Origin of the sequence: Paraburkholderia sp. RL18-101-BIB-B, from assembly GCF_046026985.1 — a bacterium.
Taxonomy (GTDB): Bacteria; Pseudomonadota; Gammaproteobacteria; order Burkholderiales; family Burkholderiaceae; genus Paraburkholderia.
Map to the genome: position 1 here is coordinate 1 of NZ_JARESV010000036.1, position 57,671 is coordinate 57,671.

The window sequence follows — 57,671 nt, forward strand, 5'->3', positions numbered from 1 at the left end:
CCGGCGCGGGGGGGGGGGTCCCCCCCCCCCCCCCCCCCCACGCCATGTTTTTCTGCCATCACGCGTCGACAATCACTTCGAAACCGCCATAGATTAGCCGCTGGCCGTCAAAAGGCATCGGATTTTTGTCTGGTTGCAGCCGCGGGTCGGCCATTACCGCTTTCATTCCTTCGTCTCGCGACTGATGCGACGGCCAGACAACCCAGGAGAACACCACCGTCTCATCATCCTTGCGCTTGATCGCCATTGGAAACGACGTCACCTTGCCCTCCGGCACGTCATCTCCCCAGCATTCGACCACCTTCAACGCGCCGTGCTCCTTGAAGACGGCCGCCGCTCTTTCGGCGAACTGTCTGTAAACTTCGCGGTTGGCTGTAGGCACGGGGACAACAAATCCATCGACGTAAGTCATTCGCAATCTCCTTTTTCCCATACGGACTATAGGTGCCGGTCTGCAGCGAATCGCAACACGACCGCCCATACGCACGACGAGCGGGGAGTCAAGAAATCGACAACAGTCGATTCCCTTGGACCGATAGCCTGCTTTGACCCTAAGCGGCGCTTTGAGGCACGGCGTCGGCCTGCTCACTTAAGCGGTTGCCCAATGCCGAGGAGGTTGCCCTCGCTATCTCGGAACCAAGCAGCTCTTTCGCCGACCCCACCCTTGGACGGGTAATTCCCTTGTATATCAGCGATCCCGTTTATCGTTTTGAGGCCGGGAAGATCGTATTCTTCGAACGCGACTCCACGCTGTCGCAGCTCACTAACGGTTGCCTGGATGTCATCGACCTCCCAAGCCATTTGTGTGTGAGTACCTGAGGCCGAGCCAGACGACTGAAAGAGTGTGAAGTAGCCCCTGCCGCATTTGTAGCGGAGGCCACCAGCCCGTTCTTCCAGCGGCTCAAGGCCGAGCTTGCTCGAGTAGAAAGATCTTGCGCGAGCGAGGTCTTGCGCTGGGATCCGAGTTGCGACGTCGCTGTCTTGAAGCATGGAACACCTCTGAGGTCAAGAAAGCCCAAAGACTTTGTTCGCTCCGTGCCGCGCAACGCTTCCGCTTTGCGGCCACGCAGTTTCTCGTCAGGAACCAGTTAGTCAGACGGGGACGCACTCATTGCCTTGATCTATCGTAGACCATGCGGTACACAAAACAGTTGACCCCCGAATCCGCTTGGCGTCGGGCCACCCGCCGTTTCTAGGCGACGCGATTTGGAAGTACACGTGCACCCGACCTTGTTCGATGAAATCGAACCTTCCTTTGAATCACGTTGAACGACATTCGGTACCACGTGGTCCACAATCACGAACAAGGTTCCGAACCGAGGCTCAAGTGCTCGAGGACGCGGCACGCCTTGTGGGCCCGGGAGTGAGTCAGCGACGGGGCGTCAGTCGCCGCGCCTCGAAGGCTTTCCGACCTCGGGTTCGATGTCGAAGAAGCTGCAAGGCGATCAGGGCTGCCCGTTGATCATGGGCTGCCTGATCGCGCTATCGTTGAGGCCCCACTTGCTGACCAGCTTCTGATAAGTCCCATCCGAGACGAGCGCAGCAAGCGCCTTCTTGAGCGCATCTCCAAACTGCGGATCCTGCTTGTCGAATCCGAGTCCCATCTGTTGAACCATGAACGGTGTGCCCACGATCGCGTAGCGATTGTTCTCGATCGAGTTCTGATAGACGATTGTTTCGGCACCCTGCACGGCTGCGTCCGCACGACCTTGGTTCAGTTGCAGCCGCGTATCGGGCGACCCGTCGGTACCTACGATGTCCACGGGGGGCCTGCCGGCCTTCGCTGGCGGCGCAAGGCGGCATGCTGAATGCGATCCTGGGCCAGGCGCTGATCGCGGTGTTCCTCACGCTTACGGCGTCGGTCGTCGCCGTGGTGCAGTGCGAACTGTTTCCGACGCAGGTCCGCTACACGGGCGCCGCGCTGGGCTACAACCTCGGTTACATGCTGTTCGGCGGCACCGCGCCGTTTGTGGCTCAGTATCTTGTCGTCCATACGCACGCGCCGCTAGCGCCCGCGTTCTATATGTCCGCGGTCGGACTGCTGGTACTCGTGCCAATCGTCCTGCTCCCGGAAACAGCGGGCACGAGAATGTCTCGCACGCATGCACATTTCTCTTCACGCTGAATCGGAAAATCTGAAATGTTTTACGCTAAACAGTCCAACGCGAAAAAAACAACGACGCTACGAGTGACGACCGGCAACGCTACGAAACGTGGTATCGAAACTATCGGTGGCATGTTCCTGAGCACTACAACGTGGCACGAGACGTATGCGACAAGCACGATCCGCACAAGCTGGCGATGATCCTCACCGGCGCATCTCTCGCGGATCGCTTCGTCTACTGGGGCGAGATACAGACCCTCGCCAATCGCTTTGCGAACGCGATCGCCGCGCAAGGCGTGCGACCGGGCGATCGCGTGGCCGTGCTGATGAGTGCATCCGTTGAAGCGGCCGCTGCGATCATCGGCGTTCTCAAGCTTGGAGCGATTGGCGTGCCGATGGCCACGTTATGGAGCGACGACTCGCTGACCTATCGCCTCTTGAACGCGCAGGTTGCGCTGCTGATCGTCGACGACGCGAATGCGACACGTGCACTAGACGGCACCCGTCTCACGCTGCGCTATGAAGCCACCGCGATCAACGCGTTCGCCAGCACATTCGATACGGCCGATACGAGCCCCGACGACCCTGCGCTCATCTATTTCACGTCCGGTTCAACGGGCAAGCCGAAAGGCGTTGTAGCGCCGCATCGCGGACTAATCGGTCATAACGAGTTCGAGGTTTGCCAGGACCTGCGTGAAGGCGAGCGTTCCTACTGGATGGGCGACTGGGCATGGGGCGTGTACAAGGTATTGGGCCCGTGGCGCTACGGCGCCGTCAACCTCGTGCACGTGTCGTCGAAACGCTACGATCCCGATGGATTACTCGCCGCGCTCAGCCGTCATGCAGTGACCAACGTGTTTCTCAACCCGAGCGGTCTGCGCCTGATGATGAAAAACCGTGCCCGATGCAGGCTCCCGGTTCCCCCAGGTGTTTCGGATCTGTTGCAGCGCGAACGAGCCCCTGGGCCAGGCCGAGGCTAACTGGTTTCGCCAGCAATTTGGCGTCGAAGTGCTGGAGAACTATGGCATGACCGAGGCCTATCCGATGATCGGCAACTTTGCCGGGCTGATGGTCAAGCCCGGCTCGATGGGCAGGCCGGTGCCTGGGTGGGACGTGCGACTGCTGGACGATTCAGAGAAAGAAGTGGGCGTCGGCGAGCAAGGCGAAATCTGTCTGCGCGCACGCAGTAATCCGCAGTTTCCTTTGGGCTACTGGAACCGCCCAGACGACACGCGTGCCATAACCGGTGGCGACTGGTTCCACACCAATGATCTGGCCACGTGTGACAGCGATGGCTTCTACTGGTACGTCGGGCGCAAGGACGACGTGATCAAGGCATCCGGCTATCGCATCAGCCCGTTCGAAGTTGAGGAGGTGTGTTGCCGGCATCCCGCTGTCGAAGCAGCCGGCGTAATCGGCGTCGTCGATGCGGAACGCGGGTCACGCGTAAAGGCGTACATCGTTCTTGCCGGCAGATTCAACGCCAACGCGGAGACGGCCGACAGTATTCGTCAATTTGTGCGCGCCGCGCATTCGCAATTTGGTTACCCGAAAGTGATCGAATTCCTCGATGAACTGCCGAGTTCGCAATCGGGCAAGGTTGACCGGAAAGCACTTCGTGAAAGGCGCCCTGTAACCGAATTCTGACGATCCCCGAAGTTCTGACTGCGCGGGGATCGCCGAAGCAAATATCTAGTCCACGCGCCGACGTACGGAAATAGCCGAAGCCGTCGAAACAACCAGATCCGCGAAGCGCTTCTCGTCGCGATCCGCCTGCCAGCGCGAACGCGTGATCGCGATGTTGACCGCGCCGATGCCACGACCGTGCGCGTTGGTAATCGCCGCGGCAGTGGATATGTCGGCTACGAAATACTCGTCCTCGGTATGTGCATAGCCCTGCTTGCGGATGTGCACGAGGCGCTCCTTGATCTTGCGCGGCTGATGCACGGTGGACGCGGTGTACTGGACGAGATTGGTACGCGACAGGATATCGTCGACCTCACCATCGGATAACGTGGCCAGGATCGCGAGGCCGGGCGCCGTGCAATAAGCCGGCAGACGCGAGCCTGTGATGACATGCGCGTTGAAGACATTGCGGCTGACAATGCGCAGTACGAATACGATGTCGATGTCGTCGAGCACCGTCAGGTTGGTGGCCTCTTCCGTTTCGGACCCGAGTTGCTGAAGATAAGGCGTGGCCCGGCTCACTAGTTCGTTGGAGGTCAGATAGTGGTAAGTGAAATCGAGCAGCTTGGGCGACAATTCGTACTTGCGACTGTCCGGATCTTTGAACAGATAGCCGAGCGCCGCCAGGGTGAACGTGAAGCGTTGCGTCGCGCTCATGTCGAAGCCGGTCAGCACCGAGATTTCTGAAAGCGATAACTGCCGCTTGCTGCCGTCGAATGCAATCAGTACCCGCATGGCCTTTTCCACCGACTGCACGTACAGCGAGGATTGCGTTGGATCGCTCGCCATTTCCTCGCCGGGAGCGGCGGGCGGTGTGGTGCGTTTGCGGCGGTTTGTCGGCTGGGCGGGTTTCACGTTCTCATTCCCGGAATTGCTTTGTGGCGAATAGATATTATTGCATACCACATCGATTTTCCTGGAATGTGATAAACGTCAGTGCAATCCGCTCTCGCCCACGTGGCGAGGTCAACGCGCCAGTCGATCCCACGCATCGCACACATCGCGCGACAACAGATGCTTGCGGATCCGCTCGCTGGCCGTCAATTCGAACTGCTCGACCGCCCGGTAATAGCGCGGCAGCTGAAAGCTTGCGAGGCGCTCGCCGGCCCACGCATGCAAGGCCTCCCATTCCACCGCCGCGCCCTTGAACTGCACGTTCAGAAGAATGTCCTGTTCACCGATCGTCGACGCGACGCCGATTGCCGCGCTCGCCTTGATCGCCGGATGCCCTGCAAAAACACGTTCGATCTCCCATGCCGACACGTTCTCGCCGCGTACGCGCATGCTGTCCGTTCCCCGTCCGATGAAAAACAGATCGCCGTCCGCGTCACGTCGCGCGTGGTCGCCGGTGTGCAACTTGCCGCCGCGCAACGCGGCGCGGGTCGCCTCTTCGTTCTTCAGATACGCCGGCAGCAGCGCGCCATCCACTTTGCTGGTCAACACGATTTCGCCGGGCTCGCCGTCCGCGACCGGGCGCCCGTGCTCATCCAGCAATTCGAGGTCGAACCATGGCAGGACCTTGCCGATCGAGCCGGGTTTGCCGGTTGCATTGAGCGTCGCGAAGCTCGAGCATTCGGTCATGCCGTAGCATTCGCGCAGCCGTACGCCCAGCCGCGCCTCGGTGGCGTGCCACGCGGCGGCCCCTACACCCGCACCCCATCCAACGCGCAGCGCATGGTCACGTGGCTGCTCGTCGGGCGGCAACTGCATCAGGATGTCGAGCACACCGCCCAGATAATGCAACTGCGTCGCGCCCGCTTGCGTCACCTGCGACCAGAACTGCGAGGCCGAAAAGCGCGGCACCACGTGGAGACTGACCGGCACGAGGAACGGCAGCAGCAACATCTGAGCGCCGCCGATATGGCACAGCGGCTCCCACATGAAAAGACAGTCGCCTTGCCGCACGTCGGCCACCCGCAAGGCGGCTTCGCTGGCAATGCGCATCATCCGGTGCGTGAACAGCACGCCTTTGGGCGCGCCCGTCGTGCCGGACGTGTAGATGATGCAAAGCGGCTTATGTACGCCGATGACCGGCGTGCGCAGCGTGGGCGCCGCCGCGGCGGCATCGAAGGCCGGCAAACGCGTGAGCCGCGTGTTGCCGCAATCGATCTGCGCCGTCACCGCATCGAACTCTTCGTCGATGACGAGCAGCTTCGGCTCGGCATGCTGAAGCAAATATTCGAGACCCGCCGCACGCAGCCGCGTATTGACCGGCACCCACACAATGCCGCTCAGCATCAGCGCATAGATCAAATAAATATGCTCCGGGCTATTGCCGAGCATCACCGCGACGCGGTCGCCCTGTGCGAGCTCGCAGCGCTCGAACCACGCCTGTAGTTGGGCGATATGCGCGGCCGCTTCCGCACAGCGAACTGCGCGGTCTTCGTAATGCAGGAAAATATGCGCCGGATCGGCGCTGAGGCCGGCCGCCAACAGCGGCACGCAGTCGAGTTCGTCTTGCGGATGACGGTGCTCAAAGTAGTCTGGATAGCAATGCATGTCTTATCGTTTATCGAGCTTGCAGGGTCAACGCGCGCGGCGCTTGAGCCAGGCGGACACCGAAATCACCAGCGCGATCAGCACGACGAGCGTCGTCGAAACCGCAGCCAATGTCGGCGTGATCGCCAGTTGAATGTCGTCCCACATCTGCTTGGGCAGCGTGGTATTGATGCCGCCGCTCACGAAGATGGCGATCGTCAGATCGTCGAACGAGACGAGGAAAGCGAACAGGAACGCGGCGCTCACGCTCGCCATCAGCAGTGGCAACACCACCGTGCGAATGCGCTGCGATGACGACGCGCCCATCACGCGGGCGGCGTCGTCGAGGCGCCAGTCGAAGCGCTGAAAGCCGGCCGCGAGGGTCACGACGACGTACGGAATGGCCAGTACCGTGTGGCCGATGATCAGACCGGTGTTCGTACCGGTCAGCCCGAAGCGGCTCAGCAGATACAGCAGACCAACCGCGACGACGATGCGCGGCACGATCAGCGGCGCGACCATCAGCGCGAACAGTGGCTTGACGGCGCGCTGCGACATGCGCGTCATCGCCAGCGTCGCGCCGAAACCCAGCGCGACCGACAGTACCGCCGTGCCGAACCCCACCTCGAACGAGCGGATCACCGCGCTCTGCCAGACCGATGAACTGAGGAAGGTGCCGAACCAGCGCAGACTGAAGAGCTTCGGCGGAAAGGCGATGAAGTCGCCGCTCGTGAATGCATAGGGAATCACGGACAGCACCGGCACGACCAGCACGATCAGGATCGCTACCGTGAAGAGGCCAAGCGGGCTGAATACACGCACGCCGCCGGTGCGCTGGGCCGTGCCGCGCCGCCTGACCAGCGGCGCGCAGATCCGCCCGGCCCAGATCAGCAGCGCGAGCTTGAATCCCTGCGCACGCGACGCACGGACACGCTCACGCACTTCCCCCGTCAGCGACGTCAGGCCAACCACGCGGTCGTACAGGAAGAAAATCGCAATCGAACAGATCAACAGCACGGTAGAGAGCGCGCCGGCGAAATGCATGTCGAACAGTTCGAGCACCGCTGAAATCACCAGTTGCGCGATCATCGTCTCGCGCGGCGAGCCGAGCAGCGAAGGCACGATGAAAAAGCCGAGACTGGAGACGAACACGAGCAGGCCCGCGGCCGCCACACCCGGCGACGAGAGCGGCAGAAACATCGTGAAAAAGCTCGTGCTGCGATCGGCGCCGAGCGTCTCGGCCGCTTGCGAAAAACGCTCGTCGATGCCGCGCATCACCGGCAGCATCGTCATGACGGCGAGCGGCAGCATCGAATGCACCATGCCGATCAGCACGCCCGTCAGCGACGGAATCGTTCCGGTCGTCTCATGTACGAGGCCCAGCGCGAGCGCGATCGTGGAAAGAACGCCCGTCTTCGACAGCAGCAACATCCACGCGTACGTCTTGACCAGATAGCTGGTCCAGAACGGCAGCATGATCCAGAGCAGCCAGCGCTCGCGCACACGCTCCGACACGCGGCTCAGCAGATAGGCGACCGGATAGCCGAGCACCACCGAGAACGCCGCCGTGAGCAGCGAGATCGCGAAGGTTATCCATAGCACCTTCGCATAGACGGGCGTGTGCGCGATGCGGGCAAACTGGGTGAGGCCGAACGTGCCGTCGCTGTTGACGAGTCCGCCTTGCAGGATTTCCCCCACCGGCACGATGAAAAAAACCAGCAGGAATAGCAGCGTGGGGACCGCCGGCGCGATGCGCAACGAAGCTGCGAGCCACGTGCTGTGTCGCCGGGGCGTATCGGTCGGGCTGAGCACGCGTGTAGCGAGGGTCATGAGAATTCCTTTGCGGCGCGAACCGTCATGCATGCAGCAGCGTGGTGCGGCAGGGATCCCAGATCAGGCCCACCGTATCGCCGACTCGCGGGCTCAGCGTGCGCGCGCAGCGCGCCATGAGTTCGCTGCCGTCGGGCAATGACAGCTGCACGTGCGTGTCGCTGCCGAAGAACACCACGTCGTCGATGCAGGCATCGACGAAACCGTGCTTCGGCTCGACAAATTGCAGCGCCTCGGGCCGCAGCAGCAGCGTATGACGGGCGGCCGCCCCGATCGTCGAGGTACGCGGCAGCGGAATGCGGCCGCCGGCCGCGAGCAGGATCGGCTCGCCGCTCGCATCGGGTGCGTCCGCCAGTGCGCCTTCGAGCAGATTCGAGTGGCCGATGAAGCCCGCCGCGAAGCGCGTCGCCGGTCGGTCGTATAAATCTGCGGGCGTGCCGATCTGTTCGATGCGCGCGTCGTTCATCAGGCAGATGCGGTCCGACAGCGTGAGCGCTTCGTCCTGATCGTGCGTCACATAGACGAAAGTCGCGCCGAGTTCCTTGTGAAGGCGCCGTATTTCCGCCTGCATGTGCTCACGCAATTTTTTGTCGAGTGCGCCGAGCGGCTCGTCGAGCAGAATCACCGACGGCCGATAGGCGAAGCAGCGCGCGAGTGCAATGCGCTGCTGCTGTCCGCCAGACAATTCCTTCGGAAAACGCGTCCCGTATTCGCTCATGCGTACCATCGCGAGCGCGCCGTCCACGGCCTCGCGCACCTCGTCGCGCGACTTGCGTCGCATCCGTAAGCCGTACGCGACGTTATCCCACACGCTCATATGCGGAAACAGCGCATAACTCTGGAACACCATGCCGATGCCGCGCTTGCCGGGTTCGACGTGCGTCACATCCCGCCCGTCTATCTCGATGCGTCCGGCGCTGGGTGCGACGAGGCCTGAGATCATCTGCAGCAACGTGGTCTTGCCCGAGCCCGAAGGACCCAGCAGCGTCAGGAACTCGCCGGCTTGCACCGTCAAACTGGTTGGCTCCAGTGCGACGGTGTTGCCATAGCGCTTGGAAAGGCCGATTGCTTCCAGCTTTGCGCTCATCGTGGCACCTTTACGAAATGATCCATGAATTGAAGCGTTCCGTGACCTTCTGGCGGTTGTCCTGCCACCACTGCGGGCTCGGCAGCTTCATATTGCGGATGTTGTCCGGCGCGGTCGGCAGCAAAGGCGCGCGCTGCGGCGGAATCGCGTCGAACGATTTGCGGTTGGTTGGACCGTAAGCGAGCGTCTGGGTGAGCAAGGCCTGGCGCTTCGCATCGGCGCAGAAGCGCACGAACTGTTTGGCCATGTCGGCGTGCGGCGTGCCCTTCGGAATGCCCCAGCCTTCGATCGAATACAAGCCCTGATTCCAGACGATCTTGACCGGCGCACCGGCGTCGATCGCCGATTGCGCGCGTCCATTCCACAGCGAGATCATGTCGACGTCGCCGCTCTGGATCGCCTGCATCGATTGCGCGCCCGACGTCCACCAGATGGCGATATGCGGCTTGATCTTGTCGAGACTCCTGAAAGCGCGGTCCACGTCGAGCGGATAGAGCTTGTCGAGCGTCACGCCGTCGGCCAGCAATGCCTGCTCGAGCGTGTCGAGCGGGCTGCGGCGCAGACAGCGGCGTCCCGGAAAGCGCTTGACGTCCCAGAAGTCCGCCCACGATTTCGGACCGTTGTTCTGGAACTTGTCGGTGCGGTACGCGAGCACCGTCGAATACACGTCGACACCGAGCCAGTCACTGGTCACCGCTTCAGGCATCACGTCCGGGAAGTCCGAGGGCTTCAGGCCGATCGGCTCCAGCAGGCCCTTCGATTCGAGGTACGGAATGTCGGCGGAGAGCGTGAGGGTCGTCACGTCCCACACATAATTCCGGGTCTTCACCATCGCCTCGAATTGCGCGACCGGCTGCGATTCGCGCGCCACGCTCACCACCTTGATGCCGGTCGCCTTCTCGAACGGATCGTAGAAAGCCTGACGGTAGGCCGCCGTGTATGGACCACCAGGATCCGATACGACGATCTGCTTGTCGTCGGCGCGTACCAGTACCGGCATTGCGCCCGCGAGCGCGAGTGCCCCCGCACCCTGCAACATGCGGCGCCGCTTTTCGTTGAAGTCTTGCGTCATTGCTGTGGTCTCCTGCTCGATGAGTGGCGGGATGAATCGGACTGCGCTCAGCTCACTTCGCGCGCTTGCGGAAAAATTCTTCCATCATGCGGGCGGGCTCGCCCGAGTCGTAGGCTTCGCGCTGGATGCGGATGCCCGCTTCGATACAGTCCTGAAAGCCTGCTTCAGTCATTTCACGGAAACGCTGTTTGTCCAGACGCATCGCGACCGGCGGCTTGTTGGCGAGTTCAGTGGCGATTTCGAGCGCTTTTTCGAAGACCTTTTCTTCCGCCACGACGTGGTGGATCAGACCGATGTTCTTGCATTCCTCGGCGTCCATCAGGCGGCCTGTGAGCGTCAGTTCGATGGTGCGCGACATGCCGAGCATTGAGTTCATGATCCACGGGCCGGTCGTGCTCGCGATCCCCGCGTTGATTTCCGGCTGGCCCATGCGTACGCCCGGGTGACCGATCCGGATATCGCCAAGCAGTGCCACCTGAAACGCCGAGCCCGCCGCGGTGCCATTCAGTGCCATGACCAGGGGCTTCTTCAGGCCGCGCAGGACAGCGTAATAACGCTGCCATTCCTTGACCCAGGCGACCGCGCGCTCGCCATCGAAATCGTGCGCCTCCGACAGATCCTGCCCGGCCGAAAAGGCGCGATTGCCGGCGCCCGTCATGATGATCGCCGCCACTTCGTCGTCGGCGTCGAAGCGATCCAGTGCCTCGATGATCGCGTTACGCATGGGGGTCGTCCACGCGTTCAGCTTTTCGGGACGGTTGAGCGTGATGACCGCAACGCGGCCGTGATTGGACAACAGGATATCGTTAGTCATTTAATATCGCATAGAAATAGTTGATGGTGTAATTCAATATACTCGCACCATAAATGAGGTGCAAGGTGGTGTTTTCGCTAAGCAGGCGCTGGCGACGATCCGCGTTTGAGATCCGCGTTTGCACGCAGGTAGGGGTTTTGTGGCGCCGATGGACGCCGCATGAGGCATTGCCGAAAAATCTGCCGCGCGAGGTTCAAACCTATTTGCCCGAGTCGGGCGAGGAATTCGGGCGCATGATGGGCGCAGGCACCGGAGTAATTTTTATTGCCGGTGGTAGATGCCTGCGGATCCAAGAAATAACTTTGAAGTATCCAGCTCGCAATAGCTACGTAGCTTCCCGGCGGCAAAGACCCGATCGAACTGAACCGCGCACGATGGTCCGTTGAACCGTGAAGAGCGGCCCTTCGAACGTCCGCGTGAGCGAGCGGGCCAACGGCTGTTCATGGCCGGGTCCGGTCCAATATTGAAACGACAAGGCCGCTCGCCGTCGATGCTTTCGGCGGTGTGATTCACTGAAGTATGCAGCACAGGACTGGTCCACGGTTCACTGTGCAAGCGGGGGCGTCGTTGCCAGCTGCCCGTTGCCTTGGAGCCGTCCCTCCCGGCGCCGTCAGCGCGTGGCTCGCGACGACACGCATGGACATAAGCGGTGGTCAATGCGCGCTAAACTGGGTTCGTTACTGAAACGATCGGTGGATCGGGCTCAAGGCGATGAAATTCACCGGGTTGATGCTGCGTCTCACCGTTGCGTGCCTGATTGTGTTCGCTGGAGTCGCCATCTTGCAGGATCGTTTTATCTACTTCCCTGAGAAGGCTGCAACCGGGGACGTCGTTTCCAGCGTACTTCGCGCCTGGCCGACACCTGAGGCGTTCCGGGGCCTCGTGGCCGAGCCCGTCGGATCCGTGCGCGCCACCGTCATCGTCTTTCATGGCAATGCCGGGCACGCCGGACACCGCTCGTTCTACGCCGCAGCGCTCACGCGGCTCGGGCTGCGCGTGATCCTCGCCGAATATCCAGGCTACGGGCCGCGCGACGGCACGCCGGGCGAAGAGAGTCTGGTCGGTGATGCCCAACAGACCATCGCGCTGGCGCATCGGCTCTATGGCGCGCCGCTGCTGCTCATCGGCGAATCGCTCGGGGCCGGCGTGGCGGCCGCCGCCGGCTCGCGTGAACGCGACAAGACCGCTGGCTTGCTGCTCATCACGCCATGGGATCGGCTTGAGCACGTCGCCGCTTATCACTATCCGTGGCTGCCCGTGAAATGGCTGCTGCGCGACCGATACGACAGCGTGACCCATATGGCGTCGTTCGGGCGCCCTGTTCTCGTCGTGGTTGCGGAGCGCGACAGCATCGTCCCCCCGCGCTTCGGCGAAGCGCTCTACAACTCGCTGGCCGAACCGAGACAACTGATAGTGGTGAAGGCGGCTGAACATAACGACTGGATCGGCCGCGTCGACGAAACCTGGTGGCGGGAGGTGATCGGCTTCCTGCTCACGCCTTCGCATTGAAATATGAAATCACGCTCCGTCCCGTCCGGCAGGGAACGCTTCTATGTCCTCGATGCGAAGAACAGACCTGTCGAGGTGTTCGATCGCGGCGAGTGGTCGCGCTGGATGACAGAGAACGAACTGATCTTCCGTCGCACGCTGCTGGACGAATCCGGTGTGACGGTCACCACCCGCTTCCGCGGTGTGTCCGAACCGAAAACCGGGGAGGGTTCGCTGTTCGTGACGCGCGTCGCCGGAATGGAAGCGCGAGACAACAGGAGCTACGGAGCACGTACGCTCGATGAGGCGCTGGAGCAGCATGAGTTCATCGTGCAGAAGATCGTCCGCATGCTGACCAGGCGGTGATCGCCACAGCACAACGATTCTCCTCCACCATAGCCATCCCCCGCGCGGACGACATTGCCTGCGCGGGCGTCCGCCCGAAGGTCGCCACGCCCAAAGTGACTATCTATCTGACTGACGGCCTGCAGCCTTTCGACCGTGAAATCGGATATGACAATGGCGCGCCACTCTCGTCCGCACGGCTGCAGCCCGAATAACCATCCAGGCGCAGGACAGGCGATTGAAGAAGATCGGCGGCGACCGGGTGCAATTGACCGTAGTCGGACCCTTTTCGGACGGCCGCCATCTGGGCATGTATGGTTGGATTAAGCCTTGAACCGGACATTCAGCCCCAACTGGGCGAAGAGCTTTTTGGGAGTACGGGTAGCTCTAGCGCTTTTTCCACAGCCCCAATCAATGCGACGCCGTCCAACGGCTTTTTCAGGTAGCCTGGAGCACCTATAGCGAAAGCCTTATTGCGAACGGCCGGATCGTCGTGCCCGGTCATGAAGATGATGGGCACGCCAGTCGGGGCCAGACGGCGCAGCAGCTCCAACCCGTCGACCCCTGGCATCTGGAAGTCCACGATCACGCAGGCGGGGTGGCACGAAGCTCCCGACGACAGCGTGCTCAGAAATGTCTCGCCCTTGGAAAAGTCTCCGCCTCTACCCCGAAAGAGTGCAGCACACGCTTGAGGGCACGGCGAACTGATTCGTCATCGTCGACCACCGCTACGATTCGATTGAAGTTGACCATTTAACGTCGCGATAGCCGATTGTATGTTATCGACGGCGAGTTGGGATCGGGCTATTCCGTGATGGGCCCGCTTGAAGCGCAGGTACTCTTGCCGGACATCTTGCAGAAGATGGCAGATACCTTGCGCTGCCAACTCGCGAAAAATCTGCAGTAACTAGCGGTCTCCCCGCGGCCAATGCTAACGTAGCGGCCTTTCGGGTTAGGGCAGCGACGGTCGCTTCATGACCGACTACTGCCAGATACCCACTAACGTCACCAGGTGGTCGAGCGCTATTGTGCAAGGCCCCGAGAGGGGATAAGGGGATAAGACCGCGAGACATTGCCAGTGGCCGCGAAGCTCTTTCTCCGTATCGATGTGCCGCTGGTCATCGCCGGCATAAAGACAGACGCTCGTTGTCTTGCTGCCCTCACGCAGAGTGAAAAGCTGCCATCCGGACTAACTACCGTTCCGATGCAATATCCGCGGCACCATTCCACGTTGGCGCTCACCACTGCATGGTTTCCTGACGCATCCCACTTCAGTTCATATTGCCGCCGTGTCGAGGCCCCGGAACATCGCAGCGGTCTGGACCACCGGCACGTGAAGTTGTATCGTTTAAAGAGGGGAGCGGAAACGTCTGCTGAAATTCCGCGCTGGAACGGCACGAGTTGTTTTCATCACATTGCGAGGCCAAGGGATTGATGGCACGCACACTGACAGTCGGACGGCGGATTCTTTGGCTGCTCGTGCTCTGCATTGCCGCGACATGTCTGGCAACTGGTGCAGCGCTGCTGTTCGAGTTGTCGGTCGTCAGCCGCGCGGTGAGCGAATTCAGTCAGGACGAGACACGGGAACGGGCGCGCATCGCCCATGGTGGGCAGGTTACGCTCGATGAGCGCCTTAATCCGGCCTACCTGAAACGCTACGATCTGGACCCAGGCCAATACACGGACAGTCAGGGCCATTTTTCACCAACGGGCGCCGACTGGCAGCGATGGAGGCTTCGAACCAAAGCGGCCGCGACGGTAATGTGGCTTGGCCACGATCCGCCAGGCACATGGTGGACGCTACTGCAGATCAAATGTGTCGATCGGTTTCCCGAAGCCCACGCCGATAGCGAGCCGATCGTCGACGTCGCCGATGCATGCCTCGGTCAGCCGCACTGATTGGCGCAACGTTCAGCGGTTGCGCGAGGGACGGCGTGCGGGTTGGGCGATGATGCCGGCCGGCACCGTGAACAGGCACTGTCACGCGAGCGGCGAAAGGAGAGCAGCGAACATGAGCATCACGCTTAATCACACTATCGTGTACGCGCGGAACAGGGATGCATCGGCGGCATTTCTCGCAGAAATACTCGGACTTCCCGAGCCGAAGCCATTCGGCCCGTTCCTTGCCGTGCAACTGGATAACGGCGTCACGCTGGACTTCTACAGCGATGATCATCAAACGCGGCCGGAACACTATGCGTTTCTGGTGAGCGAGACCGAGTTCGATTGCATTCTTGCGCGAATACAGAGCCGCGGATTGCCCTACTGGGCGGATCCCTCTCACCGCCGGCAGGGCGAGATCAATACGAACGATGGCGGTCGAGGCACGTATTTCGAAGATCCGAGCGGCCACAATCTCGAGATCATCACGCAGCCGTACGGCAGCGGCGCATAAGGAATGCAGTCGGCGTCCAATCCGGACCGGGCAAGCGTGTTCGGCAGGATTGGCCTACGGAGAAGCCGAGGGATTTCTCGGCTTCGCGCGCTGGTCGCTGATCGCACGTTGATCGAGCCCTGGTGTTCTCACGACAGTCAGCACGCGAGACCCACTCCGGCCGGTCGCGCGAGACCACCAATCGGCCGCTATTGGACCGACACACGACGTTTGCGACAAACGCATTGGTTCTCCGCTGTTCGGTCCTTATAGCGGCCATTGGCCACATTGCCGGAGAAGCGACGCTGGCATGGTAGAGCGGGACTCGTGCTAGGACTGGGCAGGCGTGCTCAACACGCATTTCTGGTTCGACCTCGCTCGCGATGTCGGATCGCGCGCACGTCCTTCCCAATACCAACACGTTCGGGCCGCGGCAGGCGACGCATCTCCCATTCGTCGGGCCAAACACGATACGCCTGGCAGTGGCAACGGTAGCTCTCGTCAAATCAACAACTTACGCTTGGCATGGACATGGAACAAGCTGCACCCATGCTGCCCCGCAAAAGATGCAAGGCTCAAAGCGGAAGACCCAGATACTTTCCGCCGGATCCCGATCTGGTGTCGAGCTCAGTACTGCCGGCTGGGCAACGCGGGATGAGTTACACAGGACGTGCGGCTGCGCCATGGTACTTCAATCACTCAGCGCGGAGGATGCGGACGTTTGCTAGTTCGGAAATGGCGAGAGGCCGGCCTGATGCATGACAGGCCGCCGGACGTGTTTGACGCGAAGCCAGCCCGCGCATGAGCGTAGAATTACAGTAGGTCAGGCAACAGGGACCATTGTGAAACCGATGACGCGCTGGCTGCGCATCCTGATTCCAGCAATTGCATTGGTGTGGCTGTATTCCGGTGTTCACGCCGCCGACGATTTTGCGCTACGCCGGGCGAGAATGGTCAAGGAGATCGCAGCACTGACTGCTGACACCCGCACCGAAACCGGCAGGCATGCCATCGATGCGCGCGTCATGGCGGCCATGGAACAGGTGCCTCGCCACAAATTTGTTCCGCCCGAGCAGGAGCACAACGCATACGAGAACAGGCCGCTTCCCATCGGCTATGGCCAGACAATCTCGCAGCCTTACATTGTTGCCCTGATGACCGACCTGATGGTGATTAAGCCTACCGATATCGTGCTCGAGGTCGGCACCGGCTCCGGCTACCAGGCGGCGATCCTGGCAGGTCTGGCACGAGCGGTATATTCGATCGAGATCGTCGAACCCTTGGGCATGCAGGCGCAGGAGCGCCTGCAACGGCTCGCCTACAAGCAAGTGGAAACCAAGGTGGGCGACGGCTATTACGGGTGGGAAGCCCACGCGCCCTACGACGCCATCATCGTCACCGCCGCTGCCAGCCATGTCCCTCCCCCCCTCGTGCGGCAATTGAAGCCGGGCGGCAGAATGGTTATTCCGGTGGGCGCGCAGTTTCTGACCCAGTACCTGCTGCTGATCGAAAAATCGGACGACGGAACGATTTCCACCAAACAGATCTTGCCCGTCAGATTCGTGCCATTGGCCGGGCACTGATTCAGGGATGAGGTGTGAGAGAGCAAATGGACATGGCGATCCCGTGCACCTGCCTTGTCTCTGGTCGAGCGCATCCTTCATGCCGCATCCATTCCCATTCACGCGATCATGCCCACTGCGCCTTTGCTCGCCCTCTCCCTGCTCTCGGCCGCAGCGCTCGGCTACGAGATCCTGTTGATGCGCCTGTTTTCCATCATCCTTTGGCACCACTTCGCCTATATGATGATCAGTGTCGCCCTGCTGGGATACGGTGCAGCCGGTGCGATGGTGGCGTTAGCGCAGCGCTGGCTAGCGCCCAGGTTTACGGCCGTGTTCGCTGGCGGCGCCATTCTGTTCGGCGTTTCCGCGGTCGCCTCTTTCGCGCTTGCCCAGCGCGTCGCGTTCAACCCCCTGGAGATTCTGTGGGATCCGCAGCAGCCGCTGCGCCTGCTGCTGATTTATCTGCTCCTGTTCGTCCCTTTCTTCTGCGCCGCGACCAGTGTCTGTCTCACCTTCACACGGTTCAATGATCAGATTCCCCGCATTTACAGTTTTGATATTGTGGGAGCCGGATTAGGCAGCCTCGCCATCATCGTTGCGCTATTTGTCCTTGCTCCGCTGGATGCGCTTCGCCTCCTGGGCGGTGTGGGTCTGGCGGCAGCGGCGCTGGCATGCATCGAGTGTCGCTGGCATCGAAACTGGTTGCCGGTGCTGTTGGTGGGAGCCGCGGCCATTTCGCTGACCATCCTGCCACGCGACTGGGTCGCTCTACGGCCGTCCGAGTACAAGGAATTGAGCCAGACACTGCGCATCAAAGACGCACACGTGATCGCTGAAAGCTCGAGCCCACTGGGTCTCATCACGGTAGTGGAAAGCCCTTTGATTCCTTTCCGCCACGCACCGGGGCTGAGCCTCAACGCGACCATGGAGCCGCCGCCACAGTTGGGAGTGTTTACTGATGGTGACGGGCTCTCCGCGCTCAATCGCTATGACGGACAGCGCGAGTCACTCAGTTATCTGGACTACCTCACCTCCGCGCTTCCCTACCACTTGCTGGAGCGCCCCAGAGTCTTGGTACTTGGCAGCGGCGCCGGGGCCGATGTGTTGCAGGCGCTTTACCACCAGGCGAGCGCAATCGACGCGGTGGAACTGAATCCGCAGGTGATCGACGCGGTGGAAGGCCGCTTTGCCGACTTCTCCGGCAAGCCTTACAGCGCACCCAACGTTCACGTCTTTACCGGCGAAGCGCGAAGCTTCATCGCTGGGCACGGCGAGCGCTATGATCTCATCCAGGTCGCGCTGCTGGATTCGTTCAGCGCCACGTCGGCCGGTCTTTACGCGCTTTCCGAGAGCTATTTGTACACGGTGCAGGCGTTCCAGGATTATCTTCGCCATCTCAACCCAGGCGGCATGCTGGCGATTACGCGCTGGGTCACGCTGCCGCCACGCGACATCCTGAAATTGTTTGCGACGGGGATGCTGGCCATGGAGGGCGTCGGTGTGGCGCAACCCTCCCGCCGGCTCGTGCTGATCCGCGGCTGGAAGACTACGACGCTGCTGGTCAAGAACGGAGAGTTCAGTGGCGTGGAAATCGTCGCACTGCGGAACTTCTGCCGTGCGCGCTCATTCGACGTCGGATACTACCCCGGGATGCACGCCGCGGAAGCGAATCGCTACAACGTGCTTGAAACGCCATACTTCTTCGAAGCCGCGCAAGCCTTGCTGAGCCCCGATCGCGACAAGTTCTGGGCACGCTACAAGTTCGATGTTCGACCCGCCACGGACGACAAGCCGTACTTCTTTCACTTCTTCAAATGGCGCTCGCTGCCCGAACTCCTCGCCTTGAAGGAGCAAGGCGGGTTGCCTTTGCTGGAATGGGGCTACCCGGTGCTGATTGCGACCCTGCTTCAGGCCACATTGGCAGCTTTGATATTGATCCTCTTTCCGCTCTGGATGATAAGGCGCCGCCAACGCCTGGCTCACAGCTCGCCATCGTCAACGACAACCCTTGTCGACAACGCCACTGCATCAGCGGCCTTATCCGGGCGGCGAGTTGCTATCTATTTCCTCGCGATTGGTTTCGCCTTCATGTTCGTCGAAATCGCGTTTATCCAGAAGTTCATCCTGTTCTTGAGTCACCCGCTCTATGCTGTTGCGGTGGTGCTATGCGCGTTCCTCTCGTTTGCCGGACTGGGAAGCCGATATTCGCAGCGCCTGCAAGGGGGCGGAGCGCACCTACCCAGCCCCGCGCCAGGGTCGCGCTGGAATAGAGGTCGCCCGTCCCTGCTGACGAGGGCCGTCTTCGCGATCTCCCTTATCTCCCTGCTCTACCTGGCCATCCTCCCCACTCTGTTCCGACTGCTGATTTCCCTGCCCGATCCAGCCAGGATCGCTATCTCCGCGCTGCTCGTCGCACCGCTCGCGTTTGCGATGGGAATGCCCTTCCCACTGGGACTCGGGCGCGTTGGCGCCAGCGCCGAAGCGCTGGTGCCCTGGGCGTGGGGCATCAACGCCTGTGCTTCCGTAGTGGCTGCAGTTCTGGCAACGGTGTTGGCGATCCATCTTGGATTTACCGCAGTGGTAGTGATAGCACTCTTGCTCTATGTCGCGGCGGCGGCCGTTTGTCCCTAATTCCGCTCTGAACGGGCCTAACCCGATGTCGACCGGGCCGCTGCCAAAGCCGCGCATGCGACCAAACTCCACAGCCGTCGGCGTAGCCAACGGCGCTCCGTCCCTGGCCAAAATTCAATCGACCCTCTGGGCCGCGCATCACGCGTCAGACCGTAGCCGACCGAGATGGAATGGACACCGCCCTACCTTGTATCTTGAAGATCATGATTTTTATTCTTCATGATGTGAGGCTGTGGAGCTTGTGGACGAAGGTGGGCGCGGTGGGCAACGTGTAACGTTGTCCACGGTAAGCTCACCGTTGCGCCGTAGGCGCATCGTCCACAAATCCACAGCCTGTCGTTAATTTTTTGTTGTTGATGTCGGTTTGGCAAAGCTCGTGCAGCCTGATCTCCTCCCTGGGGTTTGCAAGCCCGTCCCGAAGCACATGGCGCACGAGCCGAGCCGCTCATCGAAAGCCCGAACAGTTGCCTGAACCTAGTTCGCATAAGCAAGGATGGGAAATGACGAGCCTGCCAGATTCGACTTCCACACCAGTCACGATTGGCATTGACGTGGCGAAAACCGCGCTGGACATAGAGATTGGCCTGAATGCGCCGCCACTGAGTCTGACGAACAACGCCGAGGGCTTCGATACGTTACTGGGCCAGTTGGCGACGCGTAAGGTCGCACTGATTGTGATGGAAGCCACGGGTGGTCTTGAAACGGCTGCCGCCGCTGTATTGCAGGCTGCGGGTTTTGCGGTGGCGGTCATCAATCCCCGACGGGCACGAGATTTTGCGCGAGCGTTGGGACAACTGGCGAAGACCGATCGCATCGATGCACGCATCCTCGCGCAGCTCGGCGAAGTCATTGAACGCAGTCCGGAACGCGACAAGTTCGTCAAACCGCTGCCGACCGCAGAGCAGCAGGCCCTGGCGGCCCTGGTCACGCGCCGTCGTCAACTGATCGCCATACTTGTCGCCGAGCGCAACCGGCTGGCTCAGTCGCCTGCTGCAATCCGGCAAAGCATTGACACCATCATCGAAGCGCTGACTAAAGAACTCGATCGCATCGGCTGTGACATGGCCGGACACGTGCAGGCGAACTTCGCCGATCTGTCGGCGCTGCTCGTTAGCTTAAAGGGAGTTGGCAAGACAACGATTTCCACCTGATCTGCGAGGTTCCCGAACTTAGCAGACTGTCTCGCCGCGAGATCAGCGCGCTGATTGGTGTCGCACCGATCAACCGCGACTCCGGCCACATGAGAGGAAAGCGCACGATCTTCGGTGGCCGCAGCAGCGTGCGGCATGTGCTCTACATGGCGGCACTGTCCGCGACTCGCTTTAACCCTATCATCAAGATCTTCTATGACCGTCTCGTCGCGGCGGGTAAACCAACGAAGGTCGCCATCGTCGCCTGCATGCGCAAGCTCCTGAGCATCCTCAACGCAATGGTCAAAGCAGGAGCGCCCTGGAATGCATCGCTTCATCAGTCGGATCGCGAAAACGCTTGACGTTCAACACAGTTGCTTCGGGGACGCAGGGTGCGACAGTAGTGCCGAGGCCCGCCAGAACCGAACGGCATCAACGGTGCGCTCGATTAAACGCGAGACTCGCCGACTCCTGCGTTCGCGCTGCATGCCCCTCCACCAACACAACACCTCCGCTGGTCTGCCGACCCAACGGACAATGAGCTCCTTGGAACTTGCATGAAATCAGGGGGAACCGCATTTCCTCCGGCCTTAACAGCGGGGTCGCCCTGTAACCCTCGTCCCGCCTACGTTCGGTCAGCCGGGAGATGAGTCGACAGGTCGCCTGAGAGCAGGACATCGAGTCCTTCGGGCGTCCCTCGGTTTCCGCATGCGGCAGCGAGTCGCGAGTTGCACTAGTCGAAAGCTGTCGATTCCAAGTCTCACCCACGTGCGCCTTGAGCGATATTGACTCAGTGTGCAACCCGCTGTTATCGCGTCGGTGCCAACGCACGACGTGGCCTACACACCATGCCCGAGTCAGCGCGTAGAACGCCACTACCATCGTGACAAGGAGCCTTCGTACTACTGGCCGTTTTCCCTTGAGCCGCCCGGTCCACTGTTGACGTCGCTGTTCGCGCCGCTACGCGTGCCCCTATTTAGACCATTGGTCTTGCCGCTATTGGAACGCTCCGTCGCAGGATTACTGCGCGCCGCGCGGACGCCACCACCCGGGACGTCGGGAGAACCGTAGCCCGTCTCATTCGGGGCTTTCATCGAACCGGCGCCGACGCCGGGTGTCGGGAGCCCGCCAGCGCTGCCACCGGCTTGTGCGTATGTAATTGCCGACAGTGCCATCGCGAGAGTCGAAGCGAAAAACGTCCTGGTTATATGTTTCATGGCTCACCTCCATGCAAGCGTCTGCCGCTCGCATGAATAGGCGCCGCAAGGGATGTGCCTCGTGTCGCTGAAACTTCGCCGTTGCCAAGGCAAACGGGCCACGAAATCGGCACGACGCTCACGCAATGCCCGACGCTCCGCCGCGTTCTGCATTGCAGCGGGCCGCTCGTAGGCTCTCGGCTCTCGTGGTTTTCTGTTATGGATTGGCGCGTGCTGCGTGCGAGTTGGCCCATCATTTCGGTGGCCCAATTTCCATGTACCACACGTGAAAAATCGCGATGGAGGTTTTCCGGCTTACCCGTTGACCAGGAAATTGGCCGTGCTCTCATGCTCTCAATTGGGAATTCAAGCTAAGGTTCGCTCAGTTTGCCTTCCAGCACCCGTTGGCGCTCACTTTCCGATAGCCCGGTTGCTGAAGCGTACCGGCACTCTGCATCCCCCGAAATTTACCCTTCGCACCGCTAACTTCCCGCAGGCCGTTGAAAGCAGAACGCGGCTCGCCCTGCTAAGGCGGGCGCGCTCATCCTTACGCGATTGAATCCGAGGCCGGCAGCGCGAACTGACCTAATACCCCACGACTTCCAGAAGCATGCGCAACGCCTCCGATGAACCCTGGACCGGCTCAAGGGCGCAGCCCTGGCCGAATGGACTTGCGAGCGACTTCCTTTTCCAGCTACACGCCCTGATAGATCATATAAATGTGATGCCTGCTTCGGAGCGGCAGGCGTTTTCGAATTGACGGGTAAACCCGGTTTATTCAGGAGTGGTGTTTCCTGTATCGTTTTCATTACGTTTAGAAAGCCATACTAAACATCTGACTAATAGCCCTGTTGGCAAAGGGCCGGACGCACGTTGTGCGCAACATGCCGTTAGTCAGAAAAGCTATATAACTGAGAGAAAACATTGTGAAAATTGCCGCCAAAGCAGGCGCCTGGGTGAGCCCCTACACGCCTCATAACCTTGACACTGCAATTACGCATCTTGAGCGAGTCCTGTGCGCGGACGGTGCCGATTCGCTGTTCGCACAGACTTACTGGCGCGGTCGGGTTCTTCAGGCGTACGCAACGCCCGGACTCTTGCGACGGCAACAGGAACGGCTGCAACGACTGCTTGACCGGCTCGCCAGCGCTCCCGCAGATTCCAGACGTCGGATGCAGGCCGCCCGAGAATGCTCGCTCCACTTGGCGGGCGTCCGATGGGCGCAGGCCTAGAACGGCTGACTTGCGTCACACAAGCAGATGACGGGGCTGCATGTCTTCGGGTCGGACAGAACCATCGCAGCAGGCATGCATTGCAAACCGAATAACGATTCGCAAGCCCAGACACTGTTTTCCCCGGAAACAGGAAATAGCTTTTCCCACACGCGTCCGCACGCGTGCAACGACGCATGCAGCGCAACTTTTTGAATTTTCAACACCGGGTCAATGACTCTTTTTAACTTCCTTGGAATCAGATAATGCAGACGGGCAAAGTGAAGTGGTTCAACGATGCAAAGGGCTTCGGTTTCATCTCGCCGGACGATGGTGGCGAAGACCTGTTTGCCCATTTTTCCGAAGTGAAGTCGGAAGGCTTCAAGTCTCTTAGCGACGGGCAAAAGGTCAGCTTCGAGGTCAAGCTGGGACCAAAGGGCAAGCAGGCAGCAAATATCCAGGCGCTCTAGGAACATGCCGCAAGACATCGTTTCAACTAGAATGAAGCGATGGACCGCGAGAATGTGACTCGATCACGTTGGGTGCTGATGTATCACGAGACCGACACTTCGTAAATGGTTACGACGCTACCGGGATGCTGGAGAAGAAGGCCTGCGCTCTCAAAGTCGCCGCCCTCTCAACAGTCCAAACCGAAAGGTTTCCGAAGCTGATCGGGCGACGATTCTCCGGCTGCGTGCAGAGCGCAAGGGAGCACGCCGGATTCAGAACGAGTTACGGCTACATGAACAAAGAGAACTGTCCCTCGCGACCATTCACAAGGTTCTGACCAAGGCGTCTGTGAAGCCGTTAGTGCGTCCCAGCCGGCCGGCAAATCCCAAACGCTATAGCCGCCCGGTTCCCGGAGATCGAGTCCAGATGGACACGATGAAGATCGCGCGAGGCGTCTATCAATACACGGCCATCGACGACTGCTCGCGCTTCCGCGTACTGACTGTCTATCCACGCAGCAACGCCCGTAATACGCCGCTTTTTCTTGATCGCGTCATCGAGGATGATGCCATTTCCGGTCCAGCGTATCCAGACTGATAGGGGCGGCGACTTCTTCGCCGAATCAGTGCAGCGACGTCTGATGAGCGAGTGCATCAAATTCCGGCCGATCCGCCGCGCTCCCCACACCTCAATGGCAAGGTTGAACGTTCACAGCTTACTGACCTGAACGAGTACTGGTCCCACCACGCCCCGACCGAGGACGAGTTGACCGGCGAATTGACGAGTGGCAGTTCGACTACAACCGGCGCCGTCCGCACGGCTCACTCGGTGGCAAGACGCCCGTCGACCGCATCGCAGAAGTGGGCGAAATCACACCTCTCGCGGAGCAGGTGGAAAGCGCCTACGACGGGCTGAAAAAGAGAATCCTGCATCGCGAATGGCGAGTTGACAAGACCCTTGCCGAACATCATTGGCGCGCCAAGAAAACGGCATTCATGAAACTGAAACGATGTCTGCGAATCGCACACTTAAACGGTTGACTGTACGTGAAGCGGGGCACGGCGTCACGAGCTCGGTGAGCAGCGGTAGCTCGCCGCAGTGCTGCGGCTCCCTGTTCGGCGAACGACATACTTGACGCAGGTCCTCGTTCTGTGGTCGCGCAACCCGGAGCCGATTAGTGCGAGGGAGCCGTAGTGCACAGGCTCCTCACGATGAGAGCGAGCTCAGATGGAGAGGTACCTTTCCGGCAGTACCCGTCCAAGCTCTTGCTGGCCGGATTTGCCATAACAAATCGTTTATCAGCGCACGTGTAAGCCAATATGAAAGGACTAGGAGCCGGAGCACAATGTTTCATTGCCTCTGCGGTTTCGAAACCGTCGCGCTGAGGCATCCAGATGTCTAGGAGAACTACGTCCGGAAACCAGTTCTTGATTGTTTCCAAAGCGTCGCCGCATCCGCCAGCAACGTGGGCTTCCATGCCATCTAGTGAGAGATACGGCGCAGTAGCAATAGCGGCGCCGCGATAGTCGTCGACGACTAGAACACGGGCGCACCAGCCCGACGGGCTTCGCACTGGTTACACACGAGGGAAGTCAACATGCGGGCCTTCCCTTAGCTAGGTTTTTTCGCTTTGCCCGGCCATCTCGAGAAGTCTGGATAAAACGAGGCCCAGGTCAGCGTCAAATTTACTGGCGAGATGATTGTTGGGCATAACAATTCCTCAGATAAGAGGCAGCGTGCCGGACTCCGAAAAGTCTACAGCTATGGAGCGCGCCTTATGCGTACTCGCATTGCGGCGGACGTGAACCCAGCCCACCAACCATTGCCCGAGGGCTTCCCGTACACACTCGCGCCACGCCTGGACGGCGGGCGAGCCGGTGCAGGCGACGCAACAGTACCGTCACTGGAAAAGGCTTACGGAGAAAGCCGAACACCTTGATGTGAGGCCGTCTTCGCGCGTCCGATGTGAGGATGACGGGTACTGACGCGAGTTCAGGGTATTGCTGCAGCTTTCGCAGCAGTGCGATTCCATCCATCCCCGGCATTGCGCAGTCTGTGACCACAATATCAGGCCGACTTTCCAGAGCGAGGCGCAGCGCATCGCCACCATTGGTCGCGGTGCGAACGAGGTGCCCCTCTGCAGCTATCAGAATGCCAAGTGAACCGAGCAACCCCATGTCATCATCCGCAAGCAGAACCGTTGCCATAGCGCTGTCTCCACGAGCGTCCCTGCGCAGCTTCAATCCATCGCCAATTTTCATGGCAGCAAACAGTCAGCAACTGCGCCGGCGATTGCGGCGAAAAGATGGCCGAACAGCACCCACCTGTTAGTCGGTACGTAGTTCATACTGTCGTCGTGGCGCTCTGCCGCACAATGGCCTCGATTGACGAAGCGATGGAACCCATCGAGGCGAGCGGTGAACGGAATGCAGCCATGGAGTCGGAAAGCATGAAAGGGCCCAAGCGATAGAACGGCAAGCAATAGTGACGCTTGCTTCCTGGCAGTACGATACTGGGGCGACTACGACGCGTACCTCATGGGTGCGGTGCGCAGATTTCCACACTTGAGCGGGTGTCGTCGGTCCTCGTAACGATAGGGCTCCACGACGTCGCCGTTGAACACGAGGGGCCGAACATGCGGCTGATCGAACCGGATGAACACAAAGACTTTCTAGCGACCCTGGAGCGTAGCGGTTTTGCAGAAGGCGATTTCGCTCTTCTGGAAACAGATACGACGGACCCGAAAGGTGACGAGAACCTTGGTCTACAGGGCTACGTCACCATAGCCCGGCTATCGACGCAGGTTACGAAAGAATACGTGATCGGCGACGAAAGCGATTGGCTACAGCATTTCACGAAAGATCTCGAAGCAGGCGTCTTCAACAGGCCGGAATGAGAGCTCGAATGCTATCGAAGTGCAGGTGAAAGATGACCTGGCCACGCGGGTGCTCGGACAACAAGCGGCACATTCAAGCCGCACTCGGCAGAACAGCTTCGTCTCCGACCCACCGGTTGCGTCTGGCCGGGATACGGCCGCCGGCACTGACGACCCTCGACCCCGTTGAGCTGTTCCGAAACGACTCGTGAACGGTAGCTTCCGGCCCGACATGAGCCAATCGTTTCACGTCAACTGCAACCTGCACGTTGTAGCCAACCGTTCCCGTGTGGCGCGTGCCTTCGCGCAGGGTTCCGTGAACCAATGTGCAAGACTAGCCTGGCTTGCCTTCGTGTTCGTCAACCGCAGCGCGAAGCCGATTGAACCCGTCTGCGAATGCACCCGACGCGTCACGGAATCGAGCAATTGGCATCGGAACGTTGCGTGCCTCGCCGATCGCCGCGAGTTGTATTGTCTGCGCGGCGATGTAGAACCCGGTAAGTGCGTCACCATCGACTGCGACGTCCAGTCTACATTCCCTATATAGCTCGTTGCGTCGCAGCATGCCAGTCTCCATCGTGATCTTCGAAGCACCGCTTGTCACGCCTTCCCGGGCCAAGCTAGCTGATGCTCGCTCATCGCCCACTCGTTAGGAGGAGTGCCATCAGCAGTATTCTGGTACAGCCAGCTTCCGCAGACCGTGCAATTCCGGTTGCTGCTGATTTTCGTTATGTGGCCCGACGGCCCGATTGCACTGACGCCGGAAGCGGCAAGATCGCCATGCGGGGGAACGCTGGATGGCTTGACAACTAATTCGCGACAGGCATTGCAAGGCTGCATAGCTGTCTCCAATGATCTGATTCGAGGAGTCTAAGCGCTCGGCCTATGCCGAGTTCTCGTCGCACCACTGGATCGCCCAGCGCTGCGCCGCCTCGATAGCGGCTGCGTCGGCGGGATAGTCGCCTAGATCGCCTGACCATTTGACCTCGACGGTGTCGCCGCCCACCGAGGCGCGCCGGTAGATCTTTGCACGGGCGTAGTAATGGCCGCCTTCATCGAGAGGTGACGCCTCGATATGGAAGTCCTTGTAGTCGAACTGCATCGTCGCCTCCCAATGAGTGGGGAAATCCTACAGGGCGACACTGCGCACAGCAATCGGTTGGGATACCAATCCGTTGCTGTAGGCTGTGGAATTCAGATGCGTGGAGCCTTGCCTGCTTGTTCCAGCATTCTTGATTCTTGATCAGTCGGATCGGCGACGCGATCACCTTGATCCGTGATCGTGATCGCCGGGATATATACCTCACGCACAACAGCGACGAGAGATCGTAGTCGACCCTTTGCGGACCGTCGGACTCGCCGCAAGCGGCCACTCAATTTCCTCGACGGTGCGCTGTATGCGGCTGATCAATGCAGCCAAGTCTTGCTTAGCGCCCACCGCGGCATTCATGTTAGGCTTGGCGCAATGCAAGGTACTATCCGCTTTCGCCGCCTGTGGAAGGGCAAAATGACACTCCCATAATAAAGCGCGAAATTCGATAAAAAAACACCACGCCGCAAGGACACCGCGATCCCCAGTTATTTTCATAGATATCTTCCCTCCGCCCGGCCTGGGCCCGCGAAAAAGAGGAGCATGAAAAGCAAGCTACCCGCGATCAGTGAAGGACGTTTCATACGTTGGCCACAGTTCACGCGAAACCCTTATCTTCGAAATGTTAGCGGCTCCGTTCCAGTGATGCGGATGTCAAGCGACGATTGAACGATCTAGGCGCCGATGTCGAACGGCTCAAACTGGCCGGTTGTACCCGCTGACCTACCCGCCACAAACCTGTCGTTGGCGCAAGGAGCATGGTGTCGACTGGCAGCTTACGGCGAAAGAACTGAACGACAGTCACTCGCATCGCTCCAAAGAGCTCAGTTAGTTCGGCGGCTTTAAGTTATCAAGGCCCGGTCAGGAACTCGACGTCTCCGTACCAGGCGCGTGTCGTAGTACTGGTATTGTCGGTATCGCTCAGCAGCCCGTAGCCGGTGATTCGTCCTGGCGGTTCGTGAAAGACCCGCTCGTAGTCGTGCACGATATTGCGGCGCAGGCTTTGCCACTGACCCGCGTCGCCGTGCTGACCGGAGACTATGATCATCTGTACGCGGTCCGTGTGAGGGTTGGCAATAACGGCGCCCGGCGCGGCGGCGGTCGACCAAATATACATCAGCGTGGCATAGGGCAACTCTTTGCCACCCAAGTTCTTTGCCAGGTCCATCTTGGCCCGGTCAAAAAACGATAGCTTGCTTTTGTCGCCGTCAAATAAGAACACCAGTCGCGCTGGCGCGTCTTCCTTCGATCCGACGCGATTGTCGGCGCCCTCGATCGGTTTTTCTGCTTTCCAGCGCCATGCCACGACGGGTGTGCGGACCAGGTCGATATTACCCTCGTGCATCAGCGCAGAAGCAGAGCGGTTCGCGTCCGCCCGCAGGACGGTGATGTGGTCGTCGTGAACGAGCGTGTATTGCGTCACAGGCTTGCCGTGCGCGACCGGCAGGTTCTTCCAGCCTGCGGGCAGTGGAGCGCCGGGCTCGATCGTGGAAAAGGCAATACCCGGCTTTTCGTCCTCGGCAAGGAGGGCTGGCGACGACAGAAGGAGCGCGACGCACACGGCGATCCAGACGGGCCGGGCTGTTTGTTTCCGCGCTCGATGAATCGAGTGAAGATGCATGGCTGGTCGCATTCGTCTTTTGGCTAGCATCCATTGTAGTCGGGTCAGCTGACGACATTTCAGCGGAGCCTTTACGCCGGCGGTTAGGTTCTGTTGATCTGAACGCCGGACCGTGAATCTGAAGCACAAGACCCAACCCTGCCTGAACGCGATAAACCGCGCAACCAGAGACGATGCAGATTGCCAGTTATCGTGTCCCGCTGGTGCACGAGAGGGTGTTCTTCGGCCATTACAGTCATTCGACTACCGGCGTTGGTAAGGCGGCTACGAGTCACTTCCCTGACACTCACTGGGCGGCGGTCGCGAATGACCGGCTTCACCGAACCCGGATGCGTACTTTCGACCCGAAGCTACCTGTCGCGCACACGCGTTGGCGAGTCCGCTAAGGGCCGCTGACCGGACGGTCGACAATAGGGAACCGCGAATACCGAAAGTGCCGACCTGGACCCCCAATTGCCGGGAGGCGTCGCTCTGCGGTTAGCGGCGGAAATACGTGACATTGACTGAGCAAGTCCAGCTTGCTCCGCTTCCTGAGCAGGTGCAGCTTGACGTCCCTGCGAAGATCCATCCCTTGGAGAGCCAATTCACCACGTCCTGCTCCGCTTTCTACGACAGTACTGTCGAGCAGTGCCGCCCGGCGCGGCAGGTCTGCAACCGGAGAGCGAGGGGCACTTCGCAAATCCTGCGAGCGAAGGTGCACGACGAGTCGTCGTTACCCCGTCGCGCCTAAGCGCACCAAGTAGAAAAATGCGGTAACCCAAATGCTTCCGCAGGAACACCATCGGCTTTGCGGATTTACCGGCAACGTAGTGCGTAAGCGCACGCCATACGTGGATGGCCTTCGAGTTTCTCGGTGTGTCAAGCAACTCCTCGACCATGCGCAGACTCAGCGGAAAACGGTAGTACAGCGACACTGCGTAGCTGATCACGTCGGCCGGGAAGCGGTATCCCGAGTAGGAGATCGCGTCGTTGGCAGGTGCGCTTTGCTGCAAGTCGGTTCGTTTCCCACTCGCAATTGTCGGTGCATTTCCGGCAACATGCCGGCAGCGTGACAATGCCAACGCGGGACATGTACCCGCGGACTACGAAACTGCGCTGGTGCTCAATCACTGCTGCCAGCAACCATGTCATCGGACGGAGCCTTCCCATATCGCTGCAATACAAAGTGACTCATTCCCTTGGCAAGTTCATTTTCACCGAAAAAGACTTTCTGGGCCGCTTCCCGCTCTAGCAGTATGGCCTCTTCTTCACTGTGAGTACGCACGACGACTTCGATCCCGTGATTGAGTATCCGGGCCGTCTTGATCATTTGACGCACTCTGAAGGTGTCGGGAATAGCGGCGACAAGCATGCCGGCTTGAGCGATATGCGCCTGAATCAGTACTCCTGGGTCCGAGGCGTCTCCGAAGACCGCTGCAATTCCGCCTTCTCTCAGTCGCTCGACGAGTTCGCGATTCTGTTCGGCCACGACAAAGGGAATAGCTTGTTCGGCGAGCTTCTCGCCGATACGCCGTCCAACTCGGCCATAGCCCACCAAAACAACTTGTCCCGACAAATACACTTCACTAGTCGCCGCAGGCAACTCGGCCAAGGGGTCATCCGGCCGTTCCAGTTTGCGGGCGAGCAAAGAGCGCGACCGGATCCAAACCTGAAGTGGCTCTACAGCTTTAAAAACTAGCGGGTTGACGGCAATTGAGATTAGTGCCCCGGCAAGAATCAAGCTTTGTCCTTCCAGCGGGAGTAATCCTAGGCGTCCCCCCAGCCCAGCTAAGATGAATGAAAATTCGCCAATCTGAGCCAAACTCGCTGACGCCGTGAGCGCGGTGTTCAACGGGTAGCCAAAGACGAGGACCAAACCGGCGGCGGCGATCGGGGTGCAGACAATAATTACGCCCAGCACGGCAACGACCCGAAGTGGTTGGTCGACCAGAATCATCGGGTCGAACAGCATCCCCACCGAAACAAAGAACAAGACGGCGAACGCGTCACGCAGCGGTAACGACTCTTCCGCAGCACGGTGACTGAACTCGGACTCGCGCATCATCATGCCAGCGAAAAATGCCCCCACAGCGAAGGATATGCCGAATAGCTTGGCAGCCCCGAAGGCAACGCTGACGGCTGTCGCCACAACGCACAGGGTGAATAACTCTCGGGAGCCCGTGCGGGCAACCTGCCAAAGCAGCCACGGAAAGGCTCTGCGACCAACCACCAGCATCAAAGTGATGAACGCTGCAATCTCGAAAAGCGTGATTCCGAGGGTCTGCCACAAATTCGCCGCGCCACTGACTGGGGTTTTGCCGCTGAGCCACCCACCCAAGGGCGGCAGTAGTACGAGCACGAGCACCATGGCAAGGTCTTGGACCACCACCCAGCCCACTGCGATATGTCCGTTCATTGACTCCAGGGCGCCACGCGCCTCAAGTGCCCTGAGTAACACTACGGTGCTCGCAACCGACAACGCCAGACCGAAAACTAGCGATCCCCCGAGGCCCCAATCCCAAGTAGCCGCTAAGCCGGTGCCAAGTGCCGTCGCGAAGGCCATTTGTATCGCAGCACCCGGCACAACGATCTTGCGCACCTTCATCAGGTCATCCAGGGAAAAACGCAGCCCAACGCCGAACATCAGCAACATCACACCGATTTCGGCAAGTTCTGCCGCAATCTCCGTATTGGCGACGAAGCCCGGCGTAAATGGGCCAATTAGCACCCCGGCCAACAGGTAACCAGCGAGCGCCGGAATTTTGATGCGAATAGCAAGAAAGCCCAGCACGAGGGCCAACCCAAGTGCGGTTGCGATGGTTGTGATCAAAGGAATGCTATGGGACATCAATTCGCCCTTATGGGAATTAATCGACAACGTTCACTGCTCCTGGGTATTTAATCGCTAACGCTGCGACGCTGCGCGCCGTGGTCGCGGAGAAACGTCTAACGGGCTCATCTTCGTCGTCAACGTCGGCGTAATAGTGGCCGTACGCTCGACTACGTGAACCGGGAGTAGACGGACACCGTATGTGCCTTCGGAGGTTCAGTGGCTTGGATCGGTCTGTTTCCATTCCCGGCATGGTCGGCAACCCCGTTCATGATTCTCGGTTTATAACGAAACTTTATGATGCTCGCTGACCGGGTGACCTGTTTATGTTGTGAATTGCTGAAAGGCTCGCCCGGAGCGTGCGTGAAGTCGTGCGGTGGACGGGTGGCTTTAGCCATTGCGGGCCCATGCCGCACTCGTGCGATCCGTGAAATAAATTGGGTTCAGCTTGGTTTATGGCATCAAATGCTCGGAAGTCGTTTTTTGATGAAGTGCGAGCTGCTTCGCGGCCGTCCGGTGTGTAACGAACTGCGGCCATTCAAACACCATGGGCCGCGCGCGGTCACATGGTGGCGGGGGTTCGGCGCTTTCCGAGGTTTGTCCAGGCCGTCGGAAACTTCGCATGGCGGTGTCCCGCTTTCGTCCGTGAAACACGGGATACAGTATGCAGGATGGTCTTCGCCTAGCGGCCCAGCGGTGCCGCTCGCATTCATCCGCCCGAGCATTAGCCACACACGGCTGTGCCCGCCCAATTTCATGCTGGTGTTGACGACGGCAATCCTGCCGTCGCCGCCGACAGCAAGTTTTTTGCCCAGAAGTCCCTGATGGCTGCCATTTGTCCCGCCCCGCTCGTCCTGGCTGCCTGGCACCAGTTGCGGCGGCAAAAAACTGTGCCCGTCATCGCGCGAGACGGTGAACTCCAGTCCCAGCGGCCGGGTTGAAGCACCTTGAAACAGTTCCCATGCGACGTGTAGCGTCCCTTGCCGGTCGACTGCCACGGCCGGATACGCGGCGCCGTTGCCGGCATGTCGCTGCGGCTGCGAGATAACCTGCGGAATGCCGAACTTACCCACACCGGCGATGGATTGGGCGTAGCGCACATGGTAGCGGCCCGACGGCCCGTCTTCGCTTTCCGCATATACCAGGTGCAGCGTGCCGGTTCGCCCTGCGGCCAGACGTGGCGCGTCGGCATGGCCGGGACCAGCCCCAACCACGTGCGGCCGCCCGAAGGTTTGGCCGCCGTCGTCCGACTGGGCAACGCTGATATCGGCACTGCGGTCAGCGCCGACCGTCCAGGCCAGGTAGACGGTTTGGCCGGGGCCGGTTGCCAGCGACGGGCCACGCGCCGGCCGCTTGCCGTCGCCGGCTACATGCACGGGCCGCGAAAAGCTGGCGCCGCCGTCGGTCGAGCGGGCCAGCCACAGCATGCCGTCGTACTCTGTCCACGCGGCCAGCAAGGCGCCGTCCGGCGCCATCGCCAGGTCAAGACTGCCGTTTGACCAGGTGTCGCGGTCCAGCCGTCCTTTGCCGTCCCCGCCACGCGAGTTCGACAAATTGATGGGCGCGGAAAAGCTGGCGCCGCCGTCGGTGGAACGCGCGAACAGGATATCGCCCCCATGCGATCCGCCGGAGAAAATGATCTCCTGCCAAAGTAGGCCGATCTTGCCCGGGTCTCCCGGCGCCACCACCATGCGAGGCAGCCAGGAAAATGTCGCCGGATTGCGCGACACGTTAACCGGTCGGCCTTGCGCAGTTCCGTCGGCTGAGAGCGACTGATGGAAAACATCTTTCTTCTTCTGGTCGACCCATGCCACCTTGACACCGTCGGCGGAATCGAAGGCAACCGTCGCGTCATCGACATAGTCGTAGCGCGAGTCGTTCTGGCGCCACGCCCCCTTTTCACCGCGGCCCTCGGCGATCTCGGTGATGCCGATCCACTCGACCAATGAGGGAGCGGCCGCGAAGGCAAGCACTGCCGTAAAGGCGAGCGCGGCGGCGGCAATCATATTCATTGTTCGGGTATCTCCTGCAGTCGCGCATCGGCGTGCGGATCCAGACAAAAGGGGAGCGGTTCGTCCTCGGGCCAGCGCTCGAACCGCGACGATTCCCGACGCTGGCCTTGGAATTGCGGCGTTGCTGTCGTCGTTTGGCTTGGCTGATGGGTTGGCACATGCTGTCGAATGCGTTGCTGTGATGCCGTTCCGCTTTATGACCAACCGGCGTCGTCCGGATCTCGCTTATGGTCAGGTGAGAGTAGCGCGCGACGTTATTTTTGCCATTTTTAAGCGTCTCATGATGAAAAGTAACAGCGATTTTTCCTCGAATAGGTACATTACAATAACCTTTCTTTTGTGCATCTATCAAAGGGAATTTGATGGTTCGATATCATCGTGGCGCAGCGATCCGGCCATCCATTACGAGGCAGGGCAACACGTTCGGAGCGCGCCTGTATCGTGAATAAGGACGGGGAATCTACCTCATTGGGCAATCCCGGTCAGTCCGCGAGTCCGAATTGCGCTTATGAATTTGCCGTGCGCAGTGCGACTGCTTTTGTCGATGGCAAACCCTGCCCCGCCATCCGTTCGGAGGCCGTCCAACCGCGTAAGGGGTACGGGAAACATTTATTGATGCGAAGCAGCACCAGGCAGGTCCTGCCGCGAGCAGCGTTCCGTCAAACATTCGCAGGCAGTTGATGACGGTTTCTCGCGGAGCACATTAGGGTTACTTTGCGCTGTTGCTTACCTTTAACCATAGCAGGGCGTGACATGAAGAAATCTCTCCTGGTAGCATTCCTGTTGGCTGCGGTGGCTCTTGCTGCATGCAACAAGTCTGGCGAAACGGCTGCGCCAAGCGCTGCTAGCGATACGTCGGCTGCTTCTGCACCGGCTGCGGCTGCCTCGGAAGCTGCTGCGGCATCGGGCGCAAGCCAGTAAGGCTTGGCCCCTAAGTCTCCTCACATGACTTACCAAGCCAAACTTGAGGACGCAGGCGCGGCCTGATTTGATGACGCGGTGGTCCGAAGCAGAAACGGCCGCGCACGAAAGGAGCCCAAATGTACAGATCTCAAATAGCAAAGTTCCAATACACCGCGCATGCGCGGTAAGCGCCGCACATACGACGTCACGCTTAACGTCGTGCAAAAGGATTCTGGTGTCTGTGCCTATGCCGCGTGGGTGCAATTCCAGCACGAATTTAAGGGTAGCGGATTGATCCTGCCACTTATTGCCAACACACGTGACGGCGCCACAAAGGAAGCCCGATTACGTATCGAGAAGGACATTGAATATCTCGCCGGCATCGTCGAGTGAGTGACAAGTGACGAACTCCGGGCCGGATCAAGCCATCTCGGTGCTGCGCCGGAATTGCAGGGTGCCTTCTTGCGCCCCACACGTCGTATTCGCACAGCAGCATCCGCAGCCGTTTCGTTAGCCCGGGAAGAGACGATGCCGACAAGCGAGATGTTCCGGCTACCTAGCTCCGACGCCCCCGCGATTTACTTTGCCGCCGGTTAGGGGCCGTCGTCAGTTTTTTGGTCACCCACGGCCCGCGCCTGGCATCCATGCATACGAGACGTGTGCCGTAGCTTTGAGGCACAGGATCGTCGAATCGTCAGATTTTTCCCGCGGAGGAAACCATGAGTAAAGAGCACCTGGGTGATCGCGCGAAAGCGATGGAGGAATCTTTTTTTGCCAGGCAGAACGAAGCGCTTCGCCAACGCCTCAGGGAGTCGGAAGATACTAAAATAAAAAAGCAGGCACTCTCCGCTGCTTCCGGCATCACCGATGACGGTCTGCTCGACAAGCTTGTAGCGCTCAACCTTCAAGGCGAAATGCTGGCCGCCCTCTCCCTGGTTCCCTTGGTCGTGGTGGCCTGGGCGGACGGCCGCATCGATAACGGTGAGCGGACCGCTGTGCTTTCTGCGGCAGAAGAAGGGGGCCTCAGCAAACATGAGGTGAACTATCAACCGCTCGAGCAATGGCTCGCAGAGCCACCACCTCCCGAAATGCTGATTAAATGGAAAGCGTACATTGAGGCGCTTTCGGCCACGCTGAACGAGGAAGCCAGACAAGCGCTCAAGGCGACCCTTCTGGGTCGTGCTCGGGGAATCGCGGAAGCGGCAGGAGGGTTTCTCGGCATTGGGAGCAGGGTTTCGAGGGCCGAAAAGGCCGTACTGGGCGAGCTTGAAAGATCTTTTCTGTAGGCGGCTGCATTGACAATCTCGACGCCGGCGACCCGGCGTGCCACACAAAGTCGCCGGTGGTTGATGTGATTCCAGCCTAGCGGCGCAACGTGCGGGATCAGGCTGTCGTCGTTGGTTTGGCTCGATTTTGTGCGGCTCGTGAGTGCACGTGAATCGGGCGGCGAAGGTCGTCTGTAAAAAATGCTTTACAGATCGAAATTTCGGTCCGGTCGGCATTAAATTGATTTTCCTGCGGCGTACGTCAGGCGCCCGTTCAGTAAACAGCTCACGTGTGAGGTCGCGGCCCACCGGAGACCGTTCAAAAGTTGGGGAGGTCGATTTCGTCTGACCGCACTGGCTTATGGCAGGGTTGCAGGGTCTGTTCGGTGCTCGGTGCCGGCCTGGCAATGCTACCGTGGTGCATTCACCGTGTCGCGAGGCGGCTATCTTGAACCCCGAGATGCGATGTGACGAGAATTCCCCGTTCAAAACCGCGACTCTGACCTGCGCCATGCAGTGCGCTCCTTCACCAGTCCAGCGCATCTGTCGCTTCCTGGCCATACGGTAGCTGACAACCTGGTTCACCGCAGACTCGGCGATGCTGCTGCTGATCGGCAAGCCCTTGCGGTGCCGCGCGCTGTAGTTGACCAACGTGGGCGCGTTGTTCCTCAGGTAACTGGAGACGGTGTTCAGATGCCACCACAGTGTTTTGAATTCGTATCCTTCTCTCGCCAGCAGCCGACTGTCCAGTGCCTTGATCCGTTCGACCGCCTTGCTGCCCTTGCCATGCCAGACCAACCACTTCGCGTGCGTGATTTCGGTCTCCACTGGCTCCTGGTCCATCGAGCCAATCATCTTGCTGCCGAACACGGGACGCAGCGCCGCCTGGAACTTCATCGCAATGTGGAACCAGTCGAGGATCCGGCCGCGAGCCAGTTGACTGCCCTCGACCGTCTTTGCAAATTCACCAGCGTCGTCGCTGATCACGGTCACGCGTTCATCGCTCGCCACACGGCTCCGACTGAGTCGCCGGCATCCAGTCGCTCCCCGGCGGCTCGTATCGATGAGGGCTCGCGTCCGGCGCCCCACCGGGAAAGATCAGTGCAACCTTCGAGCCCGTGTTGCATGGGCTCAAAGATATTCGACGCGTCCCTCACGTCCGGTTCGGCTTAGAAAAAGTGGTTCATGCCGAACGAGACGCCCGTCTGTTTTTCATGCAAGGACGGGTTCAGCGTTGCATTGGTCACGTAGCCACCCGTGAAATGCGTGTAGTCGATATCGGCGTAAAGCTCAGTGTTTTTCGACAGCGCATAGCTGACGCCCAGAATGGCGACGTCCTTTCTGCCGTCCACGCCGTTCGTCGCGTTCTTGTCGTCGTAATACGCACCCGTTACGTTGAAGACCGACGACGCGTGATAGCGAAAACCGCCCCACAAATATTGATTGCGCGTCTCGCCGTGCGCCGTGGAGGGAACCGCCTGGGTTGCGAGCGAATAGCCACCCATCAGGTCGACGGGACCGAGCGTCACGGCGCCGCCCGCAGTGTATTGATTGTTGGCGAAATACGCGCTCGACGTGGCCGAAAACGGGTTTGAGCGATGCGTATAGCCCGCACCGAACTTGAACAGTTTGGTGTGGTAGTTCAAGCCGCCCGCAAGCATGGTGCCGCTAGCGAGACTGCCTGCCACGCCGCCCGGCGCATAGACCGCGCGAGCCGTCCACGGGCCGAAGTTGCCGTGGTAGTGGATAGCGTTGTCGTCGCGGCCGCTGGTGCCGCCCGAAATCGCCGCCGCTTCGGTAATGCCTAGATAGTGCAGGTCGAACGGCTCGAAGTCCTTGATCAACCTGTGCTGCAGCGTGAACTGATGGCCGATATTGACCTCGCCGAACGGGCCGCCTAGCCCGACGGTCGACGTACGCTGGAACAGCTGGTTGGTCGTGCTGCTGTTGGCACCAGTCGACAGAATGTAGCCCGCTTCCAGATTGAAGCGGGCGTAATATCCACCGCCCAGGTCCTCGATCCCGAGAAACCCCCAGCGATTCGATTTGTAGACGCCGTTCGATGCCATCGTCAGCGCCGCGCCGCCTGCCTTCGTGCCGTTCACGACATTGCGCAGGCCGCCGTCCAGAGAGCCATACAATGTAACGCTGCTTTGCGCGTAAGCGGCACTCCCTGAAAGCCCCAACAAGGTCATTGCGGCCACTGCTGGCCGCCGACCGAACCTGCGCGCGCCGCTCCCGGTCCTTCCACTCTTAAACATAGTTCCTCCATTGACATCGTTAAATTCGTGAGGCCGTGGTTGCACGAAGGTCGGGTTCGAACTGCATGCGACGGCCCATCATTGCTGTCTGAATTCGCGCACCCGCTTCTCTCCGGCGGAGCCGGATCGGCATGTCGCGCGCGTCGTCGGCGTCGTCGGCGCCGGCAGTCGATCAGAACTGTGTGCGCAGACCGCCACCGATCGTGGTGCCGCTCGACATCCTGGTCGCGCGATCGGACAGCACCGCCGCATAGATGTCGGTGCGCGTTGATAGCGGGTAGTCATACGAGAGCGCCCAGGTGTTGCGATAAACCGAGCTATGGCCGCTACTCTTCGAATACGCGTCCGAGCCGAGAATCCTGCCGAGGCCCACTGGAATCGAGAAGCCGATCTGACCGGTATCGATGCCGACGTCGCCATTCGAAATCGAATCCCACACGTGCTGGTACTGGCCAAACAGCTTCACGTAGTGAAGGTCGTACGACATGCCGAGGTTCACCACCGACTGCGTCGTCAGTCCCGGCAGGACGGTGTCGAGGTCGCCGGCGTTCAGGCTGTACTTGATCTGCTGATAAACAACCGACGTCGCGAAAGCGCCGCGGTTGTACGAAATCTGGCCGCTCCACTTGTTCTGGCCGAGATGGCCTGGGTCGTTGCCGAACGAGTACATGGCTCGGCCGATGAGGCCGCCGAACGACGGCGATGCGTAGTACACGGCGTTCCACCACTCGCCCGCATTGCCGAATACGCCCTGGCCGTTCACGCCGACGTAGCTGTGCAGCACGCTCGGCGAGAACACGAATGAGTTCCCGAAGGGGTTGAACGTAATGGTCGAGAACCACAGCAGCGGCGGAATCAAACCGGCAGTCGCCGTGCCGTATGGGCCGGTCACTCCCACGTATGCGTTACGCGAGAACAGGCCGTCATGCGGGAAACCGGTGCGGCCCATCGCGCCGTTCTCGATATTGAAATAGCTTTCGAGGTCGAAGATGACCTTCGTGCCGCCGCCGATGTCCTCCGACCCGCGTAGGCCGAAGTACGGCGCCGTCATGCCGCCGTTACCTGCGATCACGCTCGACTGACCGTTCATCGGCTTCTTGTAGCCGACGAACGCATCGAGAAGCCCGTAGAGCTGCACGCTCGATTGCGCGTGGGCCACCTCGGCGAACAGCGCTGCGCCGACAATGAGCGCTTTCATCCCCAACTTTATTTTCATCTATGTCTCCCGCCTTTCCAAACCTGGATTCATGGCTGCGAAGCGGCGCGCCTTCGAACACGTTGATATGTGTCGAATGACGCTCCGAGCGCTCGCTCTCTTTATTGATACGTAGTACAAAGTATTAAATCTGTATTACGGCGTTTTTCCCGGTGTCTGCGCACTACATCCAGAAATAACCGTGGGTCGAAGAGTCCGGACAGGCCGCTGCCCGCCCGGACATGTTTTGCGGCGTTTCCTAAGCCTGGTTCTGCGTGCGGGAAGGCCTGGCCGCCGACGCGCTCGACGGCTGCTGCTTCGAGCAAAGCAGCGAGTGTAATGCGACGAGCGTGAGTCCGCCGGAGATCACCGGCTGCTGAAGCACGAGCTGGAGCATCAACGGCATCGCATGAATTACTTCCGGTGAGATGAACAGACCGCCGAGGCCAACGAGAAACGCGAGCCCCGACGCGATCAGGCGGCGATCGTCCCACTCGACCTGCGCGAGAATATGTACGCCATGCATGAAGACAATGCCGAACAGCAGCGTCGCGGCGGCCGAGATCACCGGAATCGGGACGACGACGAGCAGCATGTCGAACTTCACGCAGCCGCCGAGTACGATCAGGAGGATGCCTGCGGCGAGCGTCACGAAGCGCGAACCGATGCGTGTGGCGCGCAGAATGCCGATGTTGTCCGGATACGCGATCGTGCTGAAGCCACCCCACACTGCCGCGACCACCGAGCCGAGCGCGACGCCGAACAGGCCTTCGGACATGCGGCCTGGGCTGAGCGTCTCTTCGCCCCATTCGGCGACTGTCTGGTAGAGGGCCATCGATCCCATGCCCGCCGGAATCAGCACGAGCAGGAACACTGCGACGAGATCGAGGCGCACGCCGAAACCGAACGGGAAGATGCGCGGCTCGACGAGAAGCGGCGCAGCGGCCACCGCCGCAAACGAAACCGGCTCGAACAGCGTGTAGGCCAGCGTGCCGAGCGCAAGGCCGAGCAGGATCGCGACGCGCCGCAGCCGGCGGCCGCCCCAAAGCATCGCGAAAACGATACCGGCCACTGCGACCGCGCCGGAAAGCAGGTTCACGACCGGAAAGCCGGGGCTTTTAGCGCTGCCGATCCAGGTCGGCAGCGCGACGCTGGCAATCTGCACCACGATCAGCATGACGATCATTCCGGAAATGATAGGCAGGCGCAAATGCCTCGCGAACATGCCCGCCACGCTGCGTCCACGGATCGGCACCGTGAGCACGCACCAGATCAATGACGCGGCGAAGAACGACCCGAATGCTGTACCCAGGCCACCCGACTGCAAATGACCGACCGTCAGGAGCGCACCAAAGCTGCCTGCGTAGGGACCCTGCGCGATCGGCAGACGCAGCAGCAGCACCGACTGCAGAATCGTGACAATTCCGCAGGCCATGAAAGTCATGCCATACAGGTACGCGATCTGCGGATCGGACAAATGAAACGCGCGGCCGAGAAGTCCCGGGAACACGAACATGCCCGTCATTCCGAACACGTTCTGCAGCGCGAGCACGGCCAGTTGCGGGAGTGGCAACCGCTCGTTGATTCCGACGTCGAAGACGCGCGCGGATGGACTGTCTGCGGTGGCCTCCCGGATCGAAGCGCCGGATTTCGGCATGTCTGTGCTCAAGGTGTGTTCCATTAGGCCAAAAACGAAATCCTGTCCGGCGACTCGACTGGGGCCGCGTCGCACCCGTTCCCTTCGAGCGCTATCGCACGAAGGAAACACCTGTATCGCCGGGGCGGACGATTCCGCCTGCCCGGTAGTCTTCAGTGATCCTCAGTTGTCGAGCGGAACGCCCTTTGTCTCGGGGCCGAACCAGATCGACACCATGCCGACAATAAAGAGCAGCGACACCGCCGCCGATGCAGCCGGGAACGAACCAAACTTCGCGACCACCGCATTGCCGGCGATCGGACCGATACTTGTCAGCGCGCGGGCCATGTTCCAGCAGAAGCCCTGCCCTGTCGCACGCACGCGGGTCGGAAAGAGCTCGGGCAAATAAGCGGCAAAAGTGCCGAACGCGCCAATGACGAAGTAACCGTACACCGGCATCAGCCACAGCACCCGGCCGATGTCATGCACCGTCATGAACAGCACGAGCGACACCACGAGTGAGCCTGCCGAAAAGATGAAGTACGACATGCGCCGGCCGAGTGCGTCGAGCATCCAGATCAGCGTAAGGTAGCCGAGCGTCGCACCGATCATCATGAGAATGAACGCGTAGCTGACCGTCCTGCCGACGTCGCGATGATCAATGGCTGCAGCCGACAACTGGTGAATCCAGCTCGGCAGAAACGTGAGACCGCCCCAGCAGCCCAGCATGGCAGCCGACGAGATGATCACGCCGATGATTGTCTTGCGGCGTAATCCCGGCGCGAAGATGGCGGTGAAAGTTTGCATCGCCGATTCGGCTATGACGCTGTCGCGCACTTGCACCCAGCGTTGAGGCTCAGGCACGAAGCGGCGCACGAGAATCGTGACGAGCGCGGGCGCGGCGCCCACGCCGAGTACGACGCGCCAGCCGAAGCGGCCAAGCAGCAGGTTGTCGAGCGCTGCCGCGAGAAAGCCAAACGCGAACGCCATCTGCATGATCTGCATGGCGCGGGCGCGTTGGCGACCGGGCCATGATTCGGCGACGAGCGCGGCCCCTGCCGCCCATTCACCGCCGATGCCGAAACCGGCCAGCGCCTGTGCGACGGCAAGCTGAGGCCAGGTCTTCGAAAATGCGCTCAGCAGCGTGAAGGCCGCGTAGATGAGGATGGTCCAGCCCATCACACGAGAGCGGCCGAACCGGTCCGCGGCCACCCCGAACAGCACGCCGCCGATGCCCCACGTGAGCAGCTTGCCCGCAATGATGTAGCTGCCGATCTTGCTGATTTCGGTCGCGTCGGTGCTGTGCAATAGCTGGCTCACGCTCGGCACGAGCACAAGCGTGAAGAGATTCAGATCCATCGAGTCGAACATCCAGCCGAGGAACGCCGAGATCAGCGCCAGCCACTGGTAGCGCGACAACCTGAATCCCTGAGACTCGGCCGAAGCCACCGGCGCCGCCTTGGCGCCCTGCGATATGCCCATTCTTCCCGTCTCCTATCTGCCGCCAAATAAGCGAGCACGTTGCTCGATGCGGGTCGTAGCGCCCGATTTCGTCATTTGGCGGAGTATATCGTAATGCAGTGTGATTGCAATACAGATTATTGTATTACTGTCTGCCGATCCTTTGGCCACGGGAGACGCCTACGGCGCGGCGTCATACAGGGAGGTATCGAAAGAAATGAGCGATGTCCGCAGCCCGCAAACCCGTCTGGGCCTAGGCGGGAAAGCGCGCTGGGAAGGGCTAACGCCGCGAGTAACGAGGTAAAAAGAGCGCCTCATGTTGCGTACCGCTCATCGGACCGGTCCGCAAGCCGGACCGTTGCGTGTCGAGGCGACGATTCCGCCTCTAACGTACCGGGTACGAAAGAGGCCGGCAGACGCGGCGTTTCGTTGACTTAGCTGGTTGCTGCCGCGAGCACTTCGACCGCGAGGCTTTCGGCTTGCTCGACATGGCGCTTGCACGCCGCCGCGGCTGCGTCGGCGTCATTGCGCATGATTGCATCGACGATCGTCGCGATTTCGTCATAGCTTTGCGGAAGGCGCCCTGCCTGCGAAAGCGTCGTGGCGCGCAGCATCATCACTCGCGTATGGACGAGCCGTAGCATCTCCGTGAGAACCGGGTTGTTGGCGCCTTCGAGCATCACGTCATAGAACTGCGCCTTCTGTTTCAGGAAGCTCATGGTGCCCTCCTGGCCTTGCATGTCCCGCATCGAGGCGAGCTTTTCCAACGCCTGTTTCAGCTCGGCACGCTGGTCGACCGTCGCTCGCTCGGTGAACTGCCGGCCCGCCAGTGCTTCGAGTACGGCGCGCACTTCATAGAGCCCTCGCGCCTCGTCTGCCGTCATTACCGAGACGATCGGACCTTTGTGCGGAATGATCTGCACCAGCCCCTCGGCCACCAGTTGACTCAGCGCCTCACGAACGAGCGTGCGGCTCACGCCGAGCATTTCGCACAGTTCGCGCTCGATCAGCCGGTCGCCCGGCTTGAAGGTCAGGTCGCTAATACATGAGCGCAATCCGTCGATCACCTGCTGGCGCAGCGTCGCCACCGGTCGCACTACCAGCCTGTTGGTATTCATTCCATTCCCTTGTCATATGAATCAAAAAAGAGCCGCGCTGATCTTCGTAATACAATCATATTGACATTCCGCAGCGAAGCTCTGATACTGCCTACCATTATACAATCCTACAACAGCTGGTTAAACCCCGAAGGATAATCATGGAAGACATCACGCTATCCGAACGCCGTGCCATCGGCGCAAAGATCCGCAAAGAAGTGCTGGGCTCGAGCCACACGCAGAGCAATACCAATCCCCACCTGTTCGACACAGTGTTCCTCGAGTACACGGAAGACGTGTGCTGGGGCAACGTGTGGAACCGCACGGGCCTCCCGCGCGCGACACGCAGCATGCTGAACCTTGCGATGCTGGCCTCGCTCGGCCGCTGGCACGAGTTCGAAGTGCATACGCGTGGAGCGGTGAATAACGGCGTGACGGAAGAAGAAATCGCCGAGGTGGTGCTGCAAGCCGGCGTCTACGCAGGCATTCCAGTCGCGGCCGAAGGGCTGCGTCGCGCGAAGGCGGTTGTGCTCGACCTGAAGGCGAAAGCCGCTGCTGCCTGAAGACGGCTTGCGGTTCGTCAAGGCGCCTCGCGAATCGTCATCTCATCCCAAGCGTACCTGCCTGGCAGTCCAGAGGGCAGCAAGGGTTTCGTGCTTTCGGCTGCCGACTCGCTAGCCGATCGCGCGAAGCACCTGCCGGAACCCGCGCATTACCCGAAACCATCATGTCTCATTCAACTTTCTGCGAAATCCCAGCCGGTCGCATCGCCTATTCCCGCCGCGGGACGGGCAGGCCGCTGGTTCTGCTTCACCCGATCGGCGTCGACCGGAGCTGGTGGGACGAGTATGTCGATCACTGGGCCGCATCGTATGACGTCGTCGCGATCGATATTCGCGGCCACGGCGACTCCAGCCTCGTCACCGCCCCCATCACCCTCGCCGATCATGCGACCGACGTCGCCGCGGTGCTGCGCCAGGAACGGCTTGCCGGCGCAACCCTGATAGGCGTGTCGATGGGCGGCATGATTGCGCAGCGTGTCGCGATCCAGTTTCCCGAGCTGGCCGGTGCGCTGATTCTGTGCGGAACGGCCGGCGGATTTCCCGACGAAGTGCGCCCGCGCATTCTCATGCGCGGCGACATGAGCCGGCAAGGCTCGATGTCCGAAGTGATCGACGACACGATCACGCGCTGGTTCGCCGCCGATACGCCGCGCCCCGACCTCGTCCAGAAGTGCCGTGCGCGCCTCGCCGCCGACGACTGGTACAGCTGGAGCGCGAACTGGCAGGCGATCTCGCTGCTCGACAACCTGGGCGAACTGCCGCGCGTGTCGGCACCGGCGCTCGTCGTCGCCGGCGATGCCGATGCGAGCATTCCGCCAGCGGTATCGCAGAAGATCGCCGACGCGCTGCCGACGAGCCGCTTCGTAGTCATTCCGGGCGCGGCGCACTTTGGAGCGTTCGACATGCACGAAGTTTTTGCAACGGTATTCGACGATTTCCTGTCGACCCTCGCTCAATGAAATAAAACGCGAGCGTGCCCGCGCGCTGGGACAGTTTCACGCGCCGCGCGACTCGGTAGTTACCAGATAAGTGGAGCGGCGCCCGTACGGGCCAACCGCCCGAGGAGGCAGTATGGCAATCACAATCCGTTCATCTTTCATCGTCGATGCACCGCCGTCCGACGTCTGGAAGACCATGATCGACATCGAGCGGTCCGCACCGTGTTTTCCGGGCGCGGAACTCAAGGAACAGCAGCCCGACGGCAGCTACAAGGGCGGCTTCACCGTCAAGCTCGGCCCGCTTACGCTGAAGTTCGCGGGCAAATTCAAGATTGCTGACCAGAACGACGCCAACCGCACGGTCGTGGTGTCCGCAAGCGGCACCGACACCAAGGGTCGCGGCGGCGCCGATGCGCAGATCAACGCGGCCGTCACCGACGCCGGCAACGGCAAGACGAAAGTCGACGTCGTCTCGGACGTGAACCTGTCGGGCACGGTCGCGCAGTACGGACGCGGTGCCGGGATGATCGAGGCGCTCTCGCAGCAACTGCTGAACCAGTTCGCCAAGAACCTGACCGCGCTTATCGAGGCAGACGCAGCGCACGCCGCGGCGCAGGCTCCGGCCACTCCGGCCGCCGCGCTGAACACCGCGGGTGAACCGGAGGCTTCGAACGTGTCCGCTGAACCGGCTGCACCCAGGCCGGCCACCGAAGCGCGCCGCCCGCCCCCCGCACCGGCGCCGGTCGTGCCTCTCGATGCGGGCGCACTCATGCGCAAAGCGATGTGGCAGTCGATCCGGAATTACTTCGCGCGGCTCTTCGGGCGCAAGCAGCCCCACTGAGGAAGCCACCGCACTATCGGAGCACGCATGAAACCCAGTGAATTCCAGTATCACGCGCCGACCACCGTCGACGAGGCCGCGCAGCTGCTCGGCACACTCGAGGATGCGCGCGTGCTTGCCGGCGGCCAGTCGCTGATGCCGATGATGAACTTCCGGTATCTGATGACGAGTCACCTGATCGACCTGAACGGCGTCGAGGCACTCACCCGCATCGAGGAGCGCAACGGCCGTCTTCACATCGGCGCGATGGCGCGGCAGCGCGACATCGAACTGTCGCCGCTCGTGAAGCGCGCGCCGCTGATCCGCGAGGCGTATCAGCTGGTCAGCCACAAGCAGATCCGCAATCGCGGCACGCTCGGCGGCAGCCTGTGCCAGTTGGATCCGTCGTCCGAGCAGCCATGCTTCACCGCCGCACTCGACGGTGTCCTGACGATCGTGCGCTACGAAGACGGCGCAGTCGCGACCCGGGAGCTGCCAATGTCCGACTGGGCGCTGATGTATATGACGCCCGCGCTCGAGGAAGGCGACCTGCTCGCCGGCATCTCGCTCGACATCTGGCCCGAAGGCCATGGCTACGCATTCGAAGAGTTCGCGCGGCGTCATGGCGATTACGCCATCGTCGGCGTCGCAGCGCTCTGCACCGTCGATGCGCAACAGCGCCTCGACCGCGTGTCGCTGACGATCTGCGGTGTGGCCCCCGGCCCGGTGCGAATGCACGAGGTCGAGACCGCCTTGCGCGGCCGCCCGATGGACGAAGACGCGCTGCGCATCGCGAGCGACGCGGCGCGCGCGCTCGACGTGATGACCGACGCGCACGTCAGCACCGACTACCGCCAGCATCTCGCCGGCGTCCTGACCGAAAGAGCGCTGAAGACAGCGTTCTCGCGCGTCGCAACACAATCGTAGGGTGACAAAGGAGATGCACATGGAGACTCGTACCGTCAGAGTCGTCGTCAACGGCACCGCTTATGAGCACGAGGTCGAACCGCGTCGCATGCTCGGTGACTTCCTGCGTCACGACCTCAATCTCACCGGCACGCACTACGGTTGCGAACACGGCGTCTGCGGCGCCTGCACCGTGCTGATCGACGGCCGCACCGCGCGCGCCTGCCTGACGCTCGCCGCCCAGGTGAATGGACGTTCGCTGACGACAGTCGAAGGGCTCGCCCACGCGGACGGCACGCTCAACGCGCTGCAACAGGCCTTTACCGAAACGCACGCGCTGCAATGCGGGTTCTGTACGCCCGGCATGCTGATGACGCTGACCGAACTGCTGAACGAAACGGATTCGCCGACCGAAGCCGAGATCCGCGAAGCGATCACGGGCAATCTGTGCCGCTGTACGGGTTACCAGCCGATCGTCGCGGCTGCCCTGCTCGCCGCTCAGCGCATCCGCGACCAGCGTGCCGCCGCGCCGGCAGCCCAAGCTACGGAGTAACGCAATGGACCATTCCGACCTGAAGGGTGCCCCCACCGACCAGCGCTACATCGGCCGGCGCGTCATGCGCACCGAAGACAAGAAGCTGCTGCAAGGCCAGGGCTCCTATGTGGACGACGTACACCTGCCGAACATGCTGCAAGCCGCGGTGCTGCGCAGCCCGCACGCGCACGCGAAAATCGTCTCGATCGATTGCACGGCCGCCCGCGAACTGAAGGGCGTGCACGCTGTTTATACGCACGCGGACCTGACCGGCCGCGCACGCGGCCGCGCGCCGTCGATGCTGCCGAACCCGGCGATCCGCTTCGAGCGCACCCAGGAACTGCTCACCTCGACGGAAGTAACGTTCGCGGGAGAAGCCGTGGCGTTCGTCGTCGCGGACAATCGCTATATCGCGGAAGACGCCTGCGGTCTGATCGAGATCGAGTACGACCCGCTGCCCGCCGTTGCCGAGTGCCGCGACGGACTGCGCCCGGACTCGCCGCTCTGCCACACCGACGCGAAAGACAACGTCGTCGCGCATATCGAAATGGGTTTCGGTGACATCGACGCGGCCTTCAAGGATGCGCCGCACGTCGTCGAGGAAACATACTGGCAAAACCGCGGCTCCGCGCATCCGATGGAAACGCGCGGCTATATCGCCGAATATCACGCCACCAACGGCGAGCTGACGGTCTGGTCGTCGGGTCAGGCGCCGCATCACGAGAAAAAGAATCTCGTCGAGCTGCTCGAATGGGATGCCGAAAAGCTGCGCGTGCTGATGAACGACGTCGGCGGCGGCTTCGGTCCGAAGCTGCCTTTCTATCCGGAAGAGGCGCTCGTCGCGATCGCGGCGGTCGCGCTCAAGCGTCCCGTCAAATGGATCGAAGACCGGCGCGAGCACTTCCTCGCGGTCACGCAGGAGCGCGACCAGTGGTGGACGGTGCAGATGGCGCTCGGAAACGACGGCAAGATCCGCGGCGTGAAACTCGAGATGGTGCACGACAACGGCGCGTTCCTGCCGTGGGGCATCATCACGCCGTATATCTCGATCACGACGACGCCCGGCCCCTACGTGATCCCCGCGATGGGCGCAAAGCTCGACGTCGTCTACACAAACAAGTGCGCCACTTCGCCGGTGCGCGGCGCAGGCCGCCCTCAGGCGGTGTTCGCGATGGAGCGGATTCTCGACAAGGCCGCGCGCGCGCTCGGCATGGATCGCGCGGAGCTGCGCTGGCGCAATCTGATCCAGCCGGAACAGATGCCGTATGACGCGGGTTTCATCTATCGCGACGGTAGCCCGCTGCGCTACGACAGCGGCGACTATCCGGCTTGCCAGAAAGCGGCGCTGGAGCGCGCGAACTATGCGGGCTTCGCCGTGCGCAAGGCCGAAGCACGCCGCCAGGGCCGCTTCGTCGGCATCGGCATGGCGAGCTTTGTCGAAGGCACCGGCATGGGCCCGTTCGAGGGCGCGACGGTGCGCATTCAGGGAACCGGCCGCATCACCGTGATTACCGGCGCGTCGCCGCAAGGCCAAGGCCACAAGACGACCTTCGCGCAGATCTGTGCCGAACAGCTCAACGTGCCGCTCGAACTCGTCGATGTCGTCACCGGCGATACGGGCGGCATCTCGATGGGCGTCGGCACGTTCGCGAGCCGCGCGACGGTCAATGCCGGCAACTCGGTCTACATCGCCGCCCAGGCCGTGCGCGACAAGATGTTCACGCTCGCCGCCCACCTGTGGAAGTGCGAAACCGACGACCTCATCCTCGCGCAAGGACACGTCGCGCGCCGCTCGGGCATCGAGCAGCGCATGAGCTACGGCCAGCTCGCGAAGATCTCGCAGGGCATGCCGGGCTTCACGATGCCGGCGGGCCTCACTGCCGGTCTCGAAGAAACGAAGTATTTCTCGCCCGCGCAGTCGACCTACTGCAACGGCACCGCCGTCGTCGAACTCGAAGTCGATCGCGAGACCGGCCATATCACGATCCTCAACTACGTGATGGCGCACGACTCGGGCAAGCTCATCAACCCGCTGCTCGTCGACGGCCAGGTGATCGGCTCGGTCGCGCACGGCATCGGCAACGCGACGCTCGAATGGATGCAGTACGACGAGAACGCGCAGCCGACCACGACGAACTTCGGCGAGTACCTGCTGCCGATGGCGACCGATGTGCCGAACATCGACATCGTGCACCTCGAAACGCCGTCGCCGCTGAATCCGCTCGGCGTCAAGGGCGCGGGCGAAGGCGGCACGATTCCGGCGGCCGCGGCGATCGTCGCGGCGATCGAGGACGCGCTTTCGGAATACGGCGTCGAGTTCACCGAAGCGCCGCTCGTTCCGCAGCGCGTATTCCAGAAACTCAAGGAGGCCGGCGCCTACGCGCGCTGACCGGCTCGGGCGCTTGCGCATCGCGAGCGCTCATTCCCAGCTTTCATTAACGACACCTCTTCTCCATGACGACCGAATTCACCGCAGCGCTCCACGATTCCGAATACCGGATCACCCTTGCCCAGCCGGACCTCGGCAACATGCTGACGCTCGACGCGATGCGCGCGCTCGCCGCCGAGATCCGCAAGGCCGGCCGCGACAGTAACGTGAAAATCATCCGTCTCCGCGCGTCCGGTCCCGCGTTCTGCCGCGGCCGCGCCGTCAGCGCGCCGCCGGCCACGCCGCCGACGTCCGCGCAGTACCGCCGCAATGTGGCCGATCCGATTCTCGACGTCTACCGCGCGATGCACGAAAGCGAAGTGCCGCTCCTCGCCGAAGTGCAAGGCGATGCGGAAGGTTTTGGCTGCGCGCTCGTCACCGCGTGCGACCTGGCGGTCGCCTCGGACAACGCGCGCTTCAACCTGCCCGAACTGCAGAAAAACCTGCCGCCGACGCTCGTGATGTCCGTGCTGCGCTACAAGGTGCCGCCGAAGGCGTCCGCGCACATGGTCTATCTGACTGAGACCATCGACGCCGCGAATGCGCGCGAGTGGGGCATCGTCGCCGAAGTCGTGCCGGCCGCGAGTCTGAGCGAGCGCGCGGACGCGATGGTCGCCTCGATCTGCACGCGCGACCGGATCGCCATCGCGGCGCTGAAGACGTACTCCCGCGAAATCACGATTCCCGATTTCTCGCTCGCAAGCGAAGTCGCGGGCGCGTCGCTCGCGAACGCAATGACGTCGATGCGCCGCTGATACGCCGCCGCGGTGCCGCACCAGCGGCACGTGCGGCACGGATCGAACACGCAGTACCCTGCCCGCCTCGGGCAACACTTCAAGCAATAGAGGCGCAGCGCAACGCTGCGCTTCATGGGACTTCTAGTCATGGCTGATCAAGACACTACTTCCACGTCTTCCACGAACCCGGGTTACGCGGACCTGCACGAACACATCGCGCGCCTCGAAGCGGCAGGCCTGCTGTACCGGATCGACGAGCCGGTCAACAAAGACACCGAAATGCATCCGCTCGTGCGCTGGCAGTTCCGCGGCGGCATTCCGGAAGCCGATCGCAAGGCGTTCCTCTTTACCAATATCGTCGACAGCAAGGGCCGCAAGTACGACATTCCGGTCATCGTCGGCGGCATCGCCGCGAATCCGGAGATCTACCGGATCGGCATGAACGTGCCGTCGCTCGACGAGATCGGCGACGCGTGGAACCGCGCGATCGACAATCCGATCCCGCCCGTCCTCGTTGAAAGCGGTCCCGTGCATGACATCGTGATCGAGGGCAAAGACCTCGAAGGTCCCGGCAACGGACTCGAATCGCTGCCGCTGCCGATCTCCACGCCGGGCTTCGACGCCGCGCCGTACATGACGATGACCGGCGTGATCTCGCGCGATCCGGAAACCGGCGTGCAGAACATGGGCACTTATCGCGGCCACCTGAAGTCGGCTACGCGCCTCGGCATGATGATGCTCGTGAACCTGCGCGCGGGCGGCCTCGACCACTGGCGCAAGTGTGCGGCCAAGGGCGAGAAGATGCCGGTCGCCATCGTGCTCGGCGCGCCGCCCGTCGTTGCCTTCCAAGGTCCGCAGAAGCTGCGCCCGAACGTCGATGAGCTGAGCGTCGCCGGCGGTCTCGCCGGTGCGCCGATTCGCGTCGTCAAAGGCCGCACCGTCGATCTGCTGGTGCCGGCCGAGGCGGAAGTCGTCGTCGAAGGCTATGTCGATCCGACGTATCTCGAACCGGAAGGTCCGTTCGGCGAGAGCCACGGTTATGTCGCGCTCGAGGACTACAACCTCGCCATCGAAGTCACGGCTATCACGCGCCGCAAGGACGCGGTGCTGACCTCGATCATCTCGCAGGTCACGCCGTCCGAATCGAGCGTGATCAAGCGGCTCGCCTACGAGCCGATGTTCCTGCGTCATTTGCGCGACCATCTCGGCATCCGCGGCATCAAGAAGGTGTCGCTGCACGAGCCGCTCACGAACCTGCGCCGCTTCGTGTTCCTCCAGTTCGAGCGCGGCGCGAAGCGCACCGAGGTCTGGCGCGCGCTGTACGGCACGATGTCGCTGCAGGCCGCGATCGGCAAGTTCGTGATCGCGATCGACGACGACATCGATCCGAACAACGCGGACGCCGTGTTCTGGGCGATGGGCTATCGCTGCAATCCGGTCGAGGACGTGAAGCTGATTCCGTACCGCGAGGCGGGCCACGGTCCGCGCTCGGACCATGCGAGCGGCCTCGATTCGGCCATGCTGATCGACGCGACGATGAAGACACCCATGCCGCCGCTCGCGCTGCCGAAGAAGGAATACATGGAGAACGCCAAGGTGCTGTGGGAACGCCTCGGCCTGCCGGCACTGAAGCCGGAGTCGCCCTGGTACGGCTACTCGCTCGGCGACTGGACCGAGGAATGGGACCGCAACGCCGAGCAGGCGACGCGCGGCGAGTGGATGCAGCGCGACGCGTCCTACCAGGCGCGCCGCAAGAGCGGCGTCGAGCCGAATTCGCCGGTGCGCGGCGTCGAGGGCGATCGTGGCGACAAATAACGGCACTCCTGAACGGATCATCGTCGGCATCACCGGCGCGTCCGGCGTGATCTACGGGATCCGCGCGCTCGAACTGCTCGCCGAGGCGGGCGTCGAGACGCATCTCGTGATCAGCAAGGCCGCCGAGCTGACGATGACCTACGAAACCGACATGCGCGCCGCCGATCTGCGCGCGCGCGCGTCGCACTGGTATGCGGCCGGCGACATCGGCGCGGCGATTTCCTCGGGCTCGTTCAAGACGAAGGGCATGCTGATCGTGCCGTGCTCGGTGCGCTCGATGAGCGAGATCGCCACCGGCATCACGAGCTCGCTGATCAGCCGCGCGGCCGACGTCGTGCTGAAGGAGCGCCGGCGTCTCGTGCTCGGCGTGCGCGAGACGCCGCTGCACGGCGGACATCTGCGCACGCTCGTGCAGCTTTCGGACATGGGCGCGGTGATCGCGCCGATCGTGCCAGCGTTCTACTCGAAGCCGCAATCGATCGACGACATTGTCAATCACACAGTCGGCCGCATGCTCGATCTGTTCGACATCGAGACCGGTGTGGTCAAGCGCTGGAAGGAACAGCAACCCGAGCAGTAATGCGGCAGTAACGCGTGCGCCGCCCGCTTTCATCAACATCTCAGGCCCGCCGCGCCGCTAGCGTGGGCGGGGCCGCCCTTTGCGACGATCATGACTGAATCCAATCCGCTTTCCCGGCTCGCCGATCCGAGCCTGTTGCGCTCGCTCGCCTATGTCGATGGCGCATGGTGCGGCGCCGACGACGCCCGCACCTTCGCCGTCAACGATCCCGCCACCGGCGAGAAGATCGCCGACGTGCCGCTGATGACCGGCGTCGAGACGCGCCGTGCGATCGAAGCCGGCGAACGCGCGCAGCGCGGCTGGCGCGCACTCACCGCGGCGCAGCGCGCGGCCATCCTGAAGCGCTGGCACGCGCTGATGGTCGCGAACACCGACGACCTCGCGATGATCATGTCGGCCGAGCAAGGCAAGCCGCTCGCGGAAGCGAAAGGCGAGATCGGTTATGCAGCGTCGTTCATCGAATGGTTCGCCGAGCAGGCCAAGCGGGTCGACGGCGACGTGCTCGCCTCGCCGGCCACCGACAAGCGGATGCTCGTGACGAAGGAGCCGATCGGCGTCTGCGCCGCGATTACACCGTGGAATTTCCCGGCTGCCATGATTACGCGCAAGGTCGCGCCCGCGCTCGCCGCCGGCTGCGCCATGATCGTGAAGCCGGCCGAAGCCACGCCGCTGTCGGCGCTCGCGCTGGCCGAACTGGCGCATCGCGCCGGCGTGCCGGCCGGTGTGTTCAGTATCGTCGTCGGCGATCCGCGCGCGATCGGCGCGGAGATGACCAGCAACCCGATCGTGCGCAAGCTCTCGTTCACCGGCTCGACGCCGGTGGGCCGACTGCTGATGAGTCAGTGCGCGCCGACGGTCAAGAAACTCTCGCTCGAACTGGGCGGCAACGCGCCGTTCATCGTGTTCGACGATGCCGACCTGGACGCGGCAGTCGAAGGTGCGCTCGCCTCGAAGTACCGCAATGCCGGGCAAACCTGCGTCTGCACGAACCGCTTCTATGTACAGGACGGCGTGTACGACGCGTTCACCGAAAAATTCGCGGCGGCGGTCGGCCGCATCAAGGTCGGCAACGGGTTCGAGGCCGGCGTCACGCAAGGCCCGCTCATCAACGAGGCCGCCATCGAGAAGGTCGAAGCGCATATCGCCGATGCGGTGGCGCACGGCGCGCGCGTGCTCGCCGGCGGCAAGCGTCATACGGCCGGCAAGCTCTTCTTCGAGCCGACCGTGGTCGAGGGCGTCACCGCGTCGATGCGCTTTGCCAGCGAGGAGACCTTTGGCCCGGTCGCCCCGCTCTTCCGCTTTCACGAGGAGCGCGAAGCAATCGAGGCGGCGAACGCCACCGAGTTCGGTCTTGCCGCCTACTTCTACAGCCGTGACATAGGCCGGATCTGGCGCGTGTCCGAGGCGCTCGAATACGGGATGGTCGGCATCAACACCGGCCTGATTTCGAACGAAGTCGCGCCGTTCGGCGGCGTCAAGCAGTCCGGCCTCGGCCGTGAAGGCTCGAAGTACGGCATCGAGGAATATCTCGAGATCAAGTACCTGTGCATGGGCGGCCTCTGAGCGACGCCGCTTCGGCAGCGGGCTACCAGCCGGATTCATTACGTCAAGACCACCGCCCAGCACTCGTTCGACAGCAATCCAGACGCCGCCGGGGCGCCATGCGTCAGTGGGCGGCGTCGCGTTGACATCCGTAATACTGTTATGCAATCATACAATCACACCGATTTACCCACCTGCTGGGTCTCACGCTAAGGAGACAGAATGTCATCATCGCCTCACGATCTTTCGCGAACGGCAACGGCCGGCGGTGCTCCGCGTAATCTGCAGGAACATATCTCCCGGCTGGAAGCCAAGGGGCTGCTGACTCGCATCGAGCGGCCGATCAACAAGGATACGGAACTGCACCCGCTAGCGCGCTGGCAGTTCCAGGGCGGGCTGCACGAAGATCAGCGCCGCGCGTTCCTGTTCACCAACGTGGTCGACGGCGACGGCCGGACTTATGACATCCCGGTGCTGATCGGCGGGCTTGCCGCCTCGCCGGAGATCTACGCTACCGGCCTGGGCTTGCCTGTCGAGCAGATCGGCAAGGCCTGGACGGAGGCGATCGCCGAGCCGGTTCCACCCGTCATGGTGGAGCAGGCGCCCTGCCAGGAGGTGGTGATCAGCGGCGATGCGCTGAAGGAAAACGGCCTGTCGCGCCTGCCGGTGCCGGTTTCCACGCCAGGCTTTGACGCGGCGCCCTATCTGACCGCGACGCTCTGCGTGACCAAAGATCCCGACAGCGGCGTCCAGAACATGGGCACTTACCGCGCCGCGCTGAAGTCGGAAGACCGCTTGGGTGTGCGCATGGCGAGCCGCCTGTCGGGTGCCGGTGGCTATCTCCATTGGGAGAAATATCGGGCCAAGGGCGAGCAGATGCCGTGTGCGATCGTGTTGGGCTGCGCGCCCGCCGTGCTGTTCACCGGGCCGCAGAAGCTCCAGATCGACCAGGACGAGATGGCCGTTGCCGGCGGCCTGATGCGCGCGCCGGTCGAGGTGGTGCGCTGCAAAACCATCGATCTCGTCGTTCCCGCCGATGCCGAAATCGTGATCGAAGGCTTGATCGACACCGATGCGTTGGAGCCCGAAGGCCCGTTCGGCGAAAGCCACGGCCACATCGCGCTCGAAGACTACAACATGTCCATGCACGTCACCGCGATCACGATGAAGAAGAAGCCAGTCTTCGTCTCGATCATCAGCCAGGTCACGCCCAGCGAAAGTTCCGTGCTGAAGAAAGTGGCCTACGAGCCCTTATATCTCGAGCATCTGCGCAAGGTGATGGGCGTGCGCGGCATCGAGCGAGTGGTGATGCACGAGCCGCTGACCAACCTGCGCAAGGTGATCTTCCTCCAGTTCGCGCGCGGCACGCAGCAGGCGGAGGTCTGGCGCGGCCTGCAAGGGGCCGCGACGCTGCAGGCGCAGTGCGGCAAGCTGGTCATCGCGGTCTCCGAGGATATCAACCCGGAAAACGCCGATGCGATCTTCTGGTCGTTGGCCTATCGGTCCGACTTCACACATGACCTGCACGTGACACCCTATCGCGCCAGCGGTCACGGCCCCAAGTCCGGTCGCGCGCCGCTCGAAAGTACGCTGCTGATCGACGCGACGCTGAAGCACGCCATGCCGCCGCTGGCGCTGCCCACGGAGCCCTACATGAGCGCGGCACGCAAGATCTGGGAAGAGCTGCAACTCCCCTCCCTCACGCCGCAGTCACCCTGGCATGGCTATCACCTGGGCGACTGGGACAAGCGCTGGGATGAGTATGCAGAGGCGGCGACCTCCGGCGGCTGGCGCGAGACGGGCGAGCGCACCTGGACCAACCGGCGTGGCGGCGTGAAGCCGGAAACACCGGTGCGTGAAGCTTCGGGCGGCCACGGCGAATGAGCACCAACGTGCCAACCGAAGGTAAACAGCCGTTGGAGCAGAGGCATCCGGAGACCGCCATGACTCAAAAGAATACCGTCGATATCGCCCAGGTCGTCGAGACGCAGGAACGCAGCTGGTTCACCGTGACCCTCTTCGTTCTGTGCGCCCTCGTCATGCTGGCGGACGGCTTCGACAATCAGGCTTTGAATTACGCCGCCCCCGGCATCATCAAGGAATGGGGCATCAACCGGGCCTTGATGACGCCCGTGTTCAACGTCAGCATCGTCGGCTGGATGGCGGGTTCGGTCGTCTTCGCCATGCTGGCCGACCGCATCGGCCGGCGGCGCGCCATCCTGCTGGCTACCACGCTGTTCGGCGCCTTCACGTTCGCCGTGCCGTTCGCCCACAACCTGGTCGAACTGTCGATCCTGCGCTTTTGCGCTGCGCTCGGCATTGGCGGCGGCATGCCGATGGCGGTCTCGCTGATCACGGACTACGCCCGCTCGGGTAAGCGGGGGTTGATCATTACCCTCCTCTATCTCGGCTACACCGCGGGCTCGTCCGGCGGCGGCCTTCTCGCGGCGGAGATCATCCCGGCCTATGGCTGGCGCTCGGTCTTCTATCTCGGTGGCGCAGGTGCCGTGGTGGCGGGCATCATCCTGTTCGCCGGCCTGCCGGAATCCATCCGCTACCTGATCCTGCGCAACCCCTCCAGCAAACGCATCCTGGCCTATGCCCGTAAGCTGAAACCCAGTGCGCAATTCGCGGACGACACGCGCTTTACCATCCAGGAGCAGGCGCGCACGGGTGTGCCGGTGACGCACCTCTTCACCGAGGGCCGTTCGGCCATGACCGCTTTCCTGTGGCTGGCGCTTGGCTTTTCCTTCGTCACCCACTTCTTCCTGTCGCAGTGGATGACGACGCTGCTGACCGACGAAATCGGCTTCGCCAATGCGGCCCGCAGCCAGGCCCTCTTCCAGCTTGGTGCCGGCTTCAGCTGGTTCTTCGGCTGGATGATCGACAAGAAAGGCGTACGGGTGATGACGCTGACGATGATCCTCGGCGCCATTCCGGTGGCGGCCCTCGGGTTGGCCGTGGGTACGGGCGCCAGTCTCACCATGGCGATGGCGCTGGTCTCGGGTCTGCTGGTCCTAGGGGGAAATATCGGCCTCAATGCCATTTCGAGCATGATCTATCCGACCTTCATCCGTTCGACCGCGACCGGCGCCTCCTTCGCGGTGGCGCGCATCGGCGCCAT

General features: G+C 61.5%; 47 protein-coding genes and 4 pseudogenes (1 of these 51 running past the window's edge). 28 read left to right on the plus strand and 23 right to left on the minus strand.

The genetic code is table 11. From position 1 onward, the window contains the following. Positions 1-58: 58 nt before the first annotated feature. From P0D73_RS33655 to P0D73_RS33665, 3 genes are all read right to left on the minus strand, one after another. Positions 59-412, minus strand: coding sequence for a DUF1428 domain-containing protein (locus P0D73_RS33655; protein WP_408183434.1), 354 nt, complete (start codon positions 410-412; stop codon positions 59-61). A 173-nt stretch (positions 413-585) separates the two neighbouring features. Beyond that, the gene (locus tag P0D73_RS33660) at positions 586-990 is read right to left on the minus strand and encodes a VOC family protein (RefSeq protein WP_408183432.1); all 405 of its coding nucleotides are present in this window, start codon (positions 988-990) and stop codon (positions 586-588) included. Between the two features lie 455 nt (positions 991-1,445). After that, positions 1,446-1,763 carry a type 2 periplasmic-binding domain-containing protein gene (locus P0D73_RS33665; protein ID WP_408183431.1) on the minus strand — a complete coding sequence of 106 codons (318 nt, stop codon included), beginning with the start codon at positions 1,761-1,763 and terminating at the stop codon, positions 1,446-1,448. 38 nt (positions 1,764-1,801) lie between these two features. Here P0D73_RS33665 and P0D73_RS33670 point away from each other — a divergent pair, with 38 nt between their 5' ends. The 3 genes from P0D73_RS33670 (at position 1,802) to P0D73_RS33680 (ending at position 3,751) form a co-directional block, all read left to right on the plus strand. Further along, positions 1,802-2,125 (plus strand): MFS transporter, encoded by a 324-nt coding sequence (locus P0D73_RS33670; RefSeq protein WP_408183429.1) that lies wholly within the window; start codon positions 1,802-1,804, stop codon positions 2,123-2,125. 131 nt (positions 2,126-2,256) lie between these two features. Continuing rightward, the gene (locus P0D73_RS33675) at positions 2,257-3,084 is read left to right on the plus strand and encodes an AMP-binding protein (RefSeq protein WP_408318200.1); all 828 of its coding nucleotides are present in this window, start codon (positions 2,257-2,259) and stop codon (positions 3,082-3,084) included. Then, on the plus strand, positions 3,032-3,751 hold the full coding sequence (locus P0D73_RS33680; RefSeq protein ID WP_408434846.1) for an AMP-binding protein: 720 nt from the start codon (positions 3,032-3,034) through the stop codon (positions 3,749-3,751). The genes P0D73_RS33675 and P0D73_RS33680 overlap by 53 nt, the downstream gene beginning before the upstream one ends. Before the next feature lie 45 nt (positions 3,752-3,796). Here the strand turns inward: P0D73_RS33680 and P0D73_RS33685 are convergent, their stop codons facing one another. The 6 genes from P0D73_RS33685 to P0D73_RS33710 all read right to left on the minus strand — a co-directional run bounded on the left by P0D73_RS33685 (position 3,797) and on the right by P0D73_RS33710 (position 11,071). After that, positions 3,797-4,579: an IclR family transcriptional regulator gene (locus P0D73_RS33685; RefSeq protein WP_408183436.1), complete on the minus strand. Its 783-nt coding sequence runs from the start codon at positions 4,577-4,579 to the stop codon at positions 3,797-3,799. 177 nt (positions 4,580-4,756) lie between these two features. After that, entirely contained in the window at positions 4,757-6,289 is a 1,533-nt protein-coding gene (locus tag P0D73_RS33690; protein WP_408318198.1) for an AMP-binding protein, read from the minus strand. 27 nt (positions 6,290-6,316) lie between these two features. After that, positions 6,317-8,098, minus strand: a complete 1,782-nt coding sequence (locus P0D73_RS33695) for an ABC transporter permease subunit (protein ID WP_408318196.1) — start codon at positions 8,096-8,098, stop codon at positions 6,317-6,319. Positions 8,099-8,123: 25 nt separating this feature from the next. Continuing rightward, positions 8,124-9,185, minus strand: coding sequence for an ABC transporter ATP-binding protein (locus P0D73_RS33700; protein ID WP_408318194.1), 1,062 nt, complete (start codon positions 9,183-9,185; stop codon positions 8,124-8,126). 10 nt (positions 9,186-9,195) lie between these two features. After that, positions 9,196-10,257: an ABC transporter substrate-binding protein gene (locus P0D73_RS33705; RefSeq protein ID WP_408183422.1), complete on the minus strand. Its 1,062-nt coding sequence runs from the start codon at positions 10,255-10,257 to the stop codon at positions 9,196-9,198. Between the two features lie 52 nt (positions 10,258-10,309). After that, entirely contained in the window at positions 10,310-11,071 is a 762-nt protein-coding gene (locus P0D73_RS33710; RefSeq protein WP_408183420.1) for an enoyl-CoA hydratase/isomerase family protein, read from the minus strand. Between the two features lie 711 nt (positions 11,072-11,782). Between P0D73_RS33710 and P0D73_RS33715 the strand changes: the two genes are divergently transcribed. The 3 genes from P0D73_RS33715 to P0D73_RS33725 are packed head-to-tail and all read left to right on the plus strand — an operon-like array spanning position 11,783 to position 13,119. Beyond that, positions 11,783-12,580: an alpha/beta hydrolase gene (locus P0D73_RS33715; protein ID WP_408318192.1), complete on the plus strand. Its 798-nt coding sequence runs from the start codon at positions 11,783-11,785 to the stop codon at positions 12,578-12,580. A 3-nt stretch (positions 12,581-12,583) separates the two neighbouring features. Further along, complete coding sequence (locus P0D73_RS33720; RefSeq protein WP_408318190.1) at positions 12,584-12,925, plus strand: hypothetical protein; 342 nt, start codon at positions 12,584-12,586, stop codon at positions 12,923-12,925. Then, positions 12,922-13,119 carry a hypothetical protein gene (locus P0D73_RS33725; protein WP_408318188.1) on the plus strand — a complete coding sequence of 66 codons (198 nt, stop codon included), beginning with the start codon at positions 12,922-12,924 and terminating at the stop codon, positions 13,117-13,119. Before P0D73_RS33720 ends, P0D73_RS33725 begins: the two co-directional genes overlap by 4 nt. Before the next feature lie 128 nt (positions 13,120-13,247). On the opposite strand, the gene P0D73_RS33730 is transcribed toward P0D73_RS33725, so the two are convergent. Beyond that, positions 13,248-13,493 (minus strand): response regulator, encoded by a 246-nt coding sequence (locus P0D73_RS33730; protein ID WP_408318186.1) that lies wholly within the window; start codon positions 13,491-13,493, stop codon positions 13,248-13,250. Between the two features lie 845 nt (positions 13,494-14,338). Between P0D73_RS33730 and P0D73_RS33735 the strand changes: the two genes are divergently transcribed. From P0D73_RS33735 to P0D73_RS33765, 7 genes and pseudogenes are all read left to right on the plus strand, one after another. Beyond that, positions 14,339-14,803 carry a hypothetical protein gene (locus P0D73_RS33735; RefSeq protein ID WP_408294902.1) on the plus strand — a complete coding sequence of 155 codons (465 nt, stop codon included), beginning with the start codon at positions 14,339-14,341 and terminating at the stop codon, positions 14,801-14,803. Between the two features lie 112 nt (positions 14,804-14,915). Continuing rightward, on the plus strand, positions 14,916-15,299 hold the full coding sequence (locus P0D73_RS33740) for a VOC family protein (RefSeq protein WP_408181271.1): 384 nt from the start codon (positions 14,916-14,918) through the stop codon (positions 15,297-15,299). Positions 15,300-16,090: 791 nt separating this feature from the next. Beyond that, positions 16,091-16,861 (plus strand): protein-L-isoaspartate(D-aspartate) O-methyltransferase, encoded by a 771-nt coding sequence (locus P0D73_RS33745; protein ID WP_408181277.1) that lies wholly within the window; start codon positions 16,091-16,093, stop codon positions 16,859-16,861. Positions 16,862-16,969: 108 nt separating this feature from the next. Continuing rightward, the gene (locus P0D73_RS33750; RefSeq protein WP_408318206.1) at positions 16,970-19,471 is read left to right on the plus strand and encodes a spermine/spermidine synthase domain-containing protein; all 2,502 of its coding nucleotides are present in this window, start codon (positions 16,970-16,972) and stop codon (positions 19,469-19,471) included. Positions 19,472-19,971: 500 nt separating this feature from the next. Continuing rightward, positions 19,972-20,963: pseudogene (locus P0D73_RS33755) on the plus strand (IS110 family RNA-guided transposase). Between the two features lie 2,311 nt (positions 20,964-23,274). Next, positions 23,275-23,478: a cold-shock protein gene (locus P0D73_RS33760; protein WP_408181270.1), complete on the plus strand. Its 204-nt coding sequence runs from the start codon at positions 23,275-23,277 to the stop codon at positions 23,476-23,478. 82 nt (positions 23,479-23,560) lie between these two features. Then, a pseudogene (locus P0D73_RS33765) lies at positions 23,561-24,498 on the plus strand (IS481 family transposase); the annotation flags it as partial. 134 nt (positions 24,499-24,632) lie between these two features. Here P0D73_RS33765 and P0D73_RS33770 read toward each other — a convergent pair. The 3 genes and pseudogenes from P0D73_RS33770 to P0D73_RS33780 all read right to left on the minus strand — a co-directional run. Continuing rightward, a complete protein-coding gene (locus P0D73_RS33770) occupies positions 24,633-25,031 on the minus strand; it encodes a response regulator (RefSeq protein WP_408181269.1) in 399 nt (132 codons plus the stop codon). 202 nt (positions 25,032-25,233) lie between these two features. Next, a complete protein-coding gene (locus tag P0D73_RS33775; RefSeq protein WP_408434839.1) occupies positions 25,234-25,665 on the minus strand; it encodes a response regulator in 432 nt (143 codons plus the stop codon). A 74-nt stretch (positions 25,666-25,739) separates the two neighbouring features. Then, positions 25,740-25,826, minus strand: a pseudogene (locus P0D73_RS33780) (carbon starvation CstA family protein); the annotation flags it as partial. Positions 25,827-26,093: 267 nt separating this feature from the next. On the opposite strand from P0D73_RS33780, the gene P0D73_RS33785 reads away from it, so the two are divergent. Continuing rightward, positions 26,094-26,354, plus strand: coding sequence for a transcriptional regulator (locus P0D73_RS33785; RefSeq protein WP_408181267.1), 261 nt, complete (start codon positions 26,094-26,096; stop codon positions 26,352-26,354). An 862-nt stretch (positions 26,355-27,216) separates the two neighbouring features. Here the strand turns inward: P0D73_RS33785 and P0D73_RS33790 are convergent. The 5 genes and pseudogenes from P0D73_RS33790 to P0D73_RS33810 form a co-directional block, all read right to left on the minus strand. Then, on the minus strand, positions 27,217-27,435 hold the full coding sequence (locus P0D73_RS33790; protein WP_408318183.1) for a hypothetical protein: 219 nt from the start codon (positions 27,433-27,435) through the stop codon (positions 27,217-27,219). Between the two features lie 838 nt (positions 27,436-28,273). After that, positions 28,274-29,044: a DUF3047 domain-containing protein gene (locus tag P0D73_RS33795; protein WP_408181265.1), complete on the minus strand. Its 771-nt coding sequence runs from the start codon at positions 29,042-29,044 to the stop codon at positions 28,274-28,276. 860 nt (positions 29,045-29,904) lie between these two features. Further along, positions 29,905-30,006, minus strand: a pseudogene (locus tag P0D73_RS33800) (IS6 family transposase); the annotation flags it as partial. Positions 30,007-30,146: 140 nt separating this feature from the next. Continuing rightward, on the minus strand, positions 30,147-31,871 hold the full coding sequence (locus P0D73_RS33805) for a cation:proton antiporter domain-containing protein (RefSeq protein WP_408181275.1): 1,725 nt from the start codon (positions 31,869-31,871) through the stop codon (positions 30,147-30,149). A gap of 443 nt (positions 31,872-32,314) precedes the next feature. Then, entirely contained in the window at positions 32,315-33,865 is a 1,551-nt protein-coding gene (locus P0D73_RS33810; RefSeq protein WP_408318182.1) for a sialidase family protein, read from the minus strand. 1,080 nt (positions 33,866-34,945) lie between these two features. Between P0D73_RS33810 and P0D73_RS33815 the strand changes: the two genes are divergently transcribed. Further along, positions 34,946-35,161 carry a hypothetical protein gene (locus P0D73_RS33815; RefSeq protein ID WP_408181262.1) on the plus strand — a complete coding sequence of 72 codons (216 nt, stop codon included), beginning with the start codon at positions 34,946-34,948 and terminating at the stop codon, positions 35,159-35,161. A gap of 326 nt (positions 35,162-35,487) precedes the next feature. Next, positions 35,488-36,054, plus strand: a complete 567-nt coding sequence (locus tag P0D73_RS33820) for a hypothetical protein (RefSeq protein WP_408181261.1) — start codon at positions 35,488-35,490, stop codon at positions 36,052-36,054. Between the two features lie 1,148 nt (positions 36,055-37,202). Here P0D73_RS33820 and P0D73_RS33825 read toward each other — a convergent pair. The 5 genes from P0D73_RS33825 to P0D73_RS33845 all read right to left on the minus strand — a co-directional run bounded on the left by P0D73_RS33825 (position 37,203) and on the right by P0D73_RS33845 (position 43,704). Then, positions 37,203-38,294 carry a porin gene (locus tag P0D73_RS33825; protein WP_408434841.1) on the minus strand — a complete coding sequence of 364 codons (1,092 nt, stop codon included), beginning with the start codon at positions 38,292-38,294 and terminating at the stop codon, positions 37,203-37,205. Positions 38,295-38,466: 172 nt separating this feature from the next. Beyond that, positions 38,467-39,510, minus strand: a complete 1,044-nt coding sequence (locus P0D73_RS33830; protein ID WP_408181259.1) for a porin — start codon at positions 39,508-39,510, stop codon at positions 38,467-38,469. Between the two features lie 238 nt (positions 39,511-39,748). After that, the gene (locus P0D73_RS33835) at positions 39,749-41,158 is read right to left on the minus strand and encodes a uracil-xanthine permease family protein (protein ID WP_408291005.1); all 1,410 of its coding nucleotides are present in this window, start codon (positions 41,156-41,158) and stop codon (positions 39,749-39,751) included. Positions 41,159-41,308: 150 nt separating this feature from the next. Continuing rightward, positions 41,309-42,607, minus strand: a complete 1,299-nt coding sequence (locus P0D73_RS33840; protein ID WP_408291003.1) for an MFS transporter — start codon at positions 42,605-42,607, stop codon at positions 41,309-41,311. Positions 42,608-43,020: 413 nt separating this feature from the next. Then, positions 43,021-43,704, minus strand: coding sequence for a GntR family transcriptional regulator (locus P0D73_RS33845; RefSeq protein ID WP_408181256.1), 684 nt, complete (start codon positions 43,702-43,704; stop codon positions 43,021-43,023). Between the two features lie 140 nt (positions 43,705-43,844). Between P0D73_RS33845 and P0D73_RS33850 the strand changes: the two genes are divergently transcribed. From P0D73_RS33850 to P0D73_RS33905, 12 genes are all read left to right on the plus strand, one after another. Beyond that, positions 43,845-44,246, plus strand: coding sequence for a carboxymuconolactone decarboxylase family protein (locus P0D73_RS33850; protein ID WP_132380874.1), 402 nt, complete (start codon positions 43,845-43,847; stop codon positions 44,244-44,246). A 164-nt stretch (positions 44,247-44,410) separates the two neighbouring features. Continuing rightward, positions 44,411-45,205 (plus strand): alpha/beta fold hydrolase, encoded by a 795-nt coding sequence (locus P0D73_RS33855; protein ID WP_408318178.1) that lies wholly within the window; start codon positions 44,411-44,413, stop codon positions 45,203-45,205. Between the two features lie 112 nt (positions 45,206-45,317). Then, a complete protein-coding gene (locus P0D73_RS33860; RefSeq protein ID WP_408318176.1) occupies positions 45,318-46,025 on the plus strand; it encodes an SRPBCC family protein in 708 nt (235 codons plus the stop codon). Positions 46,026-46,052: 27 nt separating this feature from the next. Further along, positions 46,053-46,931: an FAD binding domain-containing protein gene (locus P0D73_RS33865; RefSeq protein WP_408434843.1), complete on the plus strand. Its 879-nt coding sequence runs from the start codon at positions 46,053-46,055 to the stop codon at positions 46,929-46,931. A 19-nt stretch (positions 46,932-46,950) separates the two neighbouring features. Then, a complete protein-coding gene (locus tag P0D73_RS33870) occupies positions 46,951-47,463 on the plus strand; it encodes a (2Fe-2S)-binding protein (protein WP_408318174.1) in 513 nt (170 codons plus the stop codon). Positions 47,464-47,467: 4 nt separating this feature from the next. Continuing rightward, positions 47,468-49,834 carry a xanthine dehydrogenase family protein molybdopterin-binding subunit gene (locus tag P0D73_RS33875; protein WP_408290996.1) on the plus strand — a complete coding sequence of 789 codons (2,367 nt, stop codon included), beginning with the start codon at positions 47,468-47,470 and terminating at the stop codon, positions 49,832-49,834. Positions 49,835-49,899: 65 nt separating this feature from the next. Then, positions 49,900-50,628 carry an enoyl-CoA hydratase/isomerase family protein gene (locus tag P0D73_RS33880; protein WP_132380884.1) on the plus strand — a complete coding sequence of 243 codons (729 nt, stop codon included), beginning with the start codon at positions 49,900-49,902 and terminating at the stop codon, positions 50,626-50,628. 129 nt (positions 50,629-50,757) lie between these two features. Next, positions 50,758-52,425, plus strand: a complete 1,668-nt coding sequence (locus P0D73_RS33885; protein WP_408318172.1) for a UbiD family decarboxylase — start codon at positions 50,758-50,760, stop codon at positions 52,423-52,425. Further along, complete coding sequence (locus P0D73_RS33890; protein ID WP_132380888.1) at positions 52,412-53,005, plus strand: UbiX family flavin prenyltransferase; 594 nt, start codon at positions 52,412-52,414, stop codon at positions 53,003-53,005. The genes P0D73_RS33885 and P0D73_RS33890 overlap by 14 nt, the downstream gene beginning before the upstream one ends. 90 nt (positions 53,006-53,095) lie before the next feature. Beyond that, positions 53,096-54,568, plus strand: a complete 1,473-nt coding sequence (locus tag P0D73_RS33895) for an NAD-dependent succinate-semialdehyde dehydrogenase (protein WP_408290990.1) — start codon at positions 53,096-53,098, stop codon at positions 54,566-54,568. A 201-nt stretch (positions 54,569-54,769) separates the two neighbouring features. Further along, positions 54,770-56,431 carry a UbiD family decarboxylase gene (locus P0D73_RS33900; protein WP_408290988.1) on the plus strand — a complete coding sequence of 554 codons (1,662 nt, stop codon included), beginning with the start codon at positions 54,770-54,772 and terminating at the stop codon, positions 56,429-56,431. Between the two features lie 59 nt (positions 56,432-56,490). Further along, positions 56,491-57,671 carry the 5' portion of an MFS transporter gene (locus P0D73_RS33905; protein WP_132381356.1) on the plus strand. 178 nt of this gene lie beyond the right edge of the window, so the window shows 1,181 of its 1,359 coding nt (coding positions 1-1,181); the start codon lies at positions 56,491-56,493; its stop codon lies off the right edge, out of view.

Excerpts from the sequence above, each read along its gene's own strand:
- P0D73_RS33655 (WP_408183434.1), bottom strand. The coding sequence starts at position 412 with ATGACTTACGTCGATGGATTTGTTGTCCCCGTGCCTACAGCCAACCGC.
- P0D73_RS33660 (WP_408183432.1), bottom strand. The coding sequence starts at position 990 with ATGCTTCAAGACAGCGACGTCGCAACTCGGATCCCAGCGCAAGACCTC.
- P0D73_RS33670 (WP_408183429.1), top strand. The coding sequence starts at position 1,802 with ATGCTGAATGCGATCCTGGGCCAGGCGCTGATCGCGGTGTTCCTCACG.
- P0D73_RS33685 (WP_408183436.1), bottom strand. The coding sequence starts at position 4,579 with ATGGCGAGCGATCCAACGCAATCCTCGCTGTACGTGCAGTCGGTGGAA.
- P0D73_RS33690 (WP_408318198.1), bottom strand. The coding sequence starts at position 6,289 with ATGCATTGCTATCCAGACTACTTTGAGCACCGTCATCCGCAAGACGAA.
- P0D73_RS33695 (WP_408318196.1), bottom strand. The coding sequence starts at position 8,098 with ATGACCCTCGCTACACGCGTGCTCAGCCCGACCGATACGCCCCGGCGA.
- P0D73_RS33700 (WP_408318194.1), bottom strand. The coding sequence starts at position 9,185 with ATGAGCGCAAAGCTGGAAGCAATCGGCCTTTCCAAGCGCTATGGCAAC.
- P0D73_RS33705 (WP_408183422.1), bottom strand. The coding sequence starts at position 10,257 with ATGACGCAAGACTTCAACGAAAAGCGGCGCCGCATGTTGCAGGGTGCG.
- P0D73_RS33710 (WP_408183420.1), bottom strand. The coding sequence starts at position 11,071 with ATGACTAACGATATCCTGTTGTCCAATCACGGCCGCGTTGCGGTCATC.
- P0D73_RS33715 (WP_408318192.1), top strand. The coding sequence starts at position 11,783 with ATGAAATTCACCGGGTTGATGCTGCGTCTCACCGTTGCGTGCCTGATT.
- P0D73_RS33720 (WP_408318190.1), top strand. The coding sequence starts at position 12,584 with ATGAAATCACGCTCCGTCCCGTCCGGCAGGGAACGCTTCTATGTCCTC.
- P0D73_RS33735 (WP_408294902.1), top strand. The coding sequence starts at position 14,339 with ATGGCACGCACACTGACAGTCGGACGGCGGATTCTTTGGCTGCTCGTG.
- P0D73_RS33740 (WP_408181271.1), top strand. The coding sequence starts at position 14,916 with ATGAGCATCACGCTTAATCACACTATCGTGTACGCGCGGAACAGGGAT.
- P0D73_RS33750 (WP_408318206.1), top strand. The coding sequence starts at position 16,970 with ATGCCCACTGCGCCTTTGCTCGCCCTCTCCCTGCTCTCGGCCGCAGCG.
- P0D73_RS33760 (WP_408181270.1), top strand. The coding sequence starts at position 23,275 with ATGCAGACGGGCAAAGTGAAGTGGTTCAACGATGCAAAGGGCTTCGGT.
- P0D73_RS33775 (WP_408434839.1), bottom strand. The coding sequence starts at position 25,665 with ATGGCAACGGTTCTGCTTGCGGATGATGACATGGGGTTGCTCGGTTCA.
- P0D73_RS33785 (WP_408181267.1), top strand. The coding sequence starts at position 26,094 with ATGCGGCTGATCGAACCGGATGAACACAAAGACTTTCTAGCGACCCTG.
- P0D73_RS33790 (WP_408318183.1), bottom strand. The coding sequence starts at position 27,435 with ATGCAGTTCGACTACAAGGACTTCCATATCGAGGCGTCACCTCTCGAT.
- P0D73_RS33795 (WP_408181265.1), bottom strand. The coding sequence starts at position 29,044 with ATGCATCTTCACTCGATTCATCGAGCGCGGAAACAAACAGCCCGGCCC.
- P0D73_RS33805 (WP_408181275.1), bottom strand. The coding sequence starts at position 31,871 with ATGTCCCATAGCATTCCTTTGATCACAACCATCGCAACCGCACTTGGG.
- P0D73_RS33810 (WP_408318182.1), bottom strand. The coding sequence starts at position 33,865 with ATGAATATGATTGCCGCCGCCGCGCTCGCCTTTACGGCAGTGCTTGCC.
- P0D73_RS33815 (WP_408181262.1), top strand. The coding sequence starts at position 34,946 with ATGCGCGGTAAGCGCCGCACATACGACGTCACGCTTAACGTCGTGCAA.
- P0D73_RS33820 (WP_408181261.1), top strand. The coding sequence starts at position 35,488 with ATGAGTAAAGAGCACCTGGGTGATCGCGCGAAAGCGATGGAGGAATCT.
- P0D73_RS33825 (WP_408434841.1), bottom strand. The coding sequence starts at position 38,294 with ATGTTTAAGAGTGGAAGGACCGGGAGCGGCGCGCGCAGGTTCGGTCGG.
- P0D73_RS33830 (WP_408181259.1), bottom strand. The coding sequence starts at position 39,510 with ATGAAAATAAAGTTGGGGATGAAAGCGCTCATTGTCGGCGCAGCGCTG.
- P0D73_RS33840 (WP_408291003.1), bottom strand. The coding sequence starts at position 42,607 with ATGGGCATATCGCAGGGCGCCAAGGCGGCGCCGGTGGCTTCGGCCGAG.
- P0D73_RS33845 (WP_408181256.1), bottom strand. The coding sequence starts at position 43,704 with ATGAATACCAACAGGCTGGTAGTGCGACCGGTGGCGACGCTGCGCCAG.
- P0D73_RS33850 (WP_132380874.1), top strand. The coding sequence starts at position 43,845 with ATGGAAGACATCACGCTATCCGAACGCCGTGCCATCGGCGCAAAGATC.
- P0D73_RS33855 (WP_408318178.1), top strand. The coding sequence starts at position 44,411 with ATGTCTCATTCAACTTTCTGCGAAATCCCAGCCGGTCGCATCGCCTAT.
- P0D73_RS33860 (WP_408318176.1), top strand. The coding sequence starts at position 45,318 with ATGGCAATCACAATCCGTTCATCTTTCATCGTCGATGCACCGCCGTCC.
- P0D73_RS33865 (WP_408434843.1), top strand. The coding sequence starts at position 46,053 with ATGAAACCCAGTGAATTCCAGTATCACGCGCCGACCACCGTCGACGAG.
- P0D73_RS33870 (WP_408318174.1), top strand. The coding sequence starts at position 46,951 with ATGGAGACTCGTACCGTCAGAGTCGTCGTCAACGGCACCGCTTATGAG.
- P0D73_RS33875 (WP_408290996.1), top strand. The coding sequence starts at position 47,468 with ATGGACCATTCCGACCTGAAGGGTGCCCCCACCGACCAGCGCTACATC.
- P0D73_RS33880 (WP_132380884.1), top strand. The coding sequence starts at position 49,900 with ATGACGACCGAATTCACCGCAGCGCTCCACGATTCCGAATACCGGATC.
- P0D73_RS33885 (WP_408318172.1), top strand. The coding sequence starts at position 50,758 with ATGGCTGATCAAGACACTACTTCCACGTCTTCCACGAACCCGGGTTAC.
- P0D73_RS33895 (WP_408290990.1), top strand. The coding sequence starts at position 53,096 with ATGACTGAATCCAATCCGCTTTCCCGGCTCGCCGATCCGAGCCTGTTG.
- P0D73_RS33900 (WP_408290988.1), top strand. The coding sequence starts at position 54,770 with ATGTCATCATCGCCTCACGATCTTTCGCGAACGGCAACGGCCGGCGGT.